Raw genomic sequence first — 57,671 nt, 5'->3', positions numbered from 1 at the left:
TCGCCAGCCGGCGAAATTGCGCCACTTCACCGTGGATACCGAAGTCAATTTCCTGCCAACCCACACCGATCGTAAATCGTTCCTTGAGCTGATTGCGCTCGACCAGCCGGGGCTGCTCGCCCGCGTCGGTCAGGTTTTTGCCGATCTGGGAATTTCGCTTCATGGAGCCCGAATTACAACCATTGGCGAGCGAGTAGAAGATTTATTTATAATCGCCACCGCCGACCGACGTGCCCTTAATAATGACCTGCAGCTTGAAGTGCAACAACGGTTGACAGCAGCCCTCAATCCAAACGATAAAGGGTGATATGTTTTTTAGTGAAATGGAAAGAGTAAACAATGCAGCAGTTACAGAACGTTATTGAGTCCGCTTTTGAGCGTCGCGCCGAGATTACCCCGGCAAATGTGGATACCGTGACCCGTGAAGGGGTAAACCAGGTGATTTCCCTGCTGGATTCCGGCGCGCTGCGCGTGGCAGAAAAAATCGACGGTCAGTGGGTCACTCATCAATGGCTGAAGAAAGCCGTGCTGCTCTCTTTCCGCATCAACGATAACCAGGTTATCGACGGAGCAGAAAGCCGCTACTTCGATAAAGTGCCAATGAAGTTCGCTGACTACGACGAAGCGCGTTTCCAGAAAGAAGGTTTCCGCGTGGTACCGCCTGCGGCAGTGCGCCAGGGCGCCTTCATCGCACGTAATACCGTGCTGATGCCATCCTACGTGAACATCGGTGCCTACGTTGACGAAGGTACCATGGTCGACACCTGGGCAACTGTCGGTTCCTGCGCGCAGATCGGTAAAAACGTTCACCTGTCCGGCGGCGTGGGCATCGGTGGTGTTCTGGAGCCACTGCAGGCTAACCCGACCATCATCGAAGATAACTGCTTCATCGGCGCGCGCTCTGAAGTGGTTGAAGGCGTGATCGTGGAAGAAGGCTCCGTGATCTCCATGGGCGTTTACATCGGCCAGAGCACCCGTATTTACGATCGTGAAACCGGCGAAGTGCATTACGGTCGCGTTCCGGCGGGCTCCGTCGTGGTGTCCGGCAACCTGCCGTCAAAAGATGGCAAATACAGCCTGTACTGTGCGGTTATCGTGAAGAAAGTGGATGCGAAAACGCGTGGTAAAGTGGGCATCAACGAATTGCTGCGCACCATCGATTAATCGGGTATAACAAAAAGCGGGGGCAACCCCGCTTTTTTTATATCTGAGGGTGGCGAAAATAGATTTTTTCGTTAATTATTCAAAGGTTATGTTGAGATCAAGGGTACCGCTATGTACGATAATCTGAAAAGTCTGGGCATTACCAATCCTGATGAAATTGATCGTTACAGCCTCCGCCAGGAAGCCAACAACGATATTTTGAAAATCTATTTTCACAAGGACAAAGGAGAGTTTTTCGCCAAAAGCGTGAAGTTTAAATACCCACGCCAGCGTAAGACCGTTGTTGCTGACGGTGTAGGACAGGGATACAAAGAAGTACAGGAAATCAGCCCTAACCTACGCTATGTGATCGATGAACTCGATCAGATCTGCCAGCGCGACCGCACCGAAGTCGATCTCAAGCGTAAGATCCTTGACGACCTGCGTCACCTTGAAAGCGTTGTTACCAATAAGATCAGCGAGATTGAAGCGGATCTTGAGAAGTTAACCCGGAAATAAAAGCAAAACGGCAATCCTTGATTGCCGTTTTTAGTGTTTGCGCCCTCTCCCCGTGGGAGAGGGATGGGGTGAGGGCACCAGACCGCACTCAGTCATCTCTGCTCGTCCAGCTGCAGCGCCACATACAGCAGCAGCCTATCGTCGAAATTCCCCAGATCCAGCCCCGTCAGCTCTGAAATTCGGTTTAACCGATACTCCAGGGTATTGCGGTGGATAAACAGCGCTTTTGACGTCGCCAGCGGCTGCACGTTATGACGGAACCACGCCTGCAGGGTCCGGCGCAGCAGGCCGTTATTGTCCATGGCTTTCAGGCGCGCCAATGGCCGCGCCAGCTCATTGGCCTGCCAGCCACCGCGCAGGCTGTCGAGCAGCACCGGCAGCATCAGGTCCTGATAAAAATAACTGCGGCTCTCCGGCATTCGCTGCTTGCCCACCATCATGGTGGTGCGTGCGGTACGCCAGGAGCGGGCGATACTGCCCGGCCCGGTAAAATAATTGCCCAGCGCAACGCGAAAACGCAGCTGGCCATTCTCCTTCATTCGGGCGATCAGCAGCTCCACGCGACGACGATGATCGTCCGCATCCCAGCGGCCGAACGCATTAAGCGCCGGTTTGAGCACCACCATTTCCGTCAGAGAAACGATCGCCACCAGGTTATCGCGCTCCGGCGTCGCCAGCGCATTTTGCAGCTGCTGCAGTTCGGCCATCGCGCTGTCTACGCCCAACTGGCCGCTATCGACTTCAATCACCGCTACCACGCGCGGCTGGTTCAGGTCGATCCCCAGACGCTGCGCCCATTCACTGAGCGCAGGCGTATGCTCTTCCGCCTGAATAAGGTTCATCACCAGCTCCTCACGCAGGCGGCTGTCCTGAGCGAGCAGGTGCATCAGGCGCGACTGCTCGAGCATCATCTCCGCCGTCATGCAGACCAGCTCACCGTATTTTCGCAGTGACTCGGGCTCGCCGGTGAGACCGATGACCCCCACAATCTCGCCTTCAAGGCGCAGCGGTAAATTGATACCCTGACGGACACCGTGCAGGTGTTTCGCTACCGCATCGTCGATATCGACCACGCGCCCCTGGGAGAGCACCAGCAGCGCGCCTTCGTGCAATTCCCCAATACGCTCGCGATCGCCGCTGCCAATAATGCGCCCGCGGGCATCCATTACGTTGATATTGGTATCAATGATGCGCATGGTGCGCGCCACGATATCCTGCGCCATTTTGGTATCAAGATGCCAGCCAGCCATAGAACCCTCCTGTGAGCAGAGCTCAAGCATAGGGATGTTCAGCGACGGCTGCATTGTGCGAATGCACAAAGAGAGAAGAAGAAGTATGGACTTGTGGGAAGGGTCACAGAAACGAGAAAGCCCCTGCGAACAGGGGCTTCAGAGGATTACTGCATCAGCAGGTAAATAGAGGTATCACCACGCTGGATATTCAGCGCCAGCACGGAAGGCTTGCTGTCGAGAATTTTACGCAGTTCAGCGATATTTTTCACCGGCTGCTGGTTAGCGCCCATGATCACATCGCCTTTCTTGAGGCCGATACGGGCTGCCGGTGAATTCGCTTTCACGTTGTTCACCACCACGCCTTTGTCTGCGCCTTTGTTGCTCATCTCGGCACCTTCAATCCCGCTGAAGATGGTGCTGGAGTCCACCTGATTCTGGCTGCTCTGCTGCAGCTCCAGGCTCACGTTAACCGCCTTGCCGTCGCGCAGCAGACCAAGGGTCACTTTGCTGCCGATAGGCATAGAGCCGACTTCCGCACGCAGGGCGGCAAAGCTGCTGATCGGTTTACCGTTCAGGGAGGTGATCACATCCCCCGCTTTAATGCCCGCTTTAGCGGCAGAGGAGTTCGGCATCACCTGGCTGACGAATGCCCCGCGCTGGGCGTCAACCTTCATCGCCTTCGCCAGTTCGGAGTTCAGCTCCGTACCGAGGATACCCAGCTCACCGCGTTTCACCTGGCCATACTGCACCATCTGCGCGGTCAGGTTTTTCACCATGTTACTTGGGATAGCAAAGCCGATCCCGATATTGCCGCCGTCCGGGGCAAGGATCGCGGTGTTGATACCGATCAGTTCGCCGTTCAGGTTGACCAGCGCACCGCCGGAGTTACCACGGTTGATCGCCGCATCCGTCTGGATGAAGTTCTCATAGTTCTCGGCATTGAGACCGCTACGGCCCAGCGCCGAGACGATACCCGAGGTCACGGTTTCACCCAGACCGAACGGGTTACCGATCGCTACGGTATAGTCGCCCACGCGCAGCGCGTCGGAGTCGGCAATTTTAATCGCCGTCAGGTTTTTCGGATCCTGAATCTGGATCAGCGCAATGTCAGAACGCGGGTCTTTGCCGACCACTTTGGCGTCAAACTTACGGCCATCGCTCAGCTGAACCTTAATGCTGTTCGCGTTATCGACAACGTGGTTGTTGGTAACGACGTAGCCTTTCGCTGCATCAATGATTACCCCCGAGCCAAGCGCCATGAATTTCTGCTGCTGGCCGCCGCCCTGGCTGTCATCCCCTGCGCCACCGCCCTGACAGAACGGAGAGCTCTGGAATGGCGAACCGTCCTGGCAGAACGGCGAGTTGTCGCCGAAGAACTGCTGGAAGTTACGCGGCATGCGCGGCGTATTGACGGTCGTGCTACCCTCAACGTTAATACTCACCACCGATGGCATCACTTTTTCGAGCATCGGTGCCAGGCTTGGCATCTGCTGCGCGGTTGCTGCCGACGACGCGGTCTCGGCTGCAGTAGCAGTCAGAGGAGACAGCGCTAAACCTAAACTCAGAGCCAGTGCACTCATTGCTAATGTGGTTTTTTTCATGTTTCTCAATCTCGATTTACAGGTAACGCAAAATTGCTGTGTAACTCAGATTCGTTTTATACCGCTTAGTTCCGGCGATAAGTTTATGGAAAAGGTAAAAATTTATTGGCCGTCTTTACAAAACTCAGGCGTTATTCCACCGCCATCAGCTTGCGATATTCATCCCAGGCATACAAATCCGTCATGCCGCTGATATAGTCCTGGATAAGACGGCAGCGATAATAATATTCCATCACCGGCCACTGGGGGGAATGGCGATCCAGCTTGCCAATCGCTTCGACATACGCCAGACGGTGTCGGGTAGAGAGTTTCTGATAAAGTCGGGATTCGATGGGGATGCGGCGCACGCGCTCGTGTTCCACCAGCTCGCTGAATTCGTCAACGGACAGCTGGAGCAGCGGGGCATAAATTTCCAGTAACCCGCTGATCACCCGGTAGCCCTGCAGCTCTAACTGTTCGACATCCGGATGGCTGAAGACATGCCGCATCGCCACATGTTTATAAAGCTCGAGGAGCTGGCTGAAACTGCTGTCATCTTCCAGTAGCGCATGGTTGAATTCCCCGCTGAAAATCAGCGGCAAATTATCAATAAAGCGCGACGCCGCGTACGGCACCAGCTTATTTAATGTATTTACCCGCAAATACATAAAGAACTGGTCTTCCGTACTGCGGCTTAATGTATTTGAGCGCGATTTATCCCAGGCATTTTCGACAACCTGCGCAAACAGCGAGCCTTTTTCATGGGTGCCCCAGGCCGTATAAAGATGCTGATAAAGCTCCTCGACGCTGAAGATTCTTTTCTCAACCGCGTCTTCCAGATCGGCCACGCAATAGGAAATATCATCGGCGGCTTCCATAATCCAGGTCAATGGAAAGCGGCCGTTTGGCGTCAATGAAAGTTCTTTACGTAGCCGTTCAATATAGGCCTCTTCGGAAAGATAATAGCCCGGTTTTTTCATTAAATAACTGTGGGACGCGGGCGTCTCCCCCATCCACCACGCGGGGCGCGTATATTTCAGAATGCAGCCGACCTGTGCCCAAGTCAGGTTCATACGCATCAGGGAGTGGACCAGCCGGATCCCCTGCGCGTTGCCCTCAAAATGACAAAGATCCTGGCGCACCTTGCGGCGCAAATCGTTCAGCCCCTCTTCGCCTTCACGCAGGCGTAAATCGCGTACGATGCAGCGGTCGTCGCTCAGCGGCTGGCTTACCGCATCCGAAGGGTAAAGCCGTTGTTTAAACCAGTCATTAATTGCCGCCTCACCAAAATGACCGAAAGGCGGGTTGCCGATGTCATGCATCAGGCAGGCCATCTCAACGATACTCTCGAAAGGCCCCGTCAGCTCGTCCAGACCATAGGTTTCCAGCAAGCGCTGCTCTTTGAGACGGCTCAAAATCTCTTTGGCTATATAGCGCCCGACCTGCTGCACCTCCATAGAGTGGGTTAAGCGCGTGCGCACTGCGGCGTTACGCTCCAGCGGAAAGACCTGGGTTTTTTGCTGCAGACGGCGGATGGCGGGCGAGTTAATGATCCGCCCGCGATCGCTTTCGAAGATACGCAGGATCTCATGTTCGCTCTTGTCGCCCTGCGGCGAACGGAAACGTCGGTGCCAGTTAATTTTGGTGCGAAAATCGATTGGTGACATGTGCTCCCCCGCGTGAGAATGCGTTTCCCCTTAACCGCATGATAGACTATGCATCTTAACAAGGCACATCGCGAGTAAATCTATGAAAATCGGCATTATTGGTGCAATGGAAGAAGAAGTTACGCTCCTGCGTGACAAAATTGAGAACCGTCAGACCCTCTCTCTGGGGGGTTGTGAGATCTATACCGGTCAGCTAAACGGTGTTGACGTGGCTCTGCTGAAATCAGGCATCGGTAAAGTCGCTGCGGCGCTGGGTGCCACCCTGCTGCTTGAGCGCTGCAAGCCGGACGTGATCGTGAATACCGGCTCTGCGGGCGGCCTGGCGCCGACGCTGAAGGTGGGGGACATCGTTGTTTCCGACGAAGCGCGTTACCACGATGCTGACGTCACCGCGTTCGGTTACGAGTACGGCCAGCTTCCGGGCTGCCCGGCAGGGTTTAAAGCGGACGACAAACTGATTGCGGCGGCAGAGACCTGCATTGCGGAGCTCAACCTCAACGCGGTACGCGGTCTGATTGTCAGCGGTGATGCGTTCATCAATGGTTCCGTGGGTCTGGCGAAAATCCGTCATAACTTCCCTCAGGCGGTGGCCGTTGAGATGGAAGCGACTGCGATTGCGCACGTTTGCCATAACTTCAACGTACCGTTCGTGGTGGTTCGCGCCATCTCTGACGTAGCTGACCAGCAGTCCCACATCAGCTTCGACGAGTTCCTGACCGTTGCGGCAAAACAGTCCACCGTGATGGTGGAACGCCTGGTGCAGAATCTGGCACGTGGTTAAACATACCCTCAGGGCGCTTGCCGCCCTGCTTCTGCTCGCCCCGCTGTGGCTCTATGCTGTACCGCGCGTGATTACGCTCTCTCCCGCCAATACGGAGCTGGCGTTTGCCGCCGGCATTACGCCCGTCGGCGTGAGCAGCTTTTCCGATTATCCGCCGCAGGCCGCGGGGATTGAGCAAGTGGCCACCTGGCAAGGGATGAACCTTGAGCGCATCGTGGCGCTGAAACCGGATCTCGTGCTGGCCTGGCGTGGCGGCAACGCCGAGCGGCAGGTCAACCAGCTCACTTCCCTTGGCATAAAGGTCATGTGGATTGATGCCGTCAGCATTGAACAGGTCGCACAGGCGCTACGCGCCCTGGCACCCTATAGCCCTACCCCCCAAAAAGCCGAGGCTGCGGCGAAACAGATGCTGAGCGACTATGCCGCGCTGAAATCCCGATACGATACCCCAGTTAAAAAGCGCATCTTCCTGCAGTTTGGCAGCCAGCCGCTGTTCACCACCGGAAAAGGGTCGATTCAAAACCAGGTGCTGGAAGTTTGTGGCGGTGAAAACATCTTTGCAGCCAGCCGGGTGCCGTGGCCTCAGGTAAGCCGCGAGCAGGTTCTGGCGCGCCAGCCACAGGCCATCGTCGTGGTCGGAAATGCGAGTGAAATTCCCAAAATTGAGCAATTCTGGCAAAAGCAGCTAAAAATACCGGTAATACCCCTCAACAGCGACTGGTTTGAACGCGCCAGCCCGCGTATTATCCTCGCCGCAAAACAGCTCTGTGCCGCGCTGGCAGAGAGTCACTAACATAAGACCCTTTTCGAGGATTTAACGATGCTCGTTTATTGGCTGGATATTCTTGGCACAGCCGTTTTTGCTATCTCCGGCGTCCTGCTCGCCGGAAAACTACGCATGGATCCGTTTGGCGTGCTGGTGCTGGGCGTAGTAACCGCCGTGGGCGGCGGGACAATCCGCGATATGGCGCTGGCGAATGGCCCGGTGTTTTGGGTGAAAGATCCGACCGATCTGGTGGTCGCGATGGTCACCTGCCTGTTAACCATTGTGCTGGTTCGCCAGCCCCGCCGATTACCAAAATGGATATTGCCGGTACTGGATGCCGTCGGTCTGGCCGTGTTTGTCGGTATTGGCGTCAATAAGGCGTTTAATGCGGGCACCGGTCCGATGGTGGCGATCTGCATGGGCGTATTAACCGGCGTAGGCGGCGGGATCATTCGCGACATTCTGGCGCGTGAGGTACCGATGATCCTGCGTACTGAAATTTACGCAACGGCCTGTATTGCGGGCGGCATTGTCCACGCGACAGCGTACTACACGTTTGCCCTTCCGCTGGAAAACGCCGCGATGCTGGGGATGGTCGTGACGCTGGTGATACGTTTAGCGGCGATACGCTGGCACCTGAAGCTGCCGACGTTTGCGCTGGATGAAAATTCAAGATAGGCGTCGTTTATAAGCCCGGTGGCGCTTCGCTTACCGGGCCTACAATCCGCATTCAGGCTTAAATGCTGAACGAAGAACCACACCCGCAGGTGCTTGTTGCGTTCGGGTTGGTGACCACAAAGCGCGAACCTTCCAGACCCTCGGTGTAATCCACCGAACCGCCCACCAGATATTGCAGGCTCATCGGGTCAACCACCAGCGCAACGCCCTGTTTCTCGATGGTCATATCGCCATCGTTAACCTGATCGTCAAAGGTAAAACCGTACTGGAAGCCGCTGCAGCCGCCGCCGGTAATATAGACACGCAGTTTCAGATCCGGATTGTCTTCGTCGGCAATCAGGGTTTTCACTTTGTTGGCTGCTGCTTCGGTAAACTCCAGCGGCAACGCTACATCATCACTCATCTTATGCTCCCATGAATACTGCTACTGCTATTGGGTAAAATTCACCCAATTCTTTGTGTCATTATCTAATACCCTGGTAATTCATTCAAGTATTCTGCGTTGCGGCCCGCTCCGCCTCTTGTTTTGCCAGAGTACGCGCAAGAATGGTGGAGTATAGCGGTTTTCCACCCAGGAACTGGGCTAATAGTGTCGCGCCGAGACAGGTAATGATCATTGGCAAAATGAGCTGGTAATTATCCGTCATCTCCAGCACCAGCACGATCCCGGTCAATGGCGCGCGCAGGGAGGCGGCAAGCAGCGCGCCCATTCCGGCCACCGCAAAGGTCCCGGCGTCAAGGTGATAGGCGGGAAAGCCCGCTTCCGCCGCCATACCAAACGCGGTGCCCAGCAAGGTTCCCAGCGCCAGCATCGGGGCGAATATCCCGCCGGGCGCGCCGGAGGAAAAACAGAGCACCGTCGTGATGACGCGGGAGATAAACATAAACAGCAGCAGACCCACGCTAAAGTTCCCCGCCGCCGCAATGGGGATCAGCCCGAACCCGCCGCCAGCGGCATTCGGCTCGATAAACCCGAGCACGCCGCAGATTCCGCCCAGCAGGCCGCCCATCAGCACCCATTTGGTCGTATTCCCACCGTGAATACGCTGGAACATATCCTGAGCGCGTAAGATAAAGGTGTTAAACAGCGGCCCCACCACGCCAAAAATCATGCCGAGGATCAGGTAAAGCCACAGGGTGTTCACCGGCGCGTTGGTCAGTTTACCCACCTCAATGACCGCCCCTTCGCCATTAAAGAGGCGAAACACGATGCTCGACATAATGACGCCGGTAAACACCGCTTTAATGGAGATCAGGTTGTAGCGAAACTGCGCGCGCATCTCTTCGATGATAAACAAAATGCCCGCCAGCGGCGCGTTAAAGGCCGCCGACAGCCCCGCCGCCGCACCGGTTGCCAGCAGCGTATGGCGCGCTTCGGCGCTGCGCATCCGAAACAGATCGCCCACCATGCGGCCGACGTTCCCACCCAGCTGAACCGTAGGCCCTTCCCGGCCAAGAACCATCCCCGCGCCCAGCGTACCCATGCCGCCGATAAACTTCACCGGGATGACACGCCACCAGCGCACCGGACGCAGCTCCTCCAGGGCCCCTTCAATTTCCGGGATGCCGGACCCGCCCGCCTCCGGCGCAAATTTACGCACCAGGAAATACCCCACCATGGCAAACAGCGCCGACAGCCCGAACGCAGCAACCCAGACCAGCCATCGGCTGTCGGCGAAACCGGCCACGGTTCCCACTCGCCAGTTGAGCACGGCATTAACCGCTTTTTCAAATGCCACGCCCACCAGACCGGCGAGTGTTCCCACCACGGCAGCGGCCAGCAGGATCGCCAGCGGCGTTTTATCGCGATTGAGCAGCCGCCGAATACTGATTCGATGCTGGGCGCGCGTAAACTGTTGTTCTTCAAAAGACGGAGAATCTGATTTCATGTCCTGTACTTATTCGTCATACAAAAAGCCGCGAGGATTTTACCAGAGACAGCCCCACCGTCTCCTGAAAATTACTTAACAAATCTTAAAGCATTACCCGGCTAAAAATTTCATAACCTTCCCCGAATCACTTAGAATAGTGGGCTTAATCATTTTATACGAACCAGGAACGACGCCATGAGCAAGTCTGAAAACCTCTACAGTGCAGCCCGCGAGCTTATTCCGGGTGGCGTGAACTCACCTGTGCGCGCCTTTACCGGCGTGGGCGGCACGCCGCTGTTTATCGAACGTGCTGACGGCGCGTATCTGTATGATGTCGATGGCAAAGCCTATATCGATTATGTCGGCTCCTGGGGCCCGATGGTGCTGGGGCACAACCACCCAGCCATTCGTAACGCGGTGATTGAAGCCGCCCAGCGCGGCCTGAGCTTCGGTGCGCCAACCGAAATGGAAGTGAAAATGGCGGAGCTGGTCACCGAGCTGGTCCCGACCATGGACATGGTGCGCATGGTGAACTCCGGTACCGAAGCGACCATGAGCGCCATCCGCCTGGCGCGCGGCTTTACCGGTCGCGACAAGATTATCAAGTTTGAGGGTTGCTACCACGGTCATGCGGACTGCCTGCTGGTGAAAGCGGGTTCCGGCGCGCTAACGCTCGGCCAGCCAAACTCACCTGGCGTACCGGCTGACTTCGCGAAGCATACCCTGACCTGCACCTACAACGATCTGGACACCGTTCGCGCAGCGTTCGAGCAGTATCCGCAGGAGATCGCCTGCATCATCGTTGAGCCAGTTGCGGGCAACATGAACTGCATTCCACCGCAGCCTGAGTTCCTGCCGGGCCTGCGTGCCCTGTGCGATGAGTTCGGTGCGCTGCTGATCATCGATGAAGTGATGACCGGCTTCCGTGTAGCGCTGGCGGGCGCCCAGTCTTACTACGGCGTAGAACCGGACCTGACCTGCCTGGGTAAAATCATCGGCGGCGGCATGCCGGTCGGCGCATTCGGTGGGCGTAAGGACGTCATGGAAGCGCTGGCACCCACCGGCCCGGTTTACCAGGCGGGCACGCTCTCCGGTAACCCTATCGCGATGGCGGCGGGCTTTGCCTGCCTGACCGAAGTGGCTCAGCCAGGCATCCACGAAACCCTGACCGACCGGACCACGCAACTGGCAAACGGTCTGCTGGACGCCGCAGAAGAGGCCGGTATCCCTCTGGTGGTCAACCACGTGGGCGGCATGTTCGGGATCTTCTTCACCGAGGTGAAAACCGTGACCTGCTATCAGGACGTGGTGAAGTGCGACGTTGAACGCTTCAAGCGCTTCTTCCACCTGATGCTGGAAGAAGGCGTGTACCTGGCACCGTCAGCGTTCGAAGCGGGCTTTATGTCCGTGGCGCACAGTGAAGAAGATATCAATAACACCATTGACGCGGCGCGTAAGGTGTTTGCGAAACTGTAAGGGCATTGCCGGGTGGCGCTAACGCTTACCCGGCCTACGGTGTTCTCCCTCTCCCCGTAGGAGAGGGCATCAGGCCGCACCTGACTACCGACTCTGCTTTCTCAACAGATAAATAAAATACGGCGCACCGATAAAGGTCGACAGCAGACCCGCCGGGATCTGATACGGGAACAGCACCATTCTTCCGCACCAGTCCGCAAACACCAGCATCACCCCGCCCGTCAGGGCCGACATCACGATATGCGGCATCGTCCGGCGGAACCCCATCATTCTGGCAATGTGCGGCGCCATTAGCCCCACAAAACTCAGCGGGCCAATCGTCATGGTCGCCGTCGCCGTCAGGCACGCAGCGAGCAGCAGCAACGCGATACGCGCTGGCGTCAGCGCCATTCCCACCGCGCGCGCGGTTTCCCCGCCGAGCGGCAGAATCGTCATCCAGCGACGGCACAGCGGCACCATCGCCAGCAGTACGATCATCACGATCCCGGACCCGATCGCCTGGCTGCCGGTCGCGCCGTACGTTGAACCGGATATCCAGGTCAGGATCTTCGCCATACGCGGATCGCCGCTTGCCTGCAGCATCATCAGCAGCATCGTGAATGCGGTGCTGAGCGCCATCCCCGCCAGCAGCATACGGTGCGGTGAAAACCCGCCTCGACCAGCGGCAATCAGGATAATCATCAGCGTAACCGCCGCCCCGAGACTGCCGGCAGGCAGCAGCCAGCCAAACGCATTGCCCGGCACGAAGAACAGCATCAGCACCACGCCAAAGGCAGCGCCAGAGCTGATCCCGAGCACTTCCGGGCTCGCCATCGGGTTGCCGGTCAGACGCTGAATAATGCATCCTGCCACCGCCAGCATCACGCCTGCGATCAGCGCAGCGAGGATACGCGGCCAGCGCCACTGCAGCAGGGCGTTGAGTAAATCACCCGTTGCCCAGTGCCAGCCCGCGGCATCGCGTCCGAATGAGAGCGCCGCGAACGAGGCGATAATCAGCACCGCCAGCCCGACAAGGCTAAACCACAGTACCGACTGACGCTCAGTATGGACTTTATCACCCGCATCCATCGCCGGTGCGCTCATGCTGCGCAGGCGCGGAAGCAGCCACAGGAGCAGCGGCGCCCCGATCAGCGCGGTGACCGAGCCGGTGGAGACTTCACGCCAGACCTGCGCCAGCCAGAGAATAAGCTGATCGGAAAGCCAGAGGATCAGCGCCCCAATCAGCGGCGCCAGCATCAGACGCGCCAGCAAGCGACGCGCTCCGAGCATCTTCGCCAGCAGCGGGGCAAACAGGCCGATAAACCCGATGATGCCGACCGCGTTCACCAGCAGGGCGCTCAATACAATCGCCAGCGTCAGCGCCGCCAGGCGAGCCAGCGACAGCGCCAGCCCCAGGTTGCGCGCCACGCCATCATCCAGTCCCATCAGCGTCAGAGGACGCAGGAGCAGCAGCGTCAGCACAACACCGCCAGCCAGCTGCGGCCACAGGCGCTGCACCACGCTCCAGTCGGTCTGGGTCAGCGTCCCGGTACTCCACATGAACATGCTTTGCAGCTGATCGTGGTGGAACAGAACCAGCAGCTGGTTGATCGCCCCACAGTACAGGCTGACCACCAGCCCGGCCAGAATCAGCGTCACCGGGGAAAGACGTTTACCCCAGGCCACGCCAAAGACCAGCGCGCCCACCGCACACGCTCCGGCAAGCGCCGCAAACTGCGAGGCTAACGCCCCCGGCAGCGTCCACAGCGTGGTGATGGTGATCCCTAGCTGGGCGCCGGTCGCGACGCCGAGTGTGGTGGGTTCCGCCAGCGGGTTACGTAAAACCTGCTGGAACAGCACCCCCACCAGCCCTAAACCGGCACCAACCAGCAGGGAGACTGCCAGACGCGGCAGCAGGCTGTAGTGGAACAGCATCTGCTGAATATTGTCGATATCCGGCGAGGCCAGCGCGGCCCCCCACTGCGCGCGCGGTAATGCGGCCGAGAGGTTAAACCCGGTTAACGCCAGCGCGGCAAGGAAAATTAGCACCAGCAGAAGCGCCGGGAAGCGGGCAATCCGTGAACTCATGCTTTACCTCCCAGCGCGTTATCCAGCACGCGGGCAAAATGCATGGCCGAGAGCGTCGCGCCGTAGAACCAGACCGCCGGGGCGCGCTGGAAGCGTTGCTCACGGACAAACGGCATCGCCTGCCAGAGCGGCGTCGCCATCAGGGTTTGCATGGCGCGCTCGTTGCCGTGATCGAAGCACAGCACATCCACGTCGCGAAACGCCGCGAGACGATCGATACCCACAGCGGTACTGCCCCAGAACGTCATCTCCCCTTCCCAGGCATTACGAATACCAAAACTGTCGAGGACTTCCTGGAACAGGCAGTTTTTACCGAAAACCAGCATATGGCGGGCATCCAGCAGCGTCACCATCAGCAGCGGACGATCGCCCCGGTGAGCAAAACGCGGCTTCAGAGCGTCAATCAGGGCATCGAATTCGTCGAGATGTTTTTTAGCCTCCGCTTCCCGGTTGAGGAAATGCGCCATCTCGTTAACCGACTTTTTCGCCATCGCCAGCGGTTTTTTACCGTCGCTGAAAGCGAATCCACGTCCGGGCGCAATGCGCGCCATGGTCTCTTCTGACGGACCGTAGCCCGCGGACCAGAACAGGAACGACGGTTTCATCTGGGTGAGCAGCTCGAGGTTTGGCTCCGTCCGCAGGCCGACGTCGATTACCGAGTCCGGCAGCTTCGGCTCGTTCACCCAGAGGTTATAGTTAGGAATGTCCGCCACGCCGTAGGGCGTGACGCCAAGCGCCATCATCAGCTCGACCGGCAGCCACTCCAGCGCCACTATGCGGTGCGGATCGACGACGGCAGCACGCGCCGCATTCATTTTTAACAGCAGCGGTGAGAGGGCCATCGCCGTCAGCAGGCGACGGCGGCTAATGCGCATGTTGTCGAGCATCAGTAGACGAAGCTCACCGGTGCAGCCCCGGCCGGGTGAGGCAGAATACCCATCGGAATACCATAAATATGTTCCAGCGTTTCGCTACGCATCAGCTCGGAGGGCGTTCCCTGCGCAATCATTTCGCCGCCGCGCAGCGCAACAAGGTAGTCGCAATAGCGCGCCGCCATGTTGATGTCATGCAGCACCGCAATCACCGTCAGACCGCGCTGCTGGCTTAAGCGGTGCACCAGCGCCAGGACATCGACCTGATGGGCGATATCGAGCGCGGAGGTGGGTTCATCAAGGAGCAGGCAGCGGCTGTCCTGGGCCACCAGCATCGCAATCCACGCGCGCTGGCGTTCACCGCCGGACAGGCTATCCACCAGACGGTGCGCCAGCGGCTTTAGCCCGACCAGCGCAATCGCCTCTTCCACTTTCTCTCTGTCGGCCACGCCAAAGCGTCCAAGCGCGCCATGCCACGGATAACGCCCAATCGCCACCAGCTCTCGCACCGTCATCCCCTCCGCCTGCGGCAGCTGCTGCGGCAGATACGCCACTTTGCGGGCAAACGCTTTGCTGCTCCAGCTCTCGAGCGGTTGGTCATCCAGCAGGATGTCGCCTTCTGACGGCGGCTGATGGCGTCCCAGCATCTTGAGCAGCGTGGACTTACCGGAACCGTTGTGACCAATCAGGCCAGTGACTTTACCTGCGGGGAACGTCAAAGAGAGCGGATGCAGCAAGGTGCGCCCGGGTACGCGAAAGGAGAGATGGTTGAGCGTAAAGGTGGTGTCGGGTTGCGTTTGATTATCCTGCATTTCAGCCAACTTAAATAAAAAGGGCACGGCGAACCGTGCCCGGACAGAGATTAGAAGCGGAAGGTCGCGGTGGCAACAACCTGACGTCCTGCGCCCCAGTAGCATGCATATTCGCTGTAGCAGCTGGAGACGTATTCACGATCGAAGATGTTGTTCACGTTGACGCCGACAGACGAGCCCGGCAGTCCAAAGCGTGCCAGGTCATATTTCACGGTCGCGTCCGCCAGTGCGTAGCCCGCGACGTTGAACGACTGGTAGGCTTTTGGCGACGAGGCAGAGTAGTAGGACACGGTGTTACCGATGTAACGGGTGCCTGCCCCTACCGTCAGACCGCTCAACGCCGTCTCGTGGAAGGTGTAATCTGCCCACAGAGACGCCATGTTACGCGGCACTTCCGCCGGACGACGGCCTTCATACCAGGTATCGTGCGTGTATTCCGCATCAGTAAAGCTATAGGAAGCCGTCACGTTCACGTTGGCAGATACTGCCGCTTTCGCTTCCAGTTCGAAACCGCGAGAGCGAATTTCACCGCCCTGTACGCTAAAGCCGCTGGTCGGGTTCGCCGGATCGGCCGTCAGGTTGTTGTTTTTGGTCAGCTGATACACCGCAGCGGTGACCACCACAGGCAGATCTTTCGGTACATACTTCACGCCCGCTTCATACTGCTTGCCGCGAGCCGGATCGAACGGTTTGCCGCCCTGGGTTGCGCCGGAAATAGGCTCGAAGGATTCGCTATAGCTGAAGTACGGCGTAATACCGTTATCAAACAGGTAGTTGATCCCGCCGCGCCAGGTGAATGCCCGATCGTTGATTTCAGCCGTCGTGTCGGAGGAACGCGTCAGTGTGGACGTTTTGGCAAAATCATAGCGTCCACCCAGGGTCAGTACCCACTTATCCCACTCAGCCTGATCCTGCGCGTACAGGCCCGTTTGCTCCTGACGATTGAGCACGGCATACGGGAAGTTCACGTTGATATTGGCATTGTTGTGCTGCGGATTCGTCATGCTGATAGGGTCAGCGCTGCCGTAATCTGCATCAATATCGTTACGCATGCGCAGGTAATCGACGCCCGTTAACAGAGTATGATCCACTGCACCGGTCGCAAATTTGGACTGCAGCTGGGTATCGACCGTGAACGAGTTGAGGTCCTCATCAGAGCGCACGTACGCGCGGCTGATCTGAGCCGGTGCAATATAGCCGTTACCGTAAACGGAACGGTAAAGCGTATTGATTTTGGTGTAGCGCAGGTTTTGACGCACGGTAAAGGTGTCATCAAACTGATGCGAGAAGCTGTAGCCCACCATTTTCTGGCGACGGGAGATCTTGTTGTCTTCGTCACCTTCGTTGAAATCGGTCGGCAGCTTGTGCGCGTTGCCGTTGGCGTCATAGTAAGGCACAACGGTACCTTCCCGCGGCAGCCAGCCGTAATAGCCTGCATCCGGATCGCTCTGAAAGTTGCTCAGGAAAGTAAAATCGGTTTTATCGTCAGGACGCCAGCTGAAAGCAGGTGCAATAGCGTAGCGGGAAGATTTCACCATCTCCTGCTGCGCATTTTCGCTGCGCCCCAGACCGGTCAGACGGTATGACCACACGCCGTCATCATCAATCGCATCGCTGAAATCAAACCCTGTCTGCCACAGGTTATCGGTACCCATTTTGAACTGAATTTCTTTCAGTGGCTCGGTGGTTGGCCGCTTGCTGACCATGCTGACCACGCCGCCCGGGTGGCTTTTACCGTACAGAACGGACGTAGGGCCGCGCAGCAGCTCGACGCGCTCAAGGAAATACGGATCCATGGACGCTTCAGAATAGTTATCACCCTGCAGCTTCATCCCGTCCAGATACTGGTTGGTATTCACGGTACTGGAGGTGGTGAACCCACGGATAGAAACAACATCATACGTTGTTGACGCGCCGCGCGTTGCGAACACGCTCGGCGTATAGGCCAGCGCCTGTTTAACCGTACCCGGCTGCTTCATGTCCATCTCTTCGCGGGTGACGACAGAAATAGACTGCGGGGTTTTCTCAATCGGGGTATCGGTCTTGGTCGCGGTGGCGGTGCGTTTGGCCGCAATCGTGGGTGCCGGTCCCCAGGCACTTTCCTGTGCCGCAGGTGCTGCGGTTACCGTGATGGTTTCTTCTTTTTTCGGGGTTTCTGCCGCATGAGCATACGCGGACACGCCGGCAACCGCTGTGGCGACGACGACCGCGAGTTTACGCAGCGACGTGTTCATTGGCTGAGCAGTATTGGAAAGCGCCATGATGTTTCTCTGATGGAAAAGTGAATGATAACGTAAACGAGAATTATTATTATGAGCGCCAGAATAATATGCGAAACGCAGGTTGCATAGCAAGCAGTAAGCGGCCCTACGAGAATTAAGGGTTTAAGAAATAGACAAGAGAAAACGAAGGGTTAATCAGAGTTAAAGTGAGGGTTAACGAAATGAGGTTTACGGGTAAAAAAAGCCCCCTTCCGGGGAAGAGGGCTTTAAAAGTTAGTTACCGCCAAACATGTCCTTAATCCAGCCGGCTACGCCATCGCTGTCTTTCTTCTCATTCTGCTGCTGCGGCTGTTGCTGCTGCGGCTGCTGTGGCTGAGAAGACTGATCGAACGGGTTGCCGGTCGGCTGTTCAGGCTGGCTCTGCTGGCACAGGGAATCCGGGTTGGTTGTCCAGACCGGCAGAGTACGCATTCCGCCGCCGCAGACGAAGTTACCGGAGCTGTCCACGCCCATATCGACGATATCTTCCGGCGCGACAAGGTTCAGCGGCACCGGTGACTGATTCGCCAGATAGCGCTGGTAAATCGACATCGCCCCGCTCGCCCCGTACAGCTTGGTCGGCTGGTTGTTGTCGCGTCCTACCCAGGTAATGACCACTTCACGGCCATCGATACCGGCAAACCAGGTATCGACGTTATTGTTGGTGGTCCCGGTCTTACCTGCCAGATGCAGGCCCGGATACTTCGCACCCAATTGACGTCCCGTACCACGCTGCACCACCTGCTGCATCGTCCACAGCGTCATGTAGGCCGCCTGAGCAGGAACGGCACGCTCCGCCTGCGGGAAGCTCTGATACAGCACGGAGCCATCTTCGGCAATCACCGAACGCAGGGCGGACAGCGGCGCGCGGTTACCGCCGCTGGCGATGGTCTGGAACGCCTGCGCCACTTCGATCGGCGTCAGGTTAAGCGCCCCGAGGATCATCGCCGGCACCGGGTGCAGCTGATCTTTCGCCACGCCCAGCTTCTGCCAGGTATCGACAATGGCCGGCAGGCCCAGCGACATACCCAGGTTTACCGTCGGCACGTTCATGGAGCGCGTCAAAGCATCCACCAGCATCACCTGACCGCTGAACTGCTTATCGTCATTCTGCGGTGACCACACCTGGCCGTTAGGCTGGCGCAGGGAGATAGGCGCATCCGCAATCCAGGTATTCAGACGATACTGGTTTGGCTGACTCAGGGCAGTCAGATAGGTCGCCGGTTTTGCCAGAGAACCGATCGAGCGACGCGCCTGCATGGCACGGTTGTAGCCTGCAAACTGCGGCTCGGCACCGCCCACCATCGCACGAACTTCGCCGGAGTTGCGGTCAACCACCACCATCGCGGTTTCAAGATCGGAGAGCTTACGCTGTTTCTTCAGCGCCGGAATACCTTCCACCGCCGCTTTTTCTGCCGCATCCTGCGCCACGGAGTCAAAGGTGGTGAAGATCTTCACGCCGGAGAGATCTTTGACCTTATCGCCAAGCTTGCTTTGCAGTTCCTGACGCACCAGCTGCATAAACGCAGGCTGAGGCGAGATCACCCCACCGCGCGGCTGAACGCCAAGCGGACGTGCGCTCAGCATGTCGTACAGCTCCTGGTCGATCACCTGCTGTTGTTGCAGCAGACGCAGCACCAGGTTACGACGCTCCAGGGCCAGTTTCGGGTTACGCCACGGGTTATAAATGGACGCCCCTTTCACCATGCCCACCAGCAGCGCCTGCTGATCCAGGCTCAGCTCTTCCACCGGACGACCAAAGTAGTACAGGCTCGCCAGCGGGAAGCCGCGGATTTCGTTATCGCCGCTCTGACCGAGGTACACCTCGTTCATATACAGCTCAAGGATACGATCCTTGCTGTAGCGCGCGTCCATCAGCACGGCCATGTAGGCTTCGTTCGCTTTACGCCAGTAAGAGCGTTCGCTGGAGAGGAAGAGGTTTTTCACCAGCTGCTGAGTCAGCGTACTCGCTCCCTGCACGGTACGACCGGCAGTCAGGTTCGCCAGCACCGCACGACCAATCGAGTAGAGGCTGATGCCGTCGTGCTCGTAGAAGTGACGGTCTTCGGTCGCCAGCAGCGTATCGACCAGCAGATCCGGGAAGCCGTTACGCGCCACGAACAGACGCTGCTCGCCGTTTGCCGACGAGAGCATGGTGATCAGACGCGGATCGAGACGGAAGAAACCGAACTGGCGGTTATTATCCATGTTCTCGATGGTATCCAGACGATCCCCGTCAAAGGTCAGACGCGCGCGCACCTGACCCTCTTTGCTGTCCGGGAAATCAAACGGACGACGGATCATCTCAATGCTGTTCGCCTGCACGGTAAATTCGCCAGGGCGCGTCATTTTTGACACCTGACGATACTGGGTGGCTTCCAGCAGTTTTACCATTTCGTTTTTCGTGATGGACATATCTGGCTCAAGGTTCACCATGCGGCCATACACTGCCGCAGGTAACTGCCAGACTTTACCGTCGATACGGCTGCGGATCTTCTGATCCAGATACACGCCGTAAATTGCCATCAGCACAACAAAAACAATAAAGAGCTTCAGCAGCAGCCAGAACCAGCCGCGTTTGCCCCGAGGCTTGCGCCCTTTGCCTTTCCCTTTACGCGGCATCGGTTCTTCATCCTCATCATCGTCTTCATAGTCATCGTCATAGTCCTCATCTCTGAGGCGACGACGGCTTACTTTTTCTTTCGCCGGACGCGTTGGTTTTCCCTTACGTCCTATTGGCTCGCGGTCATTCCCCGCCATGCTTTTTCTCCGCAACTTTCAGGCGCAAAGGCCAGATTTTCTTTTCTTTCACAGGCCTGTGAAAGAAGAAATCTCTCAAAATTAGTTCTCCCTCTCCCTGTGGGAGAGGGCCGGGGTGAGGGCATCAGGCCGCACATCCCATCCCTTTCAGGAATATTTCTTCGTCCGCCTCGTCGGCGCCGTATTCGCCGGATCGTCCGGCCAGACGTGTTTAGGGTACCGCCCCTTCATCTCTTTCTGCACGTCACGGTAGCTCCCCGCCCAGAACGCCCCTAAATCTCGGGTGATCTGCAAGGGGCGATGCGCAGGCGACAGCAGTTCAAGCACCAACGGCACGCGTCCTTCAGCGATAGACGGCGTGGTTGCTTCACCAAACATCTCCTGCATCCGAACCGCCAGCGCCGGCGGATTATCCTCATGATAACGGATGGCAATCCGGCTTCCGGTCGGCACAGTGTAATGCCCTGGCAGTTCACTATCCAGACGTTGACGCAATGACCAGTCCAGTAAATTCTGTAACGCAGTCTTAACATCAAGCGCCTTAAGGGCACGCAGAGAGTGCACGCCGCTCATCTGCGGCAGTAGCCAGCGTTCAAGCGTAGCCAGCAGCGTCTCGTCATCCACCGCTGGCCAGCCCTGTTCCGGTAGCCACTTTGCGGCGCAGAGCAGGCGAATGCGGTACTGTTCCGCCTCCGGCGTCCAGTTCAGCACGCTCAGCCCTTTTTCCCGAATGCCGTTCAGCATAGCCTGATGAAGCTCGTCTTCCGACGGCTTCGCCAGCGGTTTCGTCCCGAGCGTCAGTTTCCCAATCTGGCTACGACGAAACGCCTTCAGCGTGCCCTGCGCATCATCCCACTCGACGATGTCCGATTGCTTAAGCAACTGCGGACAGCTACGGGTCAGGGCATCGATATCGACGGCAATCGCCTGCAGGATATGCGCATCGGGGGAGTTGCTCCCCTGCAGCAGGAGCGGCGCAATCAGCCACTCATGACGCGTCAGGGCGTCATCGCTGTCCAGCATCGCCCCCATGCCGTTTGCCAGTTGATATCGACCGTCCAGCCCGCGCCGACGCGCAATTCGATCCGGAAACGCCTGCGCTAACAGCCGGGAAATCCTCTCGCTGTCTGGCACGCCGCCGCGGCTGTTAAGCCGTTTGCACAGTTGCTGCGCCCGCTTCTGCCAGTTCCCCTGATTGCGTGAAAACGCCTGCCCCAGATCGCTGCTGCCTCCGCGTGGCGGCTCCTCAAGAATAGCCGCCAGTTTTGCCGCCGTGGCAATTTCATCATCCCCTTGCGCGGCCACCAGCATCGCGGCCAGACGCGGATCGTTGCCCAGCGCCGCCATTTTCTGGCCGTGTACCGTCAGACGTTCGCCTTCCAGTGCGCCAAGCTCAGTTAACAGACTGCGCGCAGCGGTGAGGTTAACGACAGGGGGAGAATCAAGCCAGGTAAGCTGTCCAGGATCCGGACAGCCCCACTGCAGCAGATCCATCACCAGGCCCGACAAATCACTTTGTAAAATTTCCGGCGTGCTTTGCTGCGCCGCGCGTTCTGCCTGTTCCGCGCTGGTCAAATGCAGGCAAATACCCGGCTCAAGACGCCCCGCACGGCCCGCGCGCTGCACCATTGACGCCTGGCTGATGCGCTGCGTCAGGAGTTTAGTCAGCCCGGTGCGCGGATCAAAGCTTGCCACCCTCTCCTGCGCGCTATCCACCACCAGGCGAATACCTTCGATGGTCAAACTGGTTTCAGCGATGTTGGTTGCCAGCACCACCTTGCGCTGCCCCACCGGGGCAGGAAGGATAGCTTTACGCTGCTCCTGCAGCGACAGCGCGCCGTAGAGCGGGCACAGCAGTACATCACCGCCTACGCGAGAGGAAAGCTGCTCCTGCACGCGCTGGATCTCACCGACACCCGGCAAAAACAGCAGCAGGGAACCGGGTTCCTGGCGCAGCAGTTCAGCAGTGGCAATGGCGACCGCCTCGTCAAAACGCAGGTGGGAGGGAAGTGGTTGATGGCGGCGTTCAACAGGAAACGCTCGCCCCTCAGAGCTGATAACCGGCGCATCAGGTAGCGCCTGCCGTAGCCGCACATTGTCCAGCGTCGCCGACATTATCAGCAGACGGAGATCGTCGCGCAGCCCCTGCTGAACGTCCAGCAACAGCGCAAGGGCCAGATCCGCCTGCAGGCTGCGCTCGTGGAATTCATCCAGGATCACCAGCCCGATGCCGGTCAGCTCCGGATCGTTTTGCAGCATGCGGGTGAGAATCCCCTCGGTGACCACCTCAAGGCGCGTGGTCGGGCCCACGCAGGTCTCGGCGCGCATCCTGTAACCTACCGTTTCGCCCGGTTTTTCATTCAGCAGTTCCGCCAGGCGCTGCGCCACGTTGCGCGCGGCCAGCCTGCGCGGCTCCAGCAGGATAATTTTCCCGCTGATGTTCCCGTCTTTCAGAATTTGCAGCGGCAGCCAGGTGGACTTACCCGCCCCCGTCGGGGCATTCAGCAAAACCTGCGGGGCAAGACGTAAGGCAGCGAGAAGGTCAGGAAGAACGACGGCGACCGGCAATGAGGACACTAACAGCTCCAGAGGGTTAACATTAGTCGGCGTACATTGTAGCATCGGCGCATATCATTACCGAGTCCTCCGTATGCCTGAGTCGAAACGGCTGTTTTTTGCCATTGAATTGCCCACAACACTACAGCGTCAAATTGTTCGCTGGCGCGCCGATCGCTTCCCGCCGGAAGCCGGTCGTCCTGTCGCGGCGGCTAACCTGCACCTGACGCTGGCTTTTTTGGGCGACGTCAGTGCCGAAAAACAGCGGGCGTTAGCCGCAATGGCCGGGCGTATTACCCAGCCGGAATTTACGCTACACCTCGACGACGCGGGTCAGTGGCTGCGTTCGCGTGTGGTCTGGCTGGGGACGCGTCAGCCTCCGCGCGGATTATTACAGCTGGCGAACATGCTGCGCGCGCAGGCGGCGCGCAGCGGCTGTTATCAAAGCCCACAGCCGTTTCATCCGCACATCACCCTGCTGCGCGATGCCGGTCAGGCCGTTGCCATCCCGCCGCCGGGTTTTCACTGGGCCTTTCCGGTCAACACATTCGCGCTTTATGAATCCGTCTTTGCCCAGGGACGCACCCGCTATACGCCGCTACAGCGCTGGACGCTGGGCAACACCGAAAGGAACTCTGATGAAGTTTAGTCCTCCCCTGCAGCACGCTACGCTTATCCAACGCTACAAACGCTTCCTCGCCGATGTGATCACGCCTGAAGGCGAACCGCTCACCCTGCACTGCCCCAATACCGGTGCCATGACGGGATGCGCGACGCCGGGTGACAGGGTCTGGTATTCCACATCAGAAAATACTAAACGCAAATATGCCCATACCTGGGAAATGACCGAAACCCAGAACGGGGCATTTATTTGCGTTAATACCCTGCGCGCCAATCAACTGGTTAAGGAAGCGCTGACCCATGGCGTAATTCCCGAACTGGTCGGTTATGGCACGCATAAAAGCGAAGTGAAATATGGCGATGAAGGCAGCAGAATTGACTTCATGTTACAGGCGGAAGACAGGCCGGAGTGCTATATTGAAGTGAAATCAGTGACGTTAGCGGAACAGGAAAATGGCTACTTCCCGGATGCGGTAACGCTACGTGGCCAGAAGCATCTGCGAGAGCTAATGAGTGTTGCGGCGGCGGGCAAACGCGCCGTATTGCTGTTTGCAGTGTTGCATTCAGCCATTGAACGTTTCTCCCCTGCCCGCCATATTGATCCTAAATACGCGCAATTGTTGAATGAGGCACAAAAGCAGGGGGTAGAGGTTTTCGCTTATAAAGCGGAACTTTCTGCCGATAATATGACTCTGAGATCCTCTCTTCCCATTGTCTTATAAGGGATTAGACGATTGACGATTAAGTGTTCTGGCCGCGTGCGCAAATACGCTTTTCCTCACAGGCTTGTCAAGTGTTACGTTTAGATAATTGCCATACGGAAAAGCATCTGCTATTTATAGCGACCTGATTTTTCCCCCAACACGGGGATCGATAGTGCGTGTTAAGGAGAAGCAACATGCAAGAAGGGCAAAACCGTAAAACATCGTCCCTGAGTATTCTCGCCATCGCTGGGGTGGAGCCGTATCAAGAGAAACCGGGCGAAGAGTATATGAACGAAGCCCAGCTGTCGCACTTCAAGCGTATTCTTGAAGCATGGCGTAATCAACTCAGGGATGAAGTCGATCGCACCGTTACTCATATGCAGGATGAAGCTGCTAACTTCCCGGACCCGGTAGACCGTGCCGCTCAGGAAGAAGAGTTCAGCCTCGAACTGCGTAACCGTGACCGCGAACGCAAACTGATCAAAAAGATCGAGAAAACGCTGAAAAAAGTCGAAGACGAAGATTTTGGCTACTGCGAATCCTGCGGTGTTGAAATTGGCATTCGTCGCTTGGAAGCGCGTCCAACCGCCGATCTGTGCATCGACTGCAAAACGCTGGCCGAAATCCGCGAAAAACAGATGGCCGGTTAATACCAGCGCTGTTTACACACTCCAAAGGCGGGAGTCTCTCCCGCCTTGTTACTGTTGATATGTCTGAATCACACTATATTGGGCGCTTCGCGCCATCTCCTTCCGGTGAATTACACTTCGGCTCATTAATTGCCGCGCTCGGCAGCTACCTGCAGGCTCGCGCCCGCCAGGGAAAATGGCTCGTCCGCATCGAAGATATTGACCCTCCGCGTGAAGTTCCCGGTGCAGCAGAGACCATTCTGCGTCAGCTGGAACATTACGGTCTTCACTGGGATGACGAGGTTCTGTGGCAGTCAAAGCGTCATGAGGCCTATCGGGAACGTCTGGCCTGGCTTCGCGCTCAGGGGCTTTCCTATAACTGCACCTGCACCCGCGCACGCATCCAGAGCGCAGGCGGCGTTTATGACGGCCACTGCCGCACGCTGAACAACGGTCCTGAAAATGCCGCCGTGCGCATCAGACAGCACTCCCCGGTGATGCACTTTAACGATTTACTCTCCGGTGAAATTCATGCCGATGAACGTCTGGCGCGTGAGGATTTTATTATTCACCGTCGCGATGGCCTGTTCGCCTACAACCTGGCCGTGGTGGTGGACGATCATTTTCAGGGCGTGACGGAAATAGTGCGCGGGGCGGATCTGGTCGAGCCGACCGTGCGACAAATCTCGCTGTATCACCAGTTTGGCTGGACGGCACCGGATTACATTCATCTGCCGCTGGCGGTTAATGCGCAGGGCTTAAAATTGTCAAAGCAGAACCACGCCCCGGCCCTGCCAGACGGCGATCCGCGTCCTGTTTTGATCGACGCGCTGCGATTTCTCAACCAGAATGTAACCAACGAATGGCAGGATCTGCGTATTGACGAACTGCTGAAAATGGCTATTGCTAACTGGACGCTCGCGGCAGTGCCAAAAATCCAGCATTCTCAAATGCGTTGCGCTGAGCTATGATTAGCCGCTTTTTTCATAACAAAACACACTACGAGGTGTACCATTTTTACCCGAGTCGCTAATTTTTGCCGTAAAGTGCTAAGCCGCGAAGAGAGCATGGCGAACGATGCTATTGCACAGCCACACATGTCGGTTATTCCGCGTGAGCAGCACACTATTTCCCGCAAAGATATCAGTGAAAATGCCCTCAAGGTGCTCTATCGTCTGAATAAAGCGGGCTACGAGGCCTATCTCGTGGGCGGTGGAGTGCGTGATTTACTGCTGGGCAAAAAACCCAAAGATTTCGACGTGACGACCAGCGCCACGCCTGAGCAGGTGCGCAAATTATTCCGTAACTGCCGTCTCGTTGGCCGCCGTTTCCGTCTGGCTCACGTGATGTTTGGGCCGGAAATCATCGAAGTGGCGACCTTCCGCGGCCACCACGAAGCGGGCGCGTCCGATCGCACGACGTCGCAGCGCGGCCAGAACGGTATGCTGCTGCGCGACAATATCTTCGGTTCTATCGAAGAAGATGCTCAGCGGCGCGACTTCACCATCAACAGCCTCTATTACAGCGTCGCGGATTTCACCGTGCGCGATTACGTCGGCGGCATGCAGGACCTGAAAGAAGGTCTGATCCGCCTGATTGGCACGCCGGAAACGCGCTACCGTGAAGATCCCGTGCGTATGCTGCGCGCCGTGCGTTTCGCCGCCAAGCTGAATATGCGCATCAGCCCGGAAACGGCGGAGCCAATCCCGCGTCTGGCGACGCTGATTAACGACGTGCCGCCTGCTCGCCTGTTTGAAGAGGCGCTGAAGCTGCTGCAGGCCGGCCACGGTTTTGAAACCTACAAACTTCTGCGCGAATACAACCTGTTCCAGCCGCTGTTCCCGACCATTACCCGCTACTTTACCGAAAACGGTGACAGCCCAATGGAGCGGATGATTGCGCAGGTGCTGAAAAATACCGATACCCGCATTCGCAACGACATGCGTGTGAACCCGGCGTTCCTCTTTGCCGCGATGTTCTGGTATCCGCTGCTGGAAACGGCACAGCGTATTACCCAGGAGAGCGGGCTCGCCTATTACGATGCGTTCGCGCTGGCCGCCAACGACGTGCTGGACGAAGGCTGCCGCACGCTCGCCATTCCGAAACGGATTACCACCCTGGTGCGCGACATCTGGCAGCTTCAGCTGCGCATGTCCCGTCGTCAGGGCAAACGCGCCTGGAAGCTGATGGAGCATCCTAAATTCCGCGCGGCCTTCGATCTCCTGTCGCTGCGCGCGGAAATTGAACGCAACCAGGAGCTGCAGCGTCTGGCGCAGTGGTGGGCTGAATTCCAGGTCTCCGCCCCGCCAGAGCAGAAAGATATGCTGACCGGGCTAGATGAAGAGCCGGAACCGCGTCGCCGTCATCGTCGCCCGCGCAAACGCGCGCCGCGTCGTGAAGGAACAGCATGACCCTCGCGTATATCGCCATCGGCAGCAATTTAGCCTCTCCGCTGGAGCAGGTGAAGGCTGCCGTACAGGCGCTGGGCGACATCCCACAGAGTCGGATCGTGGCGGTCTCCTCGTTCTACCGCACACCGCCGCTGGGGCCACAGGATCAGCCAGACTACCTCAACGCCGCCGTGGTCCTTGAGACTGAACTGGGTCCCGAAGCGCTGCTGGACAATACCCAGCGTATTGAGCTTCAGCAGGGCCGTGTACGCAAAGCCGAACGCTGGGGCCCCCGCACGCTCGACCTCGACATTATGCTGTTTGGTCACGAGACGATTAACACTGAACGTCTCACCGTTCCGCATTACGACATGAAAAATCGCGGGTTTATGCTCTGGCCGCTGTTTGAAGTCGCCCCTTCCCTTACCTTCCCTGACGGGCTCTCGCTAAAGGCCGTTCTCAACAGTCTCGGTGCGGAAAAACCCGCTCGCTGGTAAAGCCGTTTTTTTATTGGTTAACCATAAAATATTTGTGGTTAATCGATTGCCTAAAATCATTGTTCCCTCGAATGTTACTGTTAGAATGCGCAAAGATTCGCTTTTGGGCTATCAGGAAACAGTATGAAACCAACCACCATCTCCTTACTGCAGAAATGCAAACAGGAAAAAAAACGCTTCGCCACCATCACCGCGTATGACTACAGCTTCGCCAAACTGTTTGCCGAAGAGGGGATCAACGTCATGCTGGTCGGGGATTCGTTAGGGATGACGGTACAAGGACATGATTCCACCCTGCCGGTGACGGTTGAGGACATCGCTTACCATACCCGCGCCGTGCGCCGTGGCGCTCCAGCCTGTCTGCTGCTTTCCGATCTGCCGTTTATGGCCTATGCCACGCCGGAACAGGCATTCGAAAACGCGGCGGCAGTGATGCGTGCCGGTGCCAATATGGTCAAAATTGAAGGCGGCGCCTGGCTTGTTGATACGGTGAAGATGCTCACCGAGCGCGCCGTGCCGGTGTGCGGGCATTTAGGCCTGACGCCGCAGTCTGTGAATATCTTTGGCGGCTACAAGGTGCAGGGCCGCGGCGATGCCGCCCAGACGCTGCTGGATGATGCTCTGGCGCTGGAAGCCGCAGGTGCACAGCTGCTGGTGCTGGAGTGCGTGCCGGTTGAGCTGGCGAAACGCATTACCGACGCGCTGTCCATTCCGGTGATTGGTATCGGTGCAGGCAACGTGACCGACGGTCAGATTCTGGTGATGCACGATGCCTTCGGTATCACCGGCGGACACATCCCGAAATTTGCCAAAAATTTCCTCGCCGAAGCGGGCGACATGCGCGCTGCGGTCAGGCAGTATATTGCCGACGTTGAATCCGGTGTTTACCCGGGTGAAGAACACAGTTTCCATTAAGGAGTCTCGTTGTGCTAATCATTGAAACCCTGCCGCTGCTTCGCCAGCATATCCGCCGCGCGCGTCAGGAAGGTAAACGTATCGCACTGGTCCCGACCATGGGCAATCTGCATGACGGCCACATGAAGCTCGTCGACGAAGCCCGCGCGCGGGCAGATATCGTGGTGGTCAGTATCTTCGTGAACCCCATGCAGTTTGACCGCGCAGACGATCTGGCGCGCTACCCGCGCACCCTGCAGGAAGATTGCGAGAAGCTTAAAAAACGCCACGCGGATATCGTCTTCTCACCTGCACCGGCAGATGTTTACCCGCAGGGTACCGAAGAGGCAACCTACGTTGACGTCCCGGGCATTTCCACCATGCTCGAAGGCGCGAGCCGCCCGGGCCATTTCCGCGGCGTTTCCACCATCGTCAGCAAGCTGTTCAACCTGGTACAGCCGGACGTTGCCTGCTTTGGCGAGAAAGACTTCCAGCAGCTGGCGCTGATCCGCAAGATGGTTGCGGATATGGGTTACGATATCGAGATTGTCGGCGTACCGATTGTACGCGCCAAAGACGGTCTGGCACTCAGCTCGCGTAATGGCTACCTGACCGCCGAACAGCGTAAAATCGCGCCGGGTCTCAGCAAGGTCATGAACACCATGGCTGAGCAGATGCTGGCAAAAGAGTTAACAGCAGAAGAAATTATCACCCTTGCCGAGCAGGCGCTTAACGATAAGGGGCTTCGTGCTGACGACGTACAAATTCGTGATGCTGATACGCTGCTGGAATTAACACAGAACAGCAAGCGCGCAGTCATCCTGGTGGCGGCCTGGCTAGGTCAGGCGCGTCTGATCGACAATAAAGTGGTTGAGCTGGCGTAGTTCCTTTCACCCCTGATAATTATAGGTAAACGTAATGATTCGCAAAATGCTGCAAGGTAAGCTTCACCGTGTGAAAGTCACGCAGGCCGACCTGCACTATGAAGGCTCCTGCGCCATTGACCAGGATTTCCTTGATGCAGCAGGTATCCTCGAAAACGAAGCGATTGATATCTGGAACGTGAACAACGGTAAACGCTTCTCTACCTACGCGATTGCCGCCGAGCGCGGTTCTAAAATCATCTCCGTTAACGGCGCTGCGGCGCACTGCGCGGACGTGGGTGATATCGTGATCATCGCCAGCTTCGTGATGATGTCTGACGAAGAAGCGCGTCGCTGGCAGCCTAAAGTCGCCTACTTCGAAGGCGAGAATGAAATGAAGCGCACCGCAAAGGCGATTCCGGTTCAGGTTGCCTGATATTTACCCCTGCGGCTGATTGCTGATCAGCCGCGACATCGTCTCCAGCGAATCCGTTCTTAAGATATACAGGCGCTTCAGCAAGAACGGATTATCCCCCGGTTTGACCTTCCCTCGTACCGTCGTCACCGCCAGATGGAACCCGGCGTCATTCGCAGCTTTAATCGCCTTATCGTCATAACCGCCGAAGGGATACGAGAGGTAAAGCACGTGCGGGTTGAACTGCGCCAGGTCCCGGCGCGAGCGCTTAAAATCAAACAAAATATTGTGATAGCTGCGGCTAAGTAAAATGGGCTGATGGTTGTCGTCGACGCGGTGCAGGAAGTGCGTGTGGGACTGATAGTCGAACACGTCATGCATCTGCTCCAGCTCCGACACGCTCATAAACTGCAGGAATTTTGGCGCCCATTTTTGCGGGTGGCGCTTGATGCGCGACGAGATAATGAACGCCGTCGCCTTAAAGCCATACGCTTTGAGGATCGGGTAAGCATAGCGATTAACGGACTTCAGGCCATCGTCGAAGGTAATCACCACCGATTTCGCCGGCAGGTTCATCTTGTTGCGCACATACCCTTCCAGCTGATACAGGGTCAGGGTGGTATAGCCCTGATCGCGCAGCCAGGTCATCTGGTTGTTGAACGCACGCACGCTGGTGGTCGTGGAGGTATGGCGAAAACGGGTGTTCTCTTCGTCGCGCAAAATATGGTGGTAGGTAATGACCGGAATGCCGTTATCTTCCTGCGCGTCCAGGCTGCTGATCCAGGCCAGGCGGTTGCCGATGCGGATCTGGAACCAGGTCTGATTGAGGCGATCTTTGAGCTTGTTCAGGATCGGATAGCGAAGATTGGCGCTTAAGGTGCCGAAGGGTGCGCTACCGTTGTTCGGGGCGTTATAAACGGGCGTGTCTTTCCACGTTATCAGGTTTTGATTGCTCAGCGGTTTATTCAAATCCCCCAGGCCATCCTCGACGCGCTGTTTGCCTTGCACCGGCTCCAGGTGCCCCTTGTCGATAAAGCCCGTGCCAAATCCGAAGCGAAATTCATAGTAGTCCGCCGCCGCAGGCACCACCGCAAGGATCTGCCCTGCCCGCACGTTGCCGACGTTAATGACGCTGTTGCCGACCTGCGCCCAAATCGCCGCATCTTCGGTGGTTTGCATATATTGAGCAGGCAGTCTTTGCTGACTTAATAAACTGGCAGAAGAAGTGCCGGAGACGAACATCAATAGCAGGAAAACAATACGCGTGAACATGAGGGTCTTATTCGAAGCGGAAATACTTATGCCATTGTAGCAAAAGCGACATCAATACCAATGTTTAATTCTTATACAGGTCATGAAGCAGGACAAAAGGGGGATTTTTTTGCTGCTGATGCCACAAGCTGCTGACGCCCGGTGTACCCTGCGCGACGATAACGTTACGGAACGCCGCGCTGGTTAATGTTTCGCGCTGGGGATACATCATTTCAAGCAATGGAAGGCTAATACCGGAGATCACCTCGCAGCCGTCGTGCTTATGGCTCATCAGGGCCGCAGCACGGTACGGCGCCGCGCCGGATTTATCAGTAAGAAAAATGACGCCCTCTCCAGTGTCAGTTTCATGCAGGGCATCGCACATCATCCGGCCAAGCATGTTGGTGCTCAAGCCGCGCCAGTAGTTGACGGCGCGACACTGTGGCAGTGGACCAAACCTGGCTTCCAGCTTCAGCAGCATGTCCTGCGCCCGTTCATCGTGGCAGGTGATAACCCATCCCAGCATAACTCTCTCCTTAGCAGGCAAGTAGTTTAGCGGAGTGAAGGTTAGCTTACGGTGATAACTGTCAAAGAAAATGCCCGGCAAACAGAATGTCGCCGGGCTGAGGGCTAGCTGCGCAGACCGCGTCCGCGCTGGATCAGGTACCAGCACAGCAGGTAGAAGACGATGATGAACACCGCCAGCACCGCCACCGTGGTAAACAGCGGCACATCGGTGATGCCGAGGAAGCCGAAGCGGAAGCCGCTGATCATATAGACGATCGGGTTCAGGTGCGACAGCGCCTGCCAGAACGGCGGCAGCAGCGTCAGGGAGTAGAACACCCCGCCAAGATAGGTCAGCGGCGTCAGCACGAAGGTCGGGATCAGGCTGATGTCGTCGAATGTTTTGGCAAACACGGCGTTCAGCAAACCGGCCAGCGAGAAGAGGATTGCCGTCAGGAGCAGCGTCAGCGCGACGAACAGCCAGGAGTGCACCTGGAACGGGACAAAGAACAGCGAAATCGCCGTGACCAGGATCCCGACACACAGCCCGCGCGCCACGCCGCCGCCGACGTAACCGGCAATGATCACATGCGTTGGCACCGGTGCCACCAGCAGCTCTTCAATATTGCGCTGGAACTTGGCGCTAAAGAACGATGACGCCACGTTGGCATAGGCGTTGGTGATCACCGCCATCATAATCAGGCCCGGCACGATAAACTGCATATAGGTAAAGCCGTGCATCTCACCAATCCGGGAACCAATCAGGTTACCGAAGATGATGAAATAGAGCGTCATCGTGATGACCGGCGGCACCAGAGTTTGCACCCAGATGCGCATAAAGCGGTTAATCTCTTTCGCCCAGATGCTTTTCAGCGCGACCCAGTAAAGATGCGTCATGCCTTGTCTCCTTGTTTATCCTGCACCAGAGAGACAAACAGCTCTTCCAGTCGGTTCGCTTTGTTACGCATACTTAAGACCTGAATACCCTGCGCGCTCAGCTGTGAAAACACGCTGTTGATGCCCTGCTCGCGCAGCACTTCCACTTCCAGCGTCGAGGTATCGACGAGGCGGTATTGATAGCCTTCGAGCTTCGGCAGCGGGCTCTTTGCCGCCAGATCGAGAATAAAGGTTTCGGATTTCAGCTTGGAGAGCAAGTTCTTCATCGAGGTGTTTTCCACCAGCTCGCCGTGCTGAATGATGCCGATGTTGCGGCACAGCATTTCTGCCTCTTCCAGATAGTGGGTGGTCAGAATAATGGTGGTGCCTTTGTCGTTGAGGTCTTTGAGGAAGCCCCACATGGAGCGGCGCAGTTCAATATCGACACCCGCCGTTGGCTCATCAAGAATCAGCAGTTTTGGCTCGTGCATCAGCGCGCGGGCAATCATCAGACGGCGCTTCATCCCGCCGGATAACATCCGGGCGCGTTCGTTACGCTTTTCCCACAGGTCGAGCTGCTTGAGGTATTTTTCGCTCCGCTCCAGGGCCTCTTTACGCTCAACGCCGTAATAACCCGCCTGGTTAACGACGATCTGCTGCACCGTCTCAAACGGATTGAAGTTGAACTCCTGCGGCACCAGACCCAGCTGACGCTTGGCGTTCACCACATCTTTTTGCAGGTCATAACCAAAGACGCTCACCCGGCCGGAGGTTTTATTGACCAGCGAACTGATAATCCCAATGGTGGTCGATTTCCCCGCCCCGTTCGGCCCCAGAAGCGCGTAAAAATCACCGGCCTCTACTTTTAGATCTATTCCGCGCAGCGCCTGAACGCCGCCCGGATAGGTTTTTTTAAGCTGCTCAAGCTCCAGTGCAATTGCCATGAAATTAACTTACCTTCAGTTCTGACACACGTTGTGTGGTTTCATTAAAAGTCGGGTTACCCTATAGTAGCGCAACGCAATTACTCGGTTACAGGTCGCTAACCTCCATGAACAACATAGATACACTCATCAGCAACAATGCACTATGGTCAAAAATGCTGGTGGAGGAAGACCCCGGATTTTTTGGAAAACTCGCGCAGGCGCAAAATCCACGCTTTCTCTGGATTGGATGCTCCGACAGCCGCGTACCGGCGGAGCGCCTGACCGGCCTCGAGCCCGGCGAACTGTTTGTTCACCGCAACGTAGCCAACCTGGTGATTCACACCGATCTCAACTGTCTTTCTGTTGTTCAGTATGCCGTTGACGTTCTGCAAGTCGAGCACATCATCATTTGCGGCCACTACGGCTGCGGCGGCGTGCAGGCAGCGGTTGAAAACACGGAGCTGGGGCTCATTGATAACTGGCTGCTCCACATCCGCGATATCTGGTTCAAACATAGCTCACTGCTGGGCGAAATGCCGCAGGAGCGTCGCATGGATACCCTGTGTGAACTCAACGTGATGGAGCAGGTGTATAACCTGGGCCACTCAACGATCATGCAATCGGCGTGGAAACGCGGGCAGAAAGTCTCGATCCACGGCTGGGCGTACGGTATTCACGACGGTCTGCTGCGCAACCTGGAAGTGACCGCCACCAACCGGGAAACGCTGGAGCAGCGTTACCGTTCGGGAATTGCCAACCTTCAGCTTAAGCACGTAAACCATAAATAAAGCCGGGTAGCGGCTGCGCTTACCCGGCCTACATGTGCCCATTCGTAGGCCCGGTAAGCGCAGCGCCACCGGGCAACAAACCGCAATTACTCGTCCAGCAATACCACTTTCCCAACATACGGCAGATGGCGATAACGCTGTGCGTAGTCAATGCCGTAACCGACGACGAATTCGTCAGGAATAGAGAAACCGACAAACTCTACCGGCACCTGCACTTCACGGCGGTCAGGTTTATCCAGCAGGGTGCAAATCGCCAGCGATTTTGGCTCACGCAGGCTCAGGATCTCGCGCACTTTTGACAGCGTGTTGCCGGAATCGATGATGTCCTCAACGATCAACACATCTTTACCACGAATATCTTCATCCAGATCTTTCAGGATTTTCACATCACGGGTGGTGGACATGCCGCTGCCGTAGCTGGAGGCGGTCATAAAATCGACCTCATGGGGCACATGCACCTCACGGCACAGGTCGGCCATGAACATGAAAGAGCCGCGCAACAGACCGACCAGCACCATTTCGCTGCCGCTGTCCTTGTAATGTTCGGTGATTTGACGACCCAGTTCGGCGATACGCGCTTTGATCTCGGCTTCCGGGATCATCACTTCAACAGTATGTTTCATATTACTAACCAAATGATTTTAATGAAAATCTCTCAATACGGATGAGTTAATATCCAGCACTGATACGCAAGCTAGCCATTATATCAGCAAATGGATAACCCTGGCGTATGAGTTATAAAAAGCAAATATTGTGATTCCGATCACACTTGTTAATACCTATAATTAGTTGCTAGCAAATTATTAACAAAAACTGACGAGTACACTTTCTATGGCTGAAACAAACTCTAAACAGCCGCGTCTACTGGTGACATTAACAGCGCTATTCGCCGCCTTCTGCGGCCTGTACCTGTTAATCGGTGGCGTCTGGCTGGTCGCGATCGGCGGCTCCTGGTACTACCCGATTGCGGGCCTGGTTATGCTTGGCGTAACCGTCCTGCTCTGGCGTAGAAAACAATCTGCACTGTGGCTGTATGCCGCACTCCTTCTTGCCACCATGATCTGGGGCGTCTGGGAAGTCGGCTTTGACTTCTGGGCGCTGACGCCGCGCAGTGACATCCTGGTCTTCTTCGGTATCTGGCTGATCCTGCCGTTCGTCTGGCGTCGCCTGATCGTGCCGTCCAGCGGTGCCGTTGCGGCGCTGGTGGTGGCGCTGCTGATCAGCGGCGGTATCCTCACCTGGGCTGGCTTTAACGACCCGCAGGAGATCAACGGTACGCTGAACGCAGAATCCACGCCTGCAGCAGCAATCTCACAGGTTGCTGACGGCGACTGGCCTGCCTATGGTCGTAACCAGGAAGGCCAGCGTTACTCTCCGCTGAAGCAGATCAACGCGGACAACGTTAAGAACCTGAAAGAAGCCTGGGTATTCCGTACCGGCGACCTGAAGATGCCGAACGATCCGGGGGAACTGACCAACGAAGTGACGCCAATTAAAGTCGGCGATATGCTTTATCTGTGTACGGCGCACCAGCGTCTGTTCGCGCTCGACGCGGCCACCGGTAAAGAGAAATGGCACTTCGATCCGCAGTTGAACTCCAACCCGTCCTTCCAGCACGTGACCTGCCGTGGCGTCTCTTATCACGAAGCGCGCGCCGATAATGCGAGCCCGGAAGTGGTTGCCGACTGTCCGCGCCGCATTATGCTGCCGGTCAACGATGGTCGTCTGTTCGCCATCAATGCCGAAACGGGCAAGCTGTGTGAAACCTTTGCCAACAAAGGTATCCTGAATCTGCAGACCAATATGCCGGATACCACGCCGGGTCTGTACGAGCCAACCTCGCCGCCAATCATCACTGATAAAACCATCGTGATTGCCGGTTCGGTAACGGATAACTTCTCCACCCGTGAAACCTCCGGCGTTATCCGTGGTTTCGACGTGAATACCGGTAAGCTGCTGTGGGCCTTCGACCCGGGCGCGAAAGATCCGAATGCGATCCCGTCGGACGAGCACACCTTTACCTTTAACTCGCCAAACTCCTGGGCACCTGCAGCGTATGACGCGAAGCTGGACCTGGTCTACCTGCCAATGGGTGTTACTACGCCAGATATCTGGGGCGGTAACCGCACGCCGGAGCAGGAACGTTATGCCAGCGCTATCGTGGCATTGAACGCGACCACCGGTAAGCTGGCCTGGAGCTATCAGACCGTACACCACGATCTGTGGGATATGGATATGCCGTCCCAGCCGACGCTGGCGGACATTACCGTTAACGGCAAAACCGTACCGGTGATTTACGCTCCGGCGAAAACCGGCAACATCTTCGTACTGGATCGCAGCAACGGCAAGCTGGTTGTGCCGGCACCGGAAAAACCGGTTCCGCAGGGTGCGGCGAAAGGTGATTACGTCAGCAAAACCCAGCCGTTCTCCGATCTGAGCTTCCGTCCGAAGAAAGACCTCAGCGGGGCAGACATGTGGGGTGCCACGATGTTTGACCAGCTGGTGTGCCGCGTGATGTTCCATCAGCTGCGCTATGAAGGCATCTTCACGCCGCCTTCTGAGCAAGGCACACTGGTCTTCCCGGGTAACCTGGGGATGTTCGAGTGGGGCGGGATCTCCGTTGACCCTAACCGTCAGGTCGCTATCGCTAACCCAATGGCGCTGCCGTTCGTTTCCCGTCTAATCCCACGCGGTCCGGGCAACCCAATGGAGCAGCCGAAAGACGCGAAAGGCAGCGGTACCGAAGCCGGAATTCAGCCGCAGTATGGCGTACCGTTCGGCGTAACGCTGAACCCGTTCCTGTCGCCGTTTGGTCTGCCGTGTAAACAGCCTGCCTGGGGTTACATCTCCGGTCTGGATCTGAAAACCAACCAGATCGTGTGGAAAAAACGTATTGGTACCCCGCAGGACAGCATGCCGTTCCCGATGCCGGTTCCTGTGCCGTTTAATATGGGTATGCCAATGCTGGGTGGCCCAATCTCCACCGCCGGTAACGTGCTGTTCATCGCGGCAACAGCAGATAACTACCTGCGCGCGTACAACATGACCAACGGTGAGAAACTGTGGCAAGGCCGTCTGCCAGCGGGTGGACAAGCCACGCCGATGACCTATGAAGTGAATGGCAAGCAGTACGTTGTCATCTCTGCGGGCGGTCACGGTTCGTTTGGCACGAAGATGGGCGACTATATTGTCGCGTATGCACTGCCTGACGAAAACAAGTAACTGAAAAGCCCGGTGGCGCTTACGCTTACCGGGCCTTCGAGTACGCTATGTAGGCCGGGTAAGGCGAAGTCGCCACCCGGCTTTTTTATACGGTAAAGCCCAGCATCATCCCCGTATCTTCATGCTCCAGCAGATGGCAGTGCGCCATATAGGCAAACTCCTTCGGCGCATCGTGGTCAAACTTCACCAGCACCTCGCTGACGCCGCCTTCCACCTTTACCGTATCCTTCCAGCCCGCGCGATGCGCGTCCGGCGCTTTGCCGTTCTCAGAAAGAATGCGGAACTGCGTACCGTGAATATGGAACGGATGCAGCATCATGTCCCCTTCACCTGAAATCACCCAGCGCTCAAGCTGCCCTTTTGTCGCTGCAAACATCGGCGTGTTCATGTCGAACGCTTTACCGTTGATCATATTGGCGTTATGGAAATCAAAGCCATGGTCGCCGTGATTCATGTTACCCATGCCGCCCATTTTGCCGTGGTCCATATTTATGTGGCCCATCATCTGCCCGTGATGCATCCCCGCCATCGCCTTATCACCATATTTCGCCATCAGCGCCTGCATGCCCATCATATCGAGCATCGGGTTCATGGAGAGCTGCAGTTTGCGTTGCGTAAGCCCATCAAGCGACGGAAGGGCCGGCAGAGTGGTTAACGTATCAGGCAGCGTGCCGGAAGCGGTCACCTGTAACGGCTGAATACGCAGCACCGGATGCGGCTTGTCAAACGGCGCGACCGCCATCCCCATCTGACTAACCGGCAGGGTCACGAGGTCAAACACCTTGCCGTCGCTGATATCCACCAGCACCTCAAAACGCTCCCCCATCAGCATCGGTAGTTCGTTGACCTTCACCGGCTCAGGCAGCAGCCCGCCGTCGCTGGCGACCACGTACAGCGGACGCTTATCGCTGGTGGCAAAGTTGAGTGAACGCGCGTTACAACCGTTAAGCAGACGCAGTCGCAGCCAGCCTTTCGGCGCAGCGTGCTGAGGATAAATGGCGCCGTTGGTCAATAGCGTGTCGCCAAACCAGCCTACCGCCGCGCTCATCACGTCCAGTTGGTAGTCAATTTGCCCGTCAGCGGTGAATTTCTTGTCCTGCACAATCACCGGCACATCGTCGATGCCCCACTGTTTCGGCAGGCGCAGCAGGCGGCTCTCGTCGTCTTCAATCAGCACCAGTCCCGCCAGCCCCATCGCCACCTGATGGCCCGTTTTGCCATGCTGATGCGGATGGAACCAGCAGGTTGCCGCGCGCTGGTCAGGCGTAAAGGTGACGCTGCGCGAACCGCCTGCTTTGATGATGCCCTGCGGCCCGCCGTCTACCTCGCCCGGCACTTCCAGTCCGTGCCAGTGCACCGTCGTCTCTTCAGCAAGCGTATTGTGGATATCCACCGTCACCGCCTTCCCTTTGCGCAGTTGCAGCGCCGGGCCGAGCAGATTGCCGTTATAGCCCCAGGTTGTCGCGTTGTGCGCACCGAACAGCGTGCTGCCGGACTGAACAACAAGCTTGATACGGCTACGGGCATCCGCAGTCAGCAAATCAGGGATGGGTAAGGCAGGCCTGTCAGCCGCAAAAACCGCGCGGCTCCAGAGAGGCAATGCGCTGGCAGCACCCAGCGCCACGGAATATTTTAAAAAATCACGACGTTGCATGTTCATTTCCTTATTTCCAGCAGGCGATCTTTTGAGCATAAACCCTCCCCTTACCGGAAGGTCAAGTAAAGCGGCAATAATAAAGATCGTCGCACTGGCACCAAGTATGCTAACGTTAATTTTCCGTGAAGAAGTGGTAGAAGCAATGAAGACGTTTTTCAGGACAATTTTGTTCGGTAGCCTGATGGCAATGTGTGCGAACAGCTATGCGCTAAGTGAAAATGAAGCGGAAGATATGGCCGATTTAACGGCGGTTTTTGTATTCCTGAAAAATGATTGTGGCTACCAGAATTTACCCAACGGGCAAATTCGCCGCGCGCTGGTCTTTTTTGCCCAGCAGAACCAGTGGGATCTCAGCAACTACGACAGCTTCGACATGAAGGCGCTCGGCGAAGACAGCTACCGTGACCTAAGCGGTATTGGCATTCCCACCTCTAAAAAATGCAAAGCGCTGGCTCGCGACTCACTCAGCCTGCTCGCCTACGTCAAATAACCTTCCCGACGCCCCCTGTTGAACCTATAGCCGTGCAACCACGGTTATAGTTAGCTATCATGTTTCGCTCATTTTTTGTGAGCGTAACGGATGTTAACAAAGGAGGAGTCCGCGTATGGCCGACCACACGTTGTGGCATGAAACACTGCATGACCAGTTTGGTCAGTACTTTGCCGTTGATAACGTGCTCTATCATGAGAAAACCGATCACCAGGATCTGATCATCTTCGAGAATGCTGCCTTTGGCCGCGTCATGGCCCTGGATGGCGTCGTGCAAACGACCGAGCGAGATGAGTTTATCTATCATGAGATGATGACCCACGTCCCGCTGCTGGCACACGGCCACGCGAAGCATGTCCTGATTATCGGCGGTGGCGATGGCGCAATGCTGCGTGAAGTTTCCCGCCATCGTTCCATTGAAACCATCACCATGGTGGAAATCGATGCGGGCGTCGTCTCTTTCTGCCGCCAGTATCTGCCCAACCACAATGCCGGCAGCTATGATGACCCGCGCTTTAGCCTGGTGATTGACGACGGCGTTAACTTCGTTAACCAGACCTCGCAGACCTTTGACGTGATCATCTCCGACTGCACCGATCCTATCGGTCCTGGCGCGTCGCTGTTTACCTCCTCGTTCTACGAAGGCTGCAAGCGCTGTCTGAACCCGGGCGGGATCTTCGTCGCCCAAAATGGCGTCTGCTTCCTGCAGCAGGATGAAGCGCTGGATAGCCACCGTAAGCTGAGCACCTATTTCGAGGATGTCAGCTTCTATCAGGCGGCAATTCCAACCTACTACGGCGGGATCATGACCTTTGCCTGGGCGACGGATAACGACGTCTTACGTCATCTCTCCACCGAAATTATTCAGGCCCGCTTCCATCAGGCCGGTCTTCAGTGCCGATACTACAATCCGGCTATTCATACCGCAGCGTTTGCTCTGCCGCAGTACCTGCAAGACGCATTATCCACTAAGGGGGTGAGCTAATTGAAAAAGCTTAAACTGCATGGCTTTAACAACCTGACCAAAAGCCTGAGTTTTTGTATTTACGATATCTGCTATGCCAAAACAGCGGAAGAACGCGATGGTTACATCGCCTATATCGACGAACTCTACAACGCCAACCGTCTGACCGAGATCCTGTCAGAAACCTGTTCCATTATCGGCGCCAACATCCTGAATATCGCCCGACAGGATTATGAACCCCAGGGCGCCAGCGTGACCATCCTGGTCAGCGAAGAGCCGGTCGACCCGAAGCTTATCGACAAAACGGAACATCCGGGCCCGCTGCCGGAAGTGGTGGTTGCCCACCTGGATAAAAGCCATATCTGCGTCCATACCTACCCGGAGAGTCACCCGGAAGGTGGGCTGTGTACGTTCCGCGCCGATATTGAAGTGTCGACCTGCGGCGTGATTTCCCCGCTCAACGCGCTGAACTATCTCATCCACCAGCTGGAATCAGATATCGTCACGATTGATTACCGCGTGCGCGGTTTTACCCGTGACGTCAACGGCATGAAGCACTTCATCGACCACGAGATCAACTCTATTCAGAACTTTATGTCCGAGGACATGAAATCACTGTATGACATGATGGATGTGAACGTGTATCAGGAAAACATCTTCCATACCAAGATGTTACTTAAGGAATTCGACCTTAAGCACTATATGTTCCACACGAAGCCGGAAGATTTGAGCGAAGAAGAGCGTAAGGCGATTACTGACCTGCTCTGGAAAGAGATGCGCGAGATTTACTACGGCCGCAACATTCCGGCCGTGTAAGTATTGCCCGGAGCAGGGACGCTTCGGGAAGTTACCGCTGTTTCATGAACTCGCGGTAGGCATTCACCACCTGAAGGAAGTCTTCAACGCCGCACAGCGACAGGCTTTCTTCGTCATAGTAGCTCATCCCCTCTTCCATCTCGTCGCCTGAAAACTCGAGCTGGTTGGCACGCACCATGACCTCTTCGCCGTCCATCCACAGCGTGTATTCGTGCCCGGCGCGTTGCCAGGAGCGTTCACTGCCTTTCACCGTATTTGCCGCCTGTTCAACCTCATCAAGAAGGGCGAGATTTTCTTTCACCTCTTCGTTAAACCAGTGTCCAACGGCTTCGTGGCCCATCGACATACGCACTTTCACCACTCCGGTGATGTCGCGCAGAAATTCGTAATCCATAGTGTTTTCCTCTGCAAAGCCATTAGGGTAATTATCGCAGCAGAGAGGAAGAAAAAAAGCGTGAGAGGTGGGAGGAATGAAAATAAAAAGGTGAGAGCAAGACCCTGCGGCCTGATGCCCTCACCCCGTCCCTCTCCCACGGGAGAGGGTGCAAACACTCAAAACCGTCTCGTAGAGACGGTTTTGCTGTTTATACCGCCGTCTGGAAGATAACCCCGTCAGCCTTCTCGGTATACTGAGAGAGCTGGTCGAAGTTCAGGTAGCGATAGGTATCCACCGCGGTCTTATCCACCTGAGCCACAAAGGTCTGGTACTCTTCCGGCGTTGGCAGTTTGCCAATCAGCGCCGCAACCGCCGCCAGCTCCGCAGAGGCCAGGAAGACGTTCGCACCGGTACCTAAGCGGTTCGGGAAGTTACGGGTCGAGGTGGAAACCACCGTCGCGCCGTCGGCGACGCGCGCCTGGTTGCCCATACACAGGGAACAGCCAGGAATTTCAATACGCGCCCCGCTCTTACCAAACACGCTGTAGTAGCCCTCTTCGGTCAGCTGAGCCGCGTCCATACGGGTTGGCGGCGCCACCCACAGACGGGTTGGCAGCTGGCCTTTGTGGGTATCCAGCAGCTTGCCAGCCGCACGGAAGTGGCCGATGTTGGTCATGCAGGATCCGATGAACACTTCGTCGATCTTCTCGCCCTGAACTTCGGACAGCGGACGCGCGTCGTCCGGATCGTTCGGTGCACACAGGATTGGCTCTTTGATATCCGCCAGATCGATGTCGATCACCGCCGCGTACTCTGCGTCAGCATCGGCTTCCAGCAGTTGCGGATCGGCCAGCCATTTCTCCATGCCCTGGATACGACGCTCCAGCGTACGACGGTCGCCGTAGCCTTCTGCAATCATCCACTTCAGCAGCACGATGTTAGAGTTCAGATACTCAATAATCGGCTCTTTGTTCAGCTTGATGGTACAGCCCGCAGCTGAACGCTCAGCGGAGGCATCGGTCAGCTCGAACGCCTGCTCAACCTTCAGATCCGGCAGACCTTCGATTTCCAGGATACGGCCAGAGAAGATGTTTTTCTTCCCTTTCTTCTCAACGGTCAGCAGACCCTGTTTAATCGCATACAGCGGGATCGCGTGAACAAGGTCGCGCAGGGTGATACCCGGCTGCATTTTACCTTTGAAGCGCACCAGCACCGATTCCGGCATATCCAGCGGCATCACGCCCGTCGCCGCAGCAAACGCCACCAGACCGGAACCCGCCGGGAAGGAGATACCGATTGGGAAACGGGTATGGGAGTCACCGCCGGTACCCACGGTATCCGGCAGCAGCATGCGGTTCAGCCAGGAGTGAATTACGCCGTCGCCCGGACGCAGGGAAACACCGCCGCGGTTCATGATGAAGTCTGGCAGCGTGTGGTGCGTGGTTACGTCAACCGGCTTCGGATACGCCGCAGTATGGCAGAAGGACTGCATCACCAGATCGGAAGAGAAGCCCAGGCACGCCAGGTCTTTCAGTTCGTCACGGGTCATTGGGCCAGTGGTGTCCTGAGAACCTACGGAGGTCATCTTCGGCTCGCAGTATGCGCCAGGACGAACACCTGCGACGCCGCAGGCGCGACCGACCATTTTCTGCGCCAGAGAGTAACCGCGATTGCTCTCCGCAACGTCTTTCGCGTGACGGAATACATCACTGTGCGGCAGACCCAGCGCTTCACGCGCTTTGGTGGTCAGGCCACGACCGATGATCAGCGGAATACGGCCACCGGCACGCACTTCGTCGATCAGCACGTCGGTTTTCAGCTCAAAGCTCGCCAGCAGTTCGTTAGTTTCGTGGTTACGCACTTCACCTTTGTACGGGTAAACGTCAATCACGTCGCCCATGTTCAGGTTGGAGACGTCCACTTCGATCGGCAGGGCGCCCGCATCTTCCATGGTGTTGAAGAAGATCGGTGCAATTTTACCGCCGAGGCACAGGCCGCCGCCGCGTTTGTTTGGCACATGCGGGATGTCGTCACCCATGAACCACAGCACGGAGTTGGTCGCGGATTTACGGGAAGAACCGGTACCCACAACGTCACCCACGTAGGCCAGCGGGAACCCTTTTTTCTGCAGGGCTTCGATCTGTTTGATCGGGCCAACGCTGCCTGGCTGATCCGGCTCAATGCCTTCACGGGCGTTTTTCAGCATCGCCAGGGCGTGCAGAGGGATATCCGGGCGAGACCACGCGTCCGGTGCCGGAGAGAGGTCATCGGTGTTGGTTTCACCGGTCACTTTGAAGACGGTGACGGTGATTTTTTCAGCAAGTGCTGGACGATTCAGGAACCATTCGGCATCAGCCCAGGACTGCATCACCTGCTTCGCATAGACGTTGCCTGCTTTGGCTTTTTCTTCCACATCGTAGAAGTTATCGAACATCAGCAGCGTAGACGAGAGCGCTTTAGCGGCAATCGGTGCCAGCTTGTCGTTATCCAGCGCGTCAATCAGCGGATGAATGTTGTAACCACCCTGCATGGTGCCAAGCAGTTCAATGGCTTTTTCAGGAGTAACCAGTGGGGAGGTGGCTTCGCCTTTGACGATAGCAGCAAGGAATCCGGCTTTTACGTAGGCAGCTTCATCTACGCCAGGCGGTACGCGGTTGATCAACAGATCTAACAGGAATTCTTCTTCGCCCTTAGGCGGGTTCTTCAGCAGCTCGACGAGCGCGGCCATTTGGGTTGCATCTAAAGGTTTGGGTACAATTCCCTCGGCGGCACGTTCTGCTACGTGCTTACGGTATTCTTCTAGCACGACGGTTCTCCTCGCTCTCATTGTCATATGCGGCGGGCGTTCTCTTCACGCTCCTGTGAGACAGCAGTTTGTAGGGTAAATGCCCGATACCGCGTCGGGCAGCATAGCAGGATTTCTGCACAGTGTTAATCCGTTTACAAAAAAGCAACATTAAAAAATTTGCTGAATCGTTAAGCATGGTGTAGCGGGGTGAGGAGGTGAATTTTGGGGACAAAAAAACCGCCTGATAGCGGTTTATTTGTTGCCTTGCGGTGGTAGCACACCGGGTTGGCAGATTTGCGGCAATGCACTCGTCATGAATAATGCTCCTGAGTATGTAGATACGCAAGCCCATATTTTGTGTTTACGAGCCGCCATCCAGTTTCGAATGAAAAAGAATGAAACTGCATTTCACCTCTTTTCAGTCCATTTAGGCTATAATACTGTTGCGCTCGGCCTGCTTCGCTGGTGTAGCAACCAGTCACCGGGCCCGGGAGCAGTTCCGTAACCTACGCGGCAATGTACTCATTTGCCAGGTTCTGCCTTTCCCGGTGGAGAATGAACCCGCGTAGCCTGTACAGGAACGCACGCAATGGAGATGCGAATCACTGCGTTGATCGTTGTGACTGGTTTACTGCTAACCGCGCTGCACGGTGGCTGGAACATATCCGACATCACGGTGCTGTTTGTCGTCAACCTCGGCAACTAGCTGCTGGCCGCTCGTAAGAGCGGCCTTCTGAATTTCCTTCGGTTTTTCCCGCATCGCATATAATTGTGTAATAAATACTCACACTCTTTATCCGGACGTACCGGACGCTTCCCAATAAAAGTCAAAACAGTAAAAGACGGGTGAATAATACTCACGCCAACCGTAACGCCTCACGGCACAGCGCTTGTCTCGTTGGAGTCATTTTATGAAGTTGCCCTTTAAGCCACATCTGCTCGTCCTTCTGTGCAGTGCCGGGCTGCTTGCCGCCTCAGGCGTCATGTTTGTCAAAAGCCGCGCAACGGAACCCGTTGCGCCCGCCCCCGTCGCTCAACAACCGGCTGCACCCGCTGCACCGGCAGCAGCAACGCCCGCTCCAGTCGTCGCGCCAACCTATACTGCCGCGCAAATCGATCAGTGGGTTGCCCCTATCGCGCTCTACCCGGACGCCCTGCTGTCACAGATCTTGATGGCCTCGACTTACCCGGCCAACGTGATTCAGGCGGCGCAGTGGTCAAAAGACAACCCTAAAATGGAAGGGGACGCCGCCATTCAGGCCGTTGCCAGCCAGCCATGGGATCCGAGCGTAAAATCGCTGGTCGCGTTTCCTCAGCTCATGTCGCTGATGGGTGAAAACCCGCCGTGGGTACAAAATTTGGGCGATGCGTTTCTCGCGCAGCCGAAAGACGTGATGGATTCCGTTCAGCGCCTGCGCGCGCTGGCACAGAAGACAGGCGCGTTACAATCCACGCCTCAGCAGACGGTCACCACCGTGACTAAACCGGCTCCGGCTAAAACCAGCACCACCGAGGCAACGACGACAACCACAACCACAACCACGTCTGCGCCCGCGCCAACGGTGATCAAAATTGAATCTGCCGATCCGCAGGTTGTGTACGTCCCCACCTATAACCCCAATACGGTTTACGGGACCTGGCCCAACACTGCCTATCCGCCCACCTATCTCCCGCCTACACCCGGGGAGCAGTTTGGCAACAGCTTCGTCAACGGCTTAGGCTTCAGCCTGGGTGTCGCCACAACCTATGCCATTTTCAGCAACATCGACTGGGATGACGACGATGACTGGGATCACCATCATGACGGTGACTGGGATAATCACGGCGGCTATAACCGCAACGGTGATAACAACATCAATATCAACGTTGAGAACTTCAATAAAATCAGCGGACAGCGTCTGACGGACGCCAACCGCACCTGGCAGCATAACCCGGCCTATCGGGAAGGTGTGCCCTATCCGACCAACCAGCTCAACACCCGTTTCCACCCCACCAGCACGGCTACCGGGCTAAGCTCAACGCAGCAAAAACCGGTTAACCGGGACAGCCAGCGTCAGGCGGCCCTGAGCCAGATGGAGAAATCCACGGGTAAAACCTTCCCGCAAACGACACGTCCCGGCACGAAAGATGTGCAGCGTCAGGCCTCAAGTGAACAGCTGAAGCAGATTTCCCAGCGCAATAACTACCGTGGCTACGACACCAAACCGCAGACGGCGAAGCGGACCACCACGCAGCAGCGAGAAAATCGCCAGACCACAGCGCACAGACAAGAGAAACGGGTTTCGCAGCCCGCGCAGCAGCATACTCTGCAGCAGCGGAACAGCCAGCCCCGGGCCAATGCGCTGAGCGGCAACGACAGCCGCTCCGCGAACTGGCAGGCGCAGCAGCAGCGTGGTGCGCAAAGCAGGCAGCTTGCGGCTCGCCAGCAGCAGCCGCGTCAGGCGTCTGGTGGACGCGCTGAACGCCGTGAAATTCGACATCGCTAAGGGAACCGACATGAAAAGTAAACTACTCAGTGGAATGGTGTTGTTCATGCTTTCGGCCTCGGCGATGGCGCAGCAGTCTTTCAGCACGCCCGATCAGGCGACCGATGCGCTGGCCAACGCCATTGGTGAGCATAATGAGCGCGCGATGAGCAACCTGCTTGGAGAGAACTGGCGCGATTTTCTGCCCCCTGAAGGCGTTGATCCGGATGCCGTCGATCGTTTCCTGCGCGACTGGAAAGTCCGTCATAACACCGTTGTCGAAGGGGATACGGCGCATCTTGTTGTCGGCGATAACAGCTGGCAGCTTCCCATCCCGGTGATCAAAACCGCCACCGGTTGGCAATTCGATATCAAAGAAGGGGCGGAAGAGATCCTGACCCGCGAAATCGGGCGTAATGAACTTGCCGCCATTGAAGCCTTACATGCCTATGTTGATGCGCAGCAAAGCTACTTTGCGATGAACCAGAAATACGCGCAGAAGATTGTCAGCTCGAAGGGCAAAAAAGACGGTTTGTACTGGCCTGCCTCTCCCGGCGAAGCGCCCAGTCCGCTCGGACCAGCATTTAGCCCAAAAGAGCCGGGGACCGGCTATCACGGCTATCGCTTCCGGATCCTGCCGGATAAAAACGGTTTCGCGATGGTGGCGTGGCCGGTCAGCTACGGCCAGACGGGCGTGATGAGCTTTGTGATAAATCAGGACGACAAGGTGTACCAGTCCGATCTCGGCAGCGAGTCGGAGCAAAAGGCCCGGGCGCTGGCCTCATACGCGCCTGATAAAACCTGGCAGCCCGTCGAACCCTGAATACCCGCTCTGCCTGTAGGCCGGGTAAGGCGAAGCCGCCCCCCGGCTTTTTAACTTACAGAATATTGGCGACTGATTTCGCCAGCTGAGCTTCCAGAACCGGTTTGGCTTCTTCAAACTTCAGGTTTACTTTGTTAGCGTTCGACACCACGCGGGTTTGATACTTCGCACGGTCGCCCTGCTCGGAGCTGGTTTGCAGCTTCACGCCAGACGTTCCCTGACGCAGCGCCGCGATGTTGTCCGTGGTCACCTTCGCCTTGCTGCGCTCGGAGATCTGCAGGTCGGTCACCATGGTATAGTTTACGTCTTCCACCATCGCATCTGCCGCCATGCCGATCAGCCCCGCAGCCAGCCCCACGCCCAGCGCTGCGCCGGAGGAGTTGCTGTTGTAGGCCGTGATACCGGCACCCAGCGCGGCACCCACAGCGGCACCTTCATAGCCGGTTTTCAGGTAGCCCTGAGATTCACGCAGGTCCATTTTGTCTGCTTTCAGAACGTTAGCCTGCACCCAATAGTATGCGCTGTCAGGAGAGCTGGTGACCTTGTATCCCTTGGCACTCAGATCGTTTGCCAGCAGCGTCTGCAGGTTGCTCATGTCTTTATCAGAAGTGTTTTTAACCTGAATGTAGACCGTTTTTTCACTGGATGGCTCAAGCCAGATGGTTTCACTCATCTGCGTTTTTACTTCCAGGTTGCGTTTTTTCACCGCCGTCGTCATCGCACCGCACCCGGTCAGCGTCATCACTGCCGCTAATAAGCCAATCCCCATCACTTTCTTCAAAGACATGTTATTTCCTTTTTGTGTGTAATCAAAAGTCCAGAATCGTTAACCGTGCGGCCAGTAGCTACACAATGGTGCAAAAGGTATCGGCAGACAGATGAAAATTTTTAGAGGAAATAACAATAAGTTACCTACCATAATGGGTAGTTTTCAGGCAAAAAAAAACGCCTCCAGAGGAGGCGTTAGCAATCAGGGAAGAAACTTATTTCTTCTTCGCTTTCGCGTTTGGCAGGTCGGTGATGCTGCCTTCAAACACTTCTGCCGCCAGGCCCACGGACTCGTGCAGAGTCGGGTGTGCGTGGATGGTCAGCGCGATGTCTTCAGCGTCACAACCCATTTCGATAGCCAGACCGATTTCACCCAGCAGCTCGCCGCCGTTGGTACCGACAATCGCACCACCGATTACGCGGTGAGTCTCTTTGTCGAAGATCAGTTTGGTCATACCGTCTGCGCAGTCGGAAGCGATAGCACGGCCAGAAGCAGCCCACGGGAAGGTGGCGGTTTCGTAGCTGATGCCTTTCTCTTTCGCTTCTTTCTCAGTCAGACCAACCCATGCCACTTCTGGCTCGGTGTACGCGATAGATGGGATCACTTTCGGATCGAAGTAGTGCTTCATGCCGGCGATAACTTCAGCGGCAACGTGACCTTCGTGAACACCTTTGTGCGCCAGCATTGGCTGACCGACGATATCGCCGATAGCAAAGATGTGCGGCACGTTGGTGCGCAGCTGTTTGTCAACGCGGATGAAGCCACGGTCGTCTACTTCCACGCCAGCTTTGCCCGCGTCGAGGTTTTTACCGTTCGGTACACGACCGATAGCCACCAGCACGGCGTCGTAACGCTGTGGTTCGGATGGGGCTTTTTTGCCTTCCATGGAAACGTAAATACCGTCTTCTTTCGCTTCAACGGCAGTCACTTTGGTTTCCAGCATCAGGTTGAATTTCTTGCTGATGCGCTTGGTGAAGACTTTAACGATGTCTTTGTCAGCAGCCGGGATAACCTGGTCGAACATTTCAACCACGTCGATCTCTGAACCCAGCGCATGGTACACGGTACCCATTTCCAGACCGATGATACCGCCGCCCATAACCAGCAGACGCTTAGGAACGGTTTTCAGCTCCAGCGCATCGGTGGAATCCCACACGCGTGGATCTTCATGTGGAATGAATGGCAGTTCGATTGGGCGAGAGCCTGCCGCGATGATCGCGTTGTCGAAGTTGATCACGGTTTTGCCGTTTTCGCCTTCCACTTCCAGGGTGTTCGCACCGGTGAATTTACCCAGACCGTTTACCACTTTCACTTTACGGCCTTTGGCCATACCCGCCAGACCGCCGGTCAGTTGAGTGATAACTTTCTCTTTCCAGGTACGAATTTTGTCGATGTCGGTTTTCGGCTCGCCGAAGACGATACCGTGTTCAGCCAGCGCTTTGGCTTCTTCGATAACTTTCGCTACGTGCAGCAGCGCTTTAGAAGGGATACAGCCGACGTTCAGACAAACACCGCCGAGGGTGCTGTAACGTTCTACGATGACGGTTTCCAGACCTAAATCCGCTGCGCGAAATGCTGCGGAGTAACCTGCCGGGCCTGCCCCAAGTACTACGACCTGAGTTTTGATTTCTGTGCTCATCATGACCTCTTAGTTTATACCCGTCGTCCACCGGGTCGTTCTATCCGCCCGCAGTTTACAAAATTGTTAACAATTTTGAAACAACAAACGGCTCACGAATTGTCGCTTTCGCCAATAACCTCACAAACACCATGAGATTATCAGAAAAAAGCCGGCCGACTGGCCGGCTTTTCGATTACATCACCAGGCGGCGAATGTCGCTCAGCATGTTGTTGATGATGGTGATGAAACGCGCACCATCAGCACCGTCGATCACGCGGTGGTCGAAGGACAGAGAGATTGGCATCATCAGACGCGGCACGAACTCTTTGCCATTCCACACCGGCTCCATCGCGGACTTGGACACACCGAGGATAGCCACTTCCGGCGCGTTCACAATCGGCGCGAAGTGGGTGGTACCCAGGCCGCCGATGCTGGAGATGGTGAAGCAGCCGCCCTGCATTTCGCCGGCAGTCAGCTTACCATCACGCGCTTTCTTGGAGATGGTGGTCAGTTCACGGGACAGCTCAGTGATGCTCTTCTTGTTCACGTCTTTGAAGACCGGAACAACCAGACCATTTGGCGTATCAACCGCAACACCGATGTTGATGTATTTCTTCAGCGTCAGCTTCTGGCCGTCTTCGGACAGGGAGCTGTTGAAGCGTGGCATCTGTTCCAGAGCCGCAGCAACCGCCTTCATGATGAAGACCACTGGGGTGAATTTCACGTCCAGTTTACGCTTCTCAGCTTCGGCGTTCTGCTGTTTACGGAACGCTTCCAGATCGGTGATATCGGTCTTATCGAAGTGCGTAACGTGCGGGATCATCACCCAGTTACGGCTCAGGTTCGCACCAGAGATTTTCTGGATACGGCCCAGTTCCACTTCTTCGATCTCGCCGAACTTGCTGAAGTCCACTTTCGGCCATGGCAGCATGCCCGGGATACCGCCGCCAGCGGCTGCAGCTGGTGCAGCTTCGGCGCGTTTCACCGCGTCTTTCACGTAGGTCTGAACGTCTTCGCGCAGAATACGCCCCTTACGGCCGGTCCCTTTCACTTTCGCCAGGTTCACACCGAATTCGCGCGCCAGGCGACGAATCAGCGGCGTCGCGTGGACGTAAGCGTCGTTTTCAGCGAACTCTGATTTTTCTGCTTTTGCAGCAGGGGCAGCGGCTGGTTTAGCAGCCTGGGCCGGTGCAGCAGCCGGTGCTGGAGCAGCCGCGGCAGCCGGAGCTGCGGCAGGCGCAGCGCCTTCCACTTCGAAGACCATGATCAGAGAGCCGGTAGACACTTTGTCGCCGGTGCTGATTTTGATCTCTTTAACGGTACCCGCGAATGGCGCAGGAACTTCCATAGAAGCCTTGTCGCCTTCAACGGTGATCAGTGACTGTTCAGCGGCAACTTTGTCGCCCACTTTTACCATCACTTCGGTGACTTCAACTTCATCACCGCCGATGTCCGGTACGTTAACGTCTTTCGCGCCGCCTGCAGCGGCTGGTGCTGCGGCTGGTGCCGGAGCAGCGGCCTGTGCAGGCGCGGCAGCAGGTGCAGCACCTGCCACTTCGAAGATCATGATCAGGGAGCCAGTAGACACTTTGTCACCGGTGTTGATCTTGATCTCTTTAACGGTACCCGCAAACGGTGCTGGCACTTCCATAGAGGCTTTGTCGCCTTCTACGGTGATCAGTGACTGCTCGGCCGCAACGGTATCGCCCACTTTCACCAGAATCTCAGTCACTTCAACTTCGTCACCGCCGATGTCAGGCACGTTCACTTCTTTCGCGCTCGCGGCAGCTGCTGGAGCAGCGGCGGCCGGAGCGGCTTTCTTCTCTTCCTGCGCAGGTGCAGCAGCGGCTGCACCGTCGGCGGAATCGAAAATCATGATCAGTTTGCCAGTCTCGGTTTTATCGCCAACAGAGACTTTGATCTCTTTAACGATGCCAGCCTGAGGAGACGGGACTTCCATAGAGGCTTTGTCGCCTTCTACGGTGATCAGCGACTGTTCAGCTTCAACTTTGTCGCCTACTTTGACCAGGATCTCGGTGATTTCAACTTCATCAGCCCCGATGTCCGGTACATTGATTTCGATAGCCATTATTCTTTTACCTCTTACGCCAGACGCGGGTTAACTTTTTCTGCATCGATGTTGAATTTGGTGATTGCGTCCGCAACCACTTTCTTATCGATTTCGCCACGTTTAGCCAGTTCGCCCAGTGCTGCTACAACCACGTAAGAAGCATCAACTTCGAAGTGGTGACGCAGGTTTTCGCGGCTGTCAGAACGACCGAAGCCGTCAGTACCCAGAACGCGATAATCATCAGCTGGAACGTAAGTACGAACCTGCTCAGCGAACAGTTTCATATAGTCAGTAGACGCCACCGCTGGCGCGTCGTTCATCACCTGAGCGATGTACGGAACGCGTGGGGTTTCCAGTGGGTGCAGCATGTTCCAACGCTCACAATCCTGGCCATCACGCGCCAGTTCAGTGAAGGAGGTCACAGAGTACACATCGGAACCGACACCGTAGTCTTTCGCCAGGATCTGTGCTGCTTCACGAACGTGACGCAGGATAGAACCGGAGCCCAGCAGCTGAACTTTACCTTTGCTACCTTCGATGGTTTCGAGTTTATAGATACCTTTACGGATACCTTCCTCGGCACCTGCTGGCATTGCCGGCATGTGGTAGTTTTCGTTCAGGGTGGTGATGTAGTAGTAAATGTTCTCCTGCGCTTCACCGTACATGCGCTGCAGACCGTCATGCATGATGACTGCCACTTCGTACGCGTAAGACGGGTCGTAAGAGATACAGTTAGGGATAGTCAGAGACTGAATGTGGCTGTGACCATCTTCGTGCTGCAGACCTTCACCGTTCAGGGTCGTACGACCGGAAGTACCACCGATCAGGAAGCCGCGAGCCTGCTGGTCGCCTGCCTGCCAGCACAGGTCACCGATACGCTGGAACCCGAACATGGAGTAGTAAATGTAGAACGGGATCATCGGCAGGTTGTTGGTGCTGTAAGAGGTCGCAGCGGCCAGCCAGGATGCGCCTGCGCCCAGCTCGTTGATACCTTCCTGCAGGATCTGACCTTTCTCGTCTTCTTTGTAGTATGCAACCTGCTCACGGTCCTGCGGGGTGTACTGCTGGCCGTTCGGGCTGTAGATACCGATCTGACGGAACAGACCTTCCATACCGAAAGTACGCGCTTCGTCGGCGATGATTGGCACGAGGCGATCTTTGATCGACTTGTTCTTCAGCATCACGTTCAGGGCACGAACGAAAGCGATAGTGGTAGAGATCTCTTTGTTCTGCTCTTCCAGCAGCTGAGAGAAGTCTTCCAGCGCTGGCAGTTCCAGCTTCTCGGTGAAGTTAGGCTGGCGAGCTGGCAGGTAGCCTTTCAGCGCCTGACGACGTTCGTGCAGGTACTTGTGCTCTTCAGAGCCTTCCGGGAAGGTGATGTAAGACAGGTTTTCGACCTGCTCATCGGTAACTGGAACGTTGAAACGGTCGCGGATATAGCGCACGCCGTCCATGTTCATTTTCTTAACCTGGTGAGCGATGTTTTTACCTTCTGCGGTATCACCCATGCCGTAACCTTTGATGGTGTGGGCCAGGATTACAGTCGCTTTACCTTTGGTTTCACGCGCTTTTTTCAGTGCAGCGTAGATTTTCTTCGGATCGTGACCACCGCGGTTCAGGGCCCAGATCTGCTCATCAGTCCAGTCTGCAACCAGGGCTGCGGTTTCTGGATATTTGCCGAAGAAGTGCTCACGCACGTAGGCACCGTCTTTGGATTTGAAGGTCTGGTAGTCACCGTCAACGGTTTCGTTCATCAGCTGGATCAGTTTACCGCTGGTGTCTTTACGCAGCAGTTCGTCCCAACGGGAACCCCACATGACTTTGATCACGTTCCAGCCAGCACCAGCGAAGATGCCTTCCAGTTCGTTGATGATCTTGCCGTTACCGGTTACCGGACCATCCAGACGCTGCAGGTTACAGTTGATGATGAAGCACAGGTTGTCCAGCTTCTCACGGGTCGCGATGGTGATCGCGCCTTTAGATTCTGGCTCATCCATTTCGCCGTCGCCCAGGAAGGCGTATACGGTCTGCTCAGAGGTGTCTTTCAGACCACGGTGTTCCAGATACTTCAGGAATTTCGCCTGGTAGATCGCACCGATTGGGCCCAGACCCATTGATACGGTCGGGAACTGCCAGAATTCAGGCATCAGTTTAGGGTGCGGGTAAGAAGACAGACCTTTACCGTGAACTTCCTGACGGAAGTTGTTCATCTGCTCTTCAGTCAGACGACCTTCCAGGAATGCACGTGCATAGATGCCCGGAGAGATGTGGCCCTGGAAGTACACCAGATCGCCGCCGTCTTTCTCGTTCGCTGCACGGAAGAAGTGGTTGAAGCACACTTCGTAAACGGTCGCAGAAGACTGGAAGGACGCCATGTGGCCACCCAGCTCCAGGTCTTTCTTGGATGCGCGCAGAACGGTCATGATGGCGTTCCAGCGAATTGCAGAACGGATACGACGTTCCAGATCCAGATTGCCCGGGTATTCCGGTTCGTCTTCGACGGCAATCGTGTTTACGTAGTTGCTAGCCCCTGCACCTGAAGCAACCTTCACACCGCCTTTGCGGGCTTCAGAAAGCAGCTGATCAATCAGATACTGAGCGCGCTCAACACCTTCTTCACGGATGACCGATTCGATCGCCTGTAGCCAGTCGCGAGTTTCGATCGGATCCACGTCATTTTGGAGACGTTCTGACATGGGGGTATTCCTTATCTATCTAATACGTTGATTTGTCTGGAACCTGTCCCATTGTGCTCTTGGGCAAGAACACAATAAGACAGGTTCTGCGTTTAGTTGCCGCGCTCTAAAAGTACCTGGCGCTTAATCCTTTCGTTGCTGTATGCGGCGTAATGAACGTTCGCGACGCGATTGTTCACGGCTGCGGTCCAGCAAGATTTCCTCAATGAAAGCCAGATGGCGGTGCGACGCTTCGCGCGCCTGCTCCGGTTCCCCGGCCATTATCGCCTCGAATACTCGGGTGCGATGGTTGCTTACCAGTGGGAGCATGTCCCGACGGGCATACAACAATTCAAAATTTTGACGAACGTTCTGGGCCAGCATCGGCTCCATGCAGCGTAGCAGATGGAGGAGCACCACATTGTGTGCCGCTTCGGTGACGGCGATTTGATACTGGACGACGGCGCTGGACTCGGCGTCTAAATCGCCGGACTGCTGTGCCCGTTCAATGGCCTGATGCAGTTCGCGGATACGCACGCGATCTTCATCAGTGCTGCGAAGGGCGGCGTAATAGGCCGCAATACCTTCCAGCGCGTGACGGGTCTCAAGCAGGTCAAACTGGGATTCTGGGTGGTCAGAGAGAAGTTCTACCAGCGGATCGCTGAAGCTCTGCCACAGGCTGTTTTGCACAAAGGTTCCGCCGCCCTGGCGACGAAGCAGCAAGCCCTTTGCTTCGAGACGTTGAATCGCCTCACGCAGAGAAGGACGTGAAACGTCGAACTGTTTTGCCAGCTCGCGTTCTGGCGGAAGTTTCTCACCCGGGCGCAGAGTCCCTTCGAGGATTAAAAACTCCAGCTGCTGCTCAATCACATCAGATAGTTTTGGTTGGCGAATTTTGCTGTAGGCCATATTCCCTGTCTTACGCCTTTTTGCCCGGAGTCAATTGGTCTTACCAATTTCTATTTCGTATCGCTAAAGTAACAAAGTATTCACCTTCTGTCCATATTGGTTTTGATTGAAATCAGTAAACCCTGCACATTTTAACAACCTTACAGAAATAACGTTTCAGAAATGTAACTTTGCACAAATGAGTTGATTACCCCCAAAGAGGGAGTTTTAACCATAATGAAACGAGGGTTTTTGCAATCTGAAGCGATTCAACAAGGCAAATAATGAAAATTCGCCCACTTAAGGCGCATTTCTATTCTATAGGTTGGGAGAGGAACAACGAGCGGGCCGATTTACAAATGCTTTCTTTTTATTCAAGTCGTCATCACCCCTTCATAAAGCAGGTGCATTCGCAGGCACTTACCACTATTCTGGCGCTTACGGAAGTCATCTCCGCTTTTTTCGGTCTCGTTTACCGTAAAGAAATAAATACAGAATATGGATTTTCATAATTACACACGCTCAGCGTGAACATAACAACCACACACGAGGTTTCAAATGGAAGCTCAACAGCACGGCGATCAGCTAAAGCGCGGGCTTAAAAACCGCCATATTCAGCTCATCGCACTGGGCGGTGCGATTGGTACCGGCCTGTTTCTGGGCAGCGCATCCGTTATCCAGTCTGCCGGTCCGGGCATTATTTTGGGTTACGCGATTGCGGGTTTCATTGCTTTTCTGATCATGCGCCAGCTGGGCGAAATGGTAGTAGAAGAGCCGGTCGCGGGCTCCTTCAGCCACTTTGCCTATAAATACTGGGGCAGCTTTGCCGGTTTCGCCTCGGGCTGGAACTACTGGGTGCTGTACGTTCTGGTTGCCATGGCCGAACTGACCGCCGTCGGGAAATACATTCAGTTTTGGTATCCCGAAATCCCAACCTGGGCTTCTGCTGCAGCCTTCTTCGTCATTATCAACGCCATTAACCTGACCAACGTTAAAGTGTTCGGGGAGATGGAGTTCTGGTTTGCCATCATCAAGGTCATTGCCGTGGTGGCGATGATTATCTTTGGCGGCTGGCTGCTGTTCAGCGGCAACGGCGGCCCGCAGGCCACGGTGCGCAACCTCTGGGAACAGGGTGGCTTCCTGCCTCACGGCATGACCGGCCTGGTGATGATGATGGCGATCATTATGTTCTCCTTTGGCGGACTGGAACTGGTGGGCATCACCGCTGCTGAAGCCGACAACCCGGAGCAGAGCATCCCGAAAGCCACAAATCAGGTTATCTACCGTATTCTGATCTTCTATGTGGGCTCACTGGCCGTGCTGCTCTCCCTGCTGCCGTGGACGCGCGTCACTGCCGACACCAGCCCGTTTGTGCTGATCTTCCACGAGCTGGGCGACACCTTTGTCGCCAACGCTCTGAACATCGTGGTGCTGACCGCAGCGCTCTCCGTATACAACAGCTGCGTATACTGCAACAGCCGTATGCTGTTCGGCCTCGCCCAACAGGGCAACGCGCCGAAGATGCTGCTTAACGTTGATAAACGCGGCGTACCGGTGAATACCATCATTGTTTCCGCCATCGTGACCGCCCTGTGCGTGCTCATTAACTACATGGCACCGGAATCGGCGTTTGGCCTGCTGATGGCG

Annotated in this window: 49 protein-coding genes (2 of these 49 only partly in view); 25 read left to right on the top strand and 24 right to left on the bottom strand. The window is 56.3% G+C overall.

The features are described 5' to 3' along the window. The 3 genes from glnD to BFG58_RS17110 all read left to right on the top strand — a co-directional run. Window positions 1-307, top strand: partial view of a bifunctional uridylyltransferase/uridylyl-removing protein GlnD gene (glnD, locus tag BFG58_RS17120; protein ID WP_063620837.1) — the final stretch only. The gene continues 2,369 nt to the left of window position 1, outside the view; the window shows 307 of its 2,676 coding nt (coding positions 2,370-2,676); its start codon lies beyond the left edge, outside the window; the stop codon is at window positions 305-307. A gap of 32 nt (window positions 308-339) precedes the next feature. Beyond that, window positions 340-1,164, top strand: coding sequence for a 2,3,4,5-tetrahydropyridine-2,6-dicarboxylate N-succinyltransferase (gene dapD, locus BFG58_RS17115; RefSeq protein WP_063620835.1), 825 nt, complete (start codon window positions 340-342; stop codon window positions 1,162-1,164). Between the two features lie 111 nt (window positions 1,165-1,275). Continuing rightward, a complete protein-coding gene (locus BFG58_RS17110) occupies window positions 1,276-1,662 on the top strand; it encodes a DUF3461 family protein (protein ID WP_014168696.1) in 387 nt (128 codons plus the stop codon). 92 nt (window positions 1,663-1,754) lie between these two features. Here the strand turns inward: BFG58_RS17110 and cdaR are convergent, their stop codons facing one another. The 3 genes from cdaR to dgt form a co-directional block, all read right to left on the bottom strand. Continuing rightward, window positions 1,755-2,912, bottom strand: a complete 1,158-nt coding sequence (gene cdaR / locus BFG58_RS17105) for a DNA-binding transcriptional regulator CdaR (protein ID WP_045907831.1) — start codon at window positions 2,910-2,912, stop codon at window positions 1,755-1,757. Between the two features lie 146 nt (window positions 2,913-3,058). Beyond that, window positions 3,059-4,495 carry a serine endoprotease DegP gene (gene degP, locus BFG58_RS17100; protein WP_025756813.1) on the bottom strand — a complete coding sequence of 479 codons (1,437 nt, stop codon included), beginning with the start codon at window positions 4,493-4,495 and terminating at the stop codon, window positions 3,059-3,061. 131 nt (window positions 4,496-4,626) lie between these two features. Next, complete coding sequence (gene dgt, locus BFG58_RS17095; RefSeq protein WP_063620833.1) at window positions 4,627-6,141, bottom strand: dGTPase; 1,515 nt, start codon at window positions 6,139-6,141, stop codon at window positions 4,627-4,629. A gap of 82 nt (window positions 6,142-6,223) precedes the next feature. Between dgt and mtnN the strand changes: the two genes are divergently transcribed. The 3 genes from mtnN to BFG58_RS17080 are packed head-to-tail and all read left to right on the top strand — an operon-like array spanning window position 6,224 to window position 8,366. Next, complete coding sequence (mtnN, locus tag BFG58_RS17090; protein ID WP_008501920.1) at window positions 6,224-6,922, top strand: 5'-methylthioadenosine/S-adenosylhomocysteine nucleosidase; 699 nt, start codon at window positions 6,224-6,226, stop codon at window positions 6,920-6,922. Then, window positions 6,915-7,715 carry a vitamin B12 ABC transporter substrate-binding protein BtuF gene (gene btuF / locus BFG58_RS17085; protein WP_063620831.1) on the top strand — a complete coding sequence of 267 codons (801 nt, stop codon included), beginning with the start codon at window positions 6,915-6,917 and terminating at the stop codon, window positions 7,713-7,715. The genes mtnN and btuF overlap by 8 nt, the downstream gene beginning before the upstream one ends. 27 nt (window positions 7,716-7,742) lie before the next feature. Beyond that, a complete protein-coding gene (locus BFG58_RS17080; RefSeq protein WP_045907828.1) occupies window positions 7,743-8,366 on the top strand; it encodes a TRIC cation channel family protein in 624 nt (207 codons plus the stop codon). Window positions 8,367-8,424: 58 nt separating this feature from the next. Here the strand turns inward: BFG58_RS17080 and erpA are convergent, their stop codons facing one another. Together erpA and clcA are read right to left on the bottom strand one after the other, a co-directional pair. Next, entirely contained in the window at window positions 8,425-8,769 is a 345-nt protein-coding gene (gene erpA / locus BFG58_RS17075; protein ID WP_013095643.1) for an iron-sulfur cluster insertion protein ErpA, read from the bottom strand. 85 nt (window positions 8,770-8,854) lie between these two features. Continuing rightward, window positions 8,855-10,255 (bottom strand): H(+)/Cl(-) exchange transporter ClcA, encoded by a 1,401-nt coding sequence (gene clcA, locus BFG58_RS17070; protein WP_045907827.1) that lies wholly within the window; start codon window positions 10,253-10,255, stop codon window positions 8,855-8,857. A gap of 177 nt (window positions 10,256-10,432) precedes the next feature. Between clcA and hemL the strand changes: the two genes are divergently transcribed. Next, window positions 10,433-11,713 (top strand): glutamate-1-semialdehyde 2,1-aminomutase, encoded by a 1,281-nt coding sequence (gene hemL, locus BFG58_RS17065; protein WP_063620829.1) that lies wholly within the window; start codon window positions 10,433-10,435, stop codon window positions 11,711-11,713. 84 nt (window positions 11,714-11,797) lie between these two features. On the opposite strand, the gene fhuB is transcribed toward hemL, so the two are convergent. From fhuB to hrpB, 6 genes are all read right to left on the bottom strand, one after another. Further along, entirely contained in the window at window positions 11,798-13,780 is a 1,983-nt protein-coding gene (gene fhuB, locus BFG58_RS17060) for a Fe(3+)-hydroxamate ABC transporter permease FhuB (protein ID WP_063620827.1), read from the bottom strand. After that, a complete protein-coding gene (fhuD, locus tag BFG58_RS17055; RefSeq protein WP_063620825.1) occupies window positions 13,777-14,667 on the bottom strand; it encodes a Fe(3+)-hydroxamate ABC transporter substrate-binding protein FhuD in 891 nt (296 codons plus the stop codon). Before fhuD ends, fhuB begins: the two co-directional genes overlap by 4 nt. Continuing rightward, window positions 14,667-15,464, bottom strand: coding sequence for a Fe3+-hydroxamate ABC transporter ATP-binding protein FhuC (gene fhuC / locus BFG58_RS17050; RefSeq protein WP_047346397.1), 798 nt, complete (start codon window positions 15,462-15,464; stop codon window positions 14,667-14,669). The genes fhuD and fhuC overlap by 1 nt, the downstream gene beginning before the upstream one ends. A 50-nt stretch (window positions 15,465-15,514) precedes the next feature. After that, a complete protein-coding gene (gene fhuA / locus BFG58_RS17045; RefSeq protein ID WP_063620823.1) occupies window positions 15,515-17,725 on the bottom strand; it encodes a ferrichrome porin FhuA in 2,211 nt (736 codons plus the stop codon). Window positions 17,726-17,959: 234 nt separating this feature from the next. Continuing rightward, entirely contained in the window at window positions 17,960-20,485 is a 2,526-nt protein-coding gene (gene mrcB, locus BFG58_RS17040) for a bifunctional glycosyl transferase/transpeptidase (RefSeq protein ID WP_045907821.1), read from the bottom strand. 147 nt (window positions 20,486-20,632) lie between these two features. Next, a complete protein-coding gene (hrpB, locus tag BFG58_RS17035; RefSeq protein ID WP_069720179.1) occupies window positions 20,633-23,062 on the bottom strand; it encodes an ATP-dependent helicase HrpB in 2,430 nt (809 codons plus the stop codon). A gap of 73 nt (window positions 23,063-23,135) precedes the next feature. Here hrpB and thpR point away from each other — a divergent pair, with 73 nt between their 5' ends. From thpR to panD, 9 genes are all read left to right on the top strand, one after another. Next, window positions 23,136-23,690, top strand: a complete 555-nt coding sequence (gene thpR, locus BFG58_RS17030; RefSeq protein ID WP_045907819.1) for an RNA 2',3'-cyclic phosphodiesterase — start codon at window positions 23,136-23,138, stop codon at window positions 23,688-23,690. Then, on the top strand, window positions 23,680-24,384 hold the full coding sequence (gene sfsA, locus BFG58_RS17025; RefSeq protein ID WP_039265695.1) for a DNA/RNA nuclease SfsA: 705 nt from the start codon (window positions 23,680-23,682) through the stop codon (window positions 24,382-24,384). Before thpR ends, sfsA begins: the two co-directional genes overlap by 11 nt. Window positions 24,385-24,560: 176 nt before the next feature. Further along, the gene (dksA, locus tag BFG58_RS17020; RefSeq protein ID WP_001155232.1) at window positions 24,561-25,016 is read left to right on the top strand and encodes an RNA polymerase-binding protein DksA; all 456 of its coding nucleotides are present in this window, start codon (window positions 24,561-24,563) and stop codon (window positions 25,014-25,016) included. A gap of 59 nt (window positions 25,017-25,075) precedes the next feature. Then, window positions 25,076-25,966, top strand: coding sequence for a tRNA glutamyl-Q(34) synthetase GluQRS (gene gluQRS, locus BFG58_RS17015; protein ID WP_069720178.1), 891 nt, complete (start codon window positions 25,076-25,078; stop codon window positions 25,964-25,966). Window positions 25,967-26,008: 42 nt separating this feature from the next. Next, the gene (gene pcnB / locus BFG58_RS17010; protein WP_080347332.1) at window positions 26,009-27,406 is read left to right on the top strand and encodes a polynucleotide adenylyltransferase PcnB; all 1,398 of its coding nucleotides are present in this window, start codon (window positions 26,009-26,011) and stop codon (window positions 27,404-27,406) included. Then, entirely contained in the window at window positions 27,403-27,882 is a 480-nt protein-coding gene (gene folK / locus BFG58_RS17005) for a 2-amino-4-hydroxy-6-hydroxymethyldihydropteridine diphosphokinase (protein ID WP_048028475.1), read from the top strand. Before pcnB ends, folK begins: the two co-directional genes overlap by 4 nt. Before the next feature lie 123 nt (window positions 27,883-28,005). Then, on the top strand, window positions 28,006-28,797 hold the full coding sequence (gene panB / locus BFG58_RS17000; RefSeq protein WP_008501941.1) for a 3-methyl-2-oxobutanoate hydroxymethyltransferase: 792 nt from the start codon (window positions 28,006-28,008) through the stop codon (window positions 28,795-28,797). Between the two features lie 11 nt (window positions 28,798-28,808). Continuing rightward, window positions 28,809-29,660 carry a pantoate--beta-alanine ligase gene (panC, locus tag BFG58_RS16995; RefSeq protein ID WP_069720177.1) on the top strand — a complete coding sequence of 284 codons (852 nt, stop codon included), beginning with the start codon at window positions 28,809-28,811 and terminating at the stop codon, window positions 29,658-29,660. A 34-nt stretch (window positions 29,661-29,694) separates the two neighbouring features. Continuing rightward, window positions 29,695-30,075: an aspartate 1-decarboxylase gene (panD, locus tag BFG58_RS16990; protein ID WP_006173750.1), complete on the top strand. Its 381-nt coding sequence runs from the start codon at window positions 29,695-29,697 to the stop codon at window positions 30,073-30,075. A 3-nt stretch (window positions 30,076-30,078) separates the two neighbouring features. Here the strand turns inward: panD and BFG58_RS16985 are convergent, their stop codons facing one another. The 4 genes from BFG58_RS16985 to BFG58_RS16970 form a co-directional block, all read right to left on the bottom strand. After that, entirely contained in the window at window positions 30,079-31,326 is a 1,248-nt protein-coding gene (locus BFG58_RS16985; protein WP_048225666.1) for a polysaccharide deacetylase family protein, read from the bottom strand. A gap of 64 nt (window positions 31,327-31,390) precedes the next feature. Further along, window positions 31,391-31,831: a PTS sugar transporter subunit IIA gene (locus BFG58_RS16980; RefSeq protein WP_069720176.1), complete on the bottom strand. Its 441-nt coding sequence runs from the start codon at window positions 31,829-31,831 to the stop codon at window positions 31,391-31,393. A 104-nt stretch (window positions 31,832-31,935) separates the two neighbouring features. Then, window positions 31,936-32,706, bottom strand: coding sequence for an ABC transporter permease (locus tag BFG58_RS16975; protein ID WP_032675960.1), 771 nt, complete (start codon window positions 32,704-32,706; stop codon window positions 31,936-31,938). Continuing rightward, on the bottom strand, window positions 32,703-33,629 hold the full coding sequence (locus BFG58_RS16970) for an ABC transporter ATP-binding protein (protein WP_008501946.1): 927 nt from the start codon (window positions 33,627-33,629) through the stop codon (window positions 32,703-32,705). The genes BFG58_RS16975 and BFG58_RS16970 overlap by 4 nt, the downstream gene beginning before the upstream one ends. Window positions 33,630-33,736: 107 nt before the next feature. On the opposite strand from BFG58_RS16970, the gene can reads away from it, so the two are divergent. Next, window positions 33,737-34,399, top strand: coding sequence for a carbonate dehydratase (gene can, locus BFG58_RS16965; protein ID WP_008501947.1), 663 nt, complete (start codon window positions 33,737-33,739; stop codon window positions 34,397-34,399). A gap of 86 nt (window positions 34,400-34,485) precedes the next feature. Here the strand turns inward: can and hpt are convergent, their stop codons facing one another. Continuing rightward, the gene (gene hpt / locus BFG58_RS16960) at window positions 34,486-35,022 is read right to left on the bottom strand and encodes a hypoxanthine phosphoribosyltransferase (protein WP_008501948.1); all 537 of its coding nucleotides are present in this window, start codon (window positions 35,020-35,022) and stop codon (window positions 34,486-34,488) included. 208 nt (window positions 35,023-35,230) lie between these two features. On the opposite strand from hpt, the gene BFG58_RS16955 reads away from it, so the two are divergent. Further along, the gene (locus BFG58_RS16955; protein WP_048225662.1) at window positions 35,231-37,621 is read left to right on the top strand and encodes a glucose/quinate/shikimate family membrane-bound PQQ-dependent dehydrogenase; all 2,391 of its coding nucleotides are present in this window, start codon (window positions 35,231-35,233) and stop codon (window positions 37,619-37,621) included. An 85-nt stretch (window positions 37,622-37,706) separates the two neighbouring features. Here BFG58_RS16955 and cueO read toward each other — a convergent pair whose 3' ends face one another. Continuing rightward, window positions 37,707-39,275: a multicopper oxidase CueO gene (gene cueO / locus BFG58_RS16950; RefSeq protein ID WP_069720175.1), complete on the bottom strand. Its 1,569-nt coding sequence runs from the start codon at window positions 39,273-39,275 to the stop codon at window positions 37,707-37,709. 145 nt (window positions 39,276-39,420) lie between these two features. Between cueO and BFG58_RS16945 the strand changes: the two genes are divergently transcribed. The 3 genes from BFG58_RS16945 (at window position 39,421) to speD (ending at window position 41,548) form a co-directional block, all read left to right on the top strand. Continuing rightward, window positions 39,421-39,768, top strand: a complete 348-nt coding sequence (locus BFG58_RS16945; protein WP_045327862.1) for a YacC family pilotin-like protein — start codon at window positions 39,421-39,423, stop codon at window positions 39,766-39,768. 115 nt (window positions 39,769-39,883) lie between these two features. Beyond that, window positions 39,884-40,753 (top strand): polyamine aminopropyltransferase, encoded by an 870-nt coding sequence (speE, locus tag BFG58_RS16940; protein WP_039265690.1) that lies wholly within the window; start codon window positions 39,884-39,886, stop codon window positions 40,751-40,753. Then, window positions 40,754-41,548, top strand: coding sequence for an adenosylmethionine decarboxylase (gene speD, locus BFG58_RS16935; protein ID WP_008501953.1), 795 nt, complete (start codon window positions 40,754-40,756; stop codon window positions 41,546-41,548). It begins immediately after the preceding gene. Between the two features lie 31 nt (window positions 41,549-41,579). Here the strand turns inward: speD and yacL are convergent, their stop codons facing one another. Next, entirely contained in the window at window positions 41,580-41,942 is a 363-nt protein-coding gene (gene yacL / locus BFG58_RS16930; protein WP_045907811.1) for a protein YacL, read from the bottom strand. A gap of 190 nt (window positions 41,943-42,132) precedes the next feature. Then, window positions 42,133-44,730 carry a bifunctional aconitate hydratase 2/2-methylisocitrate dehydratase gene (gene acnB / locus BFG58_RS16925; protein ID WP_069720174.1) on the bottom strand — a complete coding sequence of 866 codons (2,598 nt, stop codon included), beginning with the start codon at window positions 44,728-44,730 and terminating at the stop codon, window positions 42,133-42,135. An 893-nt stretch (window positions 44,731-45,623) separates the two neighbouring features. Between acnB and BFG58_RS16920 the strand changes: the two genes are divergently transcribed. Together BFG58_RS16920 and BFG58_RS16915 are read left to right on the top strand one after the other, a co-directional pair. Next, a complete protein-coding gene (locus BFG58_RS16920; RefSeq protein WP_069720173.1) occupies window positions 45,624-47,198 on the top strand; it encodes a DUF3300 domain-containing protein in 1,575 nt (524 codons plus the stop codon). Between the two features lie 10 nt (window positions 47,199-47,208). After that, window positions 47,209-48,000, top strand: a complete 792-nt coding sequence (locus BFG58_RS16915) for a DUF2950 family protein (RefSeq protein WP_063620806.1) — start codon at window positions 47,209-47,211, stop codon at window positions 47,998-48,000. A 55-nt stretch (window positions 48,001-48,055) separates the two neighbouring features. Here the strand turns inward: BFG58_RS16915 and traT are convergent, their stop codons facing one another. The 5 genes from traT to pdhR all read right to left on the bottom strand — a co-directional run bounded on the left by traT (window position 48,056) and on the right by pdhR (window position 56,045). Continuing rightward, window positions 48,056-48,787, bottom strand: a complete 732-nt coding sequence (traT, locus tag BFG58_RS16910; RefSeq protein WP_048225655.1) for a conjugal transfer complement resistance protein TraT — start codon at window positions 48,785-48,787, stop codon at window positions 48,056-48,058. Window positions 48,788-48,983: 196 nt separating this feature from the next. Next, complete coding sequence (lpdA, locus tag BFG58_RS16905) at window positions 48,984-50,408, bottom strand: dihydrolipoyl dehydrogenase (protein WP_003856313.1); 1,425 nt, start codon at window positions 50,406-50,408, stop codon at window positions 48,984-48,986. Window positions 50,409-50,583: 175 nt separating this feature from the next. Continuing rightward, the gene (gene aceF / locus BFG58_RS16900) at window positions 50,584-52,479 is read right to left on the bottom strand and encodes a pyruvate dehydrogenase complex dihydrolipoyllysine-residue acetyltransferase (protein ID WP_023326706.1); all 1,896 of its coding nucleotides are present in this window, start codon (window positions 52,477-52,479) and stop codon (window positions 50,584-50,586) included. A gap of 14 nt (window positions 52,480-52,493) precedes the next feature. Beyond that, complete coding sequence (gene aceE / locus BFG58_RS16895; protein WP_008501959.1) at window positions 52,494-55,157, bottom strand: pyruvate dehydrogenase (acetyl-transferring), homodimeric type; 2,664 nt, start codon at window positions 55,155-55,157, stop codon at window positions 52,494-52,496. A 123-nt stretch (window positions 55,158-55,280) separates the two neighbouring features. Further along, window positions 55,281-56,045, bottom strand: coding sequence for a pyruvate dehydrogenase complex transcriptional repressor PdhR (gene pdhR / locus BFG58_RS16890; protein WP_008501960.1), 765 nt, complete (start codon window positions 56,043-56,045; stop codon window positions 55,281-55,283). Between the two features lie 263 nt (window positions 56,046-56,308). Between pdhR and BFG58_RS16885 the strand changes: the two genes are divergently transcribed. Both BFG58_RS16885 and aroP read left to right on the top strand, forming a co-directional pair. After that, window positions 56,309-56,536 carry a hypothetical protein gene (locus BFG58_RS16885; RefSeq protein ID WP_083261508.1) on the top strand — a complete coding sequence of 76 codons (228 nt, stop codon included), beginning with the start codon at window positions 56,309-56,311 and terminating at the stop codon, window positions 56,534-56,536. 46 nt (window positions 56,537-56,582) lie between these two features. Next, on the top strand, window positions 56,583-57,671 hold the 5' portion of the coding sequence (aroP, locus tag BFG58_RS16880) for an aromatic amino acid transporter AroP (RefSeq protein ID WP_024907477.1). The gene runs 282 nt beyond the window's last position; the window shows 1,089 of its 1,371 coding nt (coding positions 1-1,089); its start codon is at window positions 56,583-56,585; its stop codon lies beyond the right edge, outside the window.

The sequence above is a fragment of the Enterobacter sp. ku-bf2 genome (assembly GCF_001742765.1).
In the GTDB taxonomy this organism is placed as follows: domain Bacteria; phylum Pseudomonadota; class Gammaproteobacteria; order Enterobacterales; family Enterobacteriaceae; genus Enterobacter; species Enterobacter quasiroggenkampii.
The sequence above is the reverse complement of the archived record's forward strand: the minus strand, read 5'-3'. Positions and strand labels throughout refer to the sequence as shown.

What these genes read in the sequence shown, in the direction of transcription:
- dapD (WP_063620835.1), top strand. Translation starts at nt 340, where the DNA reads ATGCAGCAGTTACAGAACGTTATTGAGTCCGCTTTTGAGCGTCGCGCC.
- BFG58_RS17110 (WP_014168696.1), top strand. Translation starts at nt 1,276, where the DNA reads ATGTACGATAATCTGAAAAGTCTGGGCATTACCAATCCTGATGAAATT.
- cdaR (WP_045907831.1), bottom strand. Translation starts at nt 2,912, where the DNA reads ATGGCTGGCTGGCATCTTGATACCAAAATGGCGCAGGATATCGTGGCG.
- degP (WP_025756813.1), bottom strand. Translation starts at nt 4,495, where the DNA reads ATGAAAAAAACCACATTAGCAATGAGTGCACTGGCTCTGAGTTTAGGT.
- dgt (WP_063620833.1), bottom strand. Translation starts at nt 6,141, where the DNA reads ATGTCACCAATCGATTTTCGCACCAAAATTAACTGGCACCGACGTTTC.
- mtnN (WP_008501920.1), top strand. Translation starts at nt 6,224, where the DNA reads ATGAAAATCGGCATTATTGGTGCAATGGAAGAAGAAGTTACGCTCCTG.
- BFG58_RS17080 (WP_045907828.1), top strand. Translation starts at nt 7,743, where the DNA reads ATGCTCGTTTATTGGCTGGATATTCTTGGCACAGCCGTTTTTGCTATC.
- erpA (WP_013095643.1), bottom strand. Translation starts at nt 8,769, where the DNA reads ATGAGTGATGATGTAGCGTTGCCGCTGGAGTTTACCGAAGCAGCAGCC.
- clcA (WP_045907827.1), bottom strand. Translation starts at nt 10,255, where the DNA reads ATGAAATCAGATTCTCCGTCTTTTGAAGAACAACAGTTTACGCGCGCC.
- hemL (WP_063620829.1), top strand. Translation starts at nt 10,433, where the DNA reads ATGAGCAAGTCTGAAAACCTCTACAGTGCAGCCCGCGAGCTTATTCCG.
- fhuB (WP_063620827.1), bottom strand. Translation starts at nt 13,780, where the DNA reads ATGAGTTCACGGATTGCCCGCTTCCCGGCGCTTCTGCTGGTGCTAATT.
- fhuD (WP_063620825.1), bottom strand. Translation starts at nt 14,667, where the DNA reads ATGCTCGACAACATGCGCATTAGCCGCCGTCGCCTGCTGACGGCGATG.
- fhuC (WP_047346397.1), bottom strand. Translation starts at nt 15,464, where the DNA reads ATGCAGGATAATCAAACGCAACCCGACACCACCTTTACGCTCAACCAT.
- fhuA (WP_063620823.1), bottom strand. Translation starts at nt 17,725, where the DNA reads ATGGCGCTTTCCAATACTGCTCAGCCAATGAACACGTCGCTGCGTAAA.
- mrcB (WP_045907821.1), bottom strand. Translation starts at nt 20,485, where the DNA reads ATGGCGGGGAATGACCGCGAGCCAATAGGACGTAAGGGAAAACCAACG.
- thpR (WP_045907819.1), top strand. Translation starts at nt 23,136, where the DNA reads ATGCCTGAGTCGAAACGGCTGTTTTTTGCCATTGAATTGCCCACAACA.
- sfsA (WP_039265695.1), top strand. Translation starts at nt 23,680, where the DNA reads ATGAAGTTTAGTCCTCCCCTGCAGCACGCTACGCTTATCCAACGCTAC.
- dksA (WP_001155232.1), top strand. Translation starts at nt 24,561, where the DNA reads ATGCAAGAAGGGCAAAACCGTAAAACATCGTCCCTGAGTATTCTCGCC.
- gluQRS (WP_069720178.1), top strand. Translation starts at nt 25,076, where the DNA reads ATGTCTGAATCACACTATATTGGGCGCTTCGCGCCATCTCCTTCCGGT.
- folK (WP_048028475.1), top strand. Translation starts at nt 27,403, where the DNA reads ATGACCCTCGCGTATATCGCCATCGGCAGCAATTTAGCCTCTCCGCTG.
- panB (WP_008501941.1), top strand. Translation starts at nt 28,006, where the DNA reads ATGAAACCAACCACCATCTCCTTACTGCAGAAATGCAAACAGGAAAAA.
- panD (WP_006173750.1), top strand. Translation starts at nt 29,695, where the DNA reads ATGATTCGCAAAATGCTGCAAGGTAAGCTTCACCGTGTGAAAGTCACG.
- BFG58_RS16985 (WP_048225666.1), bottom strand. Translation starts at nt 31,326, where the DNA reads ATGTTCACGCGTATTGTTTTCCTGCTATTGATGTTCGTCTCCGGCACT.
- BFG58_RS16980 (WP_069720176.1), bottom strand. Translation starts at nt 31,831, where the DNA reads ATGCTGGGATGGGTTATCACCTGCCACGATGAACGGGCGCAGGACATG.
- BFG58_RS16975 (WP_032675960.1), bottom strand. Translation starts at nt 32,706, where the DNA reads ATGACGCATCTTTACTGGGTCGCGCTGAAAAGCATCTGGGCGAAAGAG.
- BFG58_RS16970 (WP_008501946.1), bottom strand. Translation starts at nt 33,629, where the DNA reads ATGGCAATTGCACTGGAGCTTGAGCAGCTTAAAAAAACCTATCCGGGC.
- can (WP_008501947.1), top strand. Translation starts at nt 33,737, where the DNA reads ATGAACAACATAGATACACTCATCAGCAACAATGCACTATGGTCAAAA.
- hpt (WP_008501948.1), bottom strand. Translation starts at nt 35,022, where the DNA reads ATGAAACATACTGTTGAAGTGATGATCCCGGAAGCCGAGATCAAAGCG.
- BFG58_RS16955 (WP_048225662.1), top strand. Translation starts at nt 35,231, where the DNA reads ATGGCTGAAACAAACTCTAAACAGCCGCGTCTACTGGTGACATTAACA.
- cueO (WP_069720175.1), bottom strand. Translation starts at nt 39,275, where the DNA reads ATGCAACGTCGTGATTTTTTAAAATATTCCGTGGCGCTGGGTGCTGCC.
- BFG58_RS16945 (WP_045327862.1), top strand. Translation starts at nt 39,421, where the DNA reads ATGAAGACGTTTTTCAGGACAATTTTGTTCGGTAGCCTGATGGCAATG.
- speE (WP_039265690.1), top strand. Translation starts at nt 39,884, where the DNA reads ATGGCCGACCACACGTTGTGGCATGAAACACTGCATGACCAGTTTGGT.
- yacL (WP_045907811.1), bottom strand. Translation starts at nt 41,942, where the DNA reads ATGGATTACGAATTTCTGCGCGACATCACCGGAGTGGTGAAAGTGCGT.
- BFG58_RS16920 (WP_069720173.1), top strand. Translation starts at nt 45,624, where the DNA reads ATGAAGTTGCCCTTTAAGCCACATCTGCTCGTCCTTCTGTGCAGTGCC.
- BFG58_RS16915 (WP_063620806.1), top strand. Translation starts at nt 47,209, where the DNA reads ATGAAAAGTAAACTACTCAGTGGAATGGTGTTGTTCATGCTTTCGGCC.
- traT (WP_048225655.1), bottom strand. Translation starts at nt 48,787, where the DNA reads ATGTCTTTGAAGAAAGTGATGGGGATTGGCTTATTAGCGGCAGTGATG.
- lpdA (WP_003856313.1), bottom strand. Translation starts at nt 50,408, where the DNA reads ATGAGCACAGAAATCAAAACTCAGGTCGTAGTACTTGGGGCAGGCCCG.
- aceF (WP_023326706.1), bottom strand. Translation starts at nt 52,479, where the DNA reads ATGGCTATCGAAATCAATGTACCGGACATCGGGGCTGATGAAGTTGAA.
- aceE (WP_008501959.1), bottom strand. Translation starts at nt 55,157, where the DNA reads ATGTCAGAACGTCTCCAAAATGACGTGGATCCGATCGAAACTCGCGAC.
- pdhR (WP_008501960.1), bottom strand. Translation starts at nt 56,045, where the DNA reads ATGGCCTACAGCAAAATTCGCCAACCAAAACTATCTGATGTGATTGAG.
- BFG58_RS16885 (WP_083261508.1), top strand. Translation starts at nt 56,309, where the DNA reads ATGAAAATTCGCCCACTTAAGGCGCATTTCTATTCTATAGGTTGGGAG.